General features: G+C 44.2%; 50 protein-coding genes (1 of these 50 running past the window's edge). 23 read left to right on the top strand and 27 right to left on the bottom strand.

The window, feature by feature from the left end; all coding sequences use genetic code 11:
* Positions 1-157: 157 nt before the first annotated feature.
* The 5 genes from AC0VXY_RS07565 to AC0VXY_RS07545 all read left to right on the top strand — a co-directional run bounded on the left by AC0VXY_RS07565 (position 158) and on the right by AC0VXY_RS07545 (position 4,618).
* The gene (locus AC0VXY_RS07565) at positions 158-1,015 is read left to right on the top strand and encodes a DegV family protein (protein WP_475527445.1); all 858 of its coding nucleotides are present in this window, start codon (positions 158-160) and stop codon (positions 1,013-1,015) included.
* A gap of 57 nt (positions 1,016-1,072) precedes the next feature.
* On the top strand, positions 1,073-1,204 hold the full coding sequence (locus AC0VXY_RS07560) for a DUF3941 domain-containing protein (RefSeq protein ID WP_435991917.1): 132 nt from the start codon (positions 1,073-1,075) through the stop codon (positions 1,202-1,204).
* A 208-nt stretch (positions 1,205-1,412) separates the two neighbouring features.
* Positions 1,413-1,904 (top strand): YajQ family cyclic di-GMP-binding protein, encoded by a 492-nt coding sequence (locus AC0VXY_RS07555; RefSeq protein ID WP_475527444.1) that lies wholly within the window; start codon positions 1,413-1,415, stop codon positions 1,902-1,904.
* 69 nt (positions 1,905-1,973) lie between these two features.
* A complete protein-coding gene (locus AC0VXY_RS07550; protein ID WP_475527443.1) occupies positions 1,974-3,326 on the top strand; it encodes a CoA-disulfide reductase in 1,353 nt (450 codons plus the stop codon).
* Between the two features lie 419 nt (positions 3,327-3,745).
* On the top strand, positions 3,746-4,618 hold the full coding sequence (locus AC0VXY_RS07545) for an SDR family oxidoreductase (RefSeq protein ID WP_435991923.1): 873 nt from the start codon (positions 3,746-3,748) through the stop codon (positions 4,616-4,618).
* A gap of 67 nt (positions 4,619-4,685) precedes the next feature.
* Here AC0VXY_RS07545 and AC0VXY_RS07540 read toward each other — a convergent pair whose 3' ends face one another.
* The 5 genes from AC0VXY_RS07540 to AC0VXY_RS07520 all read right to left on the bottom strand — a co-directional run bounded on the left by AC0VXY_RS07540 (position 4,686) and on the right by AC0VXY_RS07520 (position 10,972).
* The gene (locus AC0VXY_RS07540) at positions 4,686-5,717 is read right to left on the bottom strand and encodes a LacI family DNA-binding transcriptional regulator (RefSeq protein WP_435991925.1); all 1,032 of its coding nucleotides are present in this window, start codon (positions 5,715-5,717) and stop codon (positions 4,686-4,688) included.
* Positions 5,718-5,841: 124 nt separating this feature from the next.
* The gene (locus tag AC0VXY_RS07535; protein WP_435991927.1) at positions 5,842-7,377 is read right to left on the bottom strand and encodes an alpha-amylase family glycosyl hydrolase; all 1,536 of its coding nucleotides are present in this window, start codon (positions 7,375-7,377) and stop codon (positions 5,842-5,844) included.
* Between the two features lie 38 nt (positions 7,378-7,415).
* The gene (locus AC0VXY_RS07530) at positions 7,416-8,258 is read right to left on the bottom strand and encodes a sugar ABC transporter permease (protein ID WP_475527442.1); all 843 of its coding nucleotides are present in this window, start codon (positions 8,256-8,258) and stop codon (positions 7,416-7,418) included.
* Between the two features lies 1 nt (position 8,259).
* Positions 8,260-9,546, bottom strand: coding sequence for a carbohydrate ABC transporter permease (locus AC0VXY_RS07525; RefSeq protein ID WP_435991930.1), 1,287 nt, complete (start codon positions 9,544-9,546; stop codon positions 8,260-8,262).
* A 148-nt stretch (positions 9,547-9,694) separates the two neighbouring features.
* Entirely contained in the window at positions 9,695-10,972 is a 1,278-nt protein-coding gene (locus AC0VXY_RS07520; RefSeq protein ID WP_475527441.1) for an extracellular solute-binding protein, read from the bottom strand.
* A 292-nt stretch (positions 10,973-11,264) separates the two neighbouring features.
* Between AC0VXY_RS07520 and AC0VXY_RS07515 the strand changes: the two genes are divergently transcribed.
* The 4 genes from AC0VXY_RS07515 (at position 11,265) to AC0VXY_RS07500 (ending at position 16,569) form a co-directional block, all read left to right on the top strand.
* Positions 11,265-13,025: an alpha-glycosidase gene (locus AC0VXY_RS07515; RefSeq protein ID WP_475527440.1), complete on the top strand. Its 1,761-nt coding sequence runs from the start codon at positions 11,265-11,267 to the stop codon at positions 13,023-13,025.
* Positions 13,026-13,136: 111 nt separating this feature from the next.
* Positions 13,137-14,492, top strand: a complete 1,356-nt coding sequence (locus tag AC0VXY_RS07510) for an MATE family efflux transporter (RefSeq protein WP_475527439.1) — start codon at positions 13,137-13,139, stop codon at positions 14,490-14,492.
* A 291-nt stretch (positions 14,493-14,783) separates the two neighbouring features.
* A complete protein-coding gene (locus AC0VXY_RS07505) occupies positions 14,784-15,125 on the top strand; it encodes a P-II family nitrogen regulator (protein ID WP_098441062.1) in 342 nt (113 codons plus the stop codon).
* A gap of 58 nt (positions 15,126-15,183) precedes the next feature.
* Positions 15,184-16,569, top strand: a complete 1,386-nt coding sequence (locus AC0VXY_RS07500; protein WP_475527438.1) for an ammonium transporter — start codon at positions 15,184-15,186, stop codon at positions 16,567-16,569.
* Between the two features lie 108 nt (positions 16,570-16,677).
* Here AC0VXY_RS07500 and AC0VXY_RS07495 read toward each other — a convergent pair whose 3' ends face one another.
* From AC0VXY_RS07495 to asnB, 4 genes are all read right to left on the bottom strand, one after another.
* Positions 16,678-17,514 (bottom strand): phytoene/squalene synthase family protein, encoded by an 837-nt coding sequence (locus tag AC0VXY_RS07495; RefSeq protein ID WP_475527437.1) that lies wholly within the window; start codon positions 17,512-17,514, stop codon positions 16,678-16,680.
* Positions 17,480-18,982, bottom strand: a complete 1,503-nt coding sequence (locus AC0VXY_RS07490; RefSeq protein ID WP_435991942.1) for a phytoene desaturase family protein — start codon at positions 18,980-18,982, stop codon at positions 17,480-17,482. The genes AC0VXY_RS07495 and AC0VXY_RS07490 overlap by 35 nt, the downstream gene beginning before the upstream one ends.
* Entirely contained in the window at positions 18,979-20,502 is a 1,524-nt protein-coding gene (locus tag AC0VXY_RS07485) for a phytoene desaturase family protein (protein WP_475527436.1), read from the bottom strand. The genes AC0VXY_RS07490 and AC0VXY_RS07485 overlap by 4 nt, the downstream gene beginning before the upstream one ends.
* Positions 20,503-20,837: 335 nt before the next feature.
* A complete protein-coding gene (gene asnB, locus AC0VXY_RS07480) occupies positions 20,838-22,685 on the bottom strand; it encodes an asparagine synthase (glutamine-hydrolyzing) (protein WP_475527435.1) in 1,848 nt (615 codons plus the stop codon).
* Between the two features lie 156 nt (positions 22,686-22,841).
* Between asnB and AC0VXY_RS07475 the strand changes: the two genes are divergently transcribed.
* Positions 22,842-23,405 carry a DUF2777 family protein gene (locus AC0VXY_RS07475; protein ID WP_435991946.1) on the top strand — a complete coding sequence of 188 codons (564 nt, stop codon included), beginning with the start codon at positions 22,842-22,844 and terminating at the stop codon, positions 23,403-23,405.
* A gap of 65 nt (positions 23,406-23,470) precedes the next feature.
* On the opposite strand, the gene AC0VXY_RS07470 is transcribed toward AC0VXY_RS07475, so the two are convergent.
* The 4 genes from AC0VXY_RS07470 to AC0VXY_RS07455 all read right to left on the bottom strand — a co-directional run bounded on the left by AC0VXY_RS07470 (position 23,471) and on the right by AC0VXY_RS07455 (position 29,067).
* Entirely contained in the window at positions 23,471-26,383 is a 2,913-nt protein-coding gene (locus AC0VXY_RS07470) for a bifunctional diguanylate cyclase/phosphodiesterase (protein ID WP_475527434.1), read from the bottom strand.
* Between the two features lie 158 nt (positions 26,384-26,541).
* Positions 26,542-26,913: a YisL family protein gene (locus AC0VXY_RS07465; protein ID WP_435991950.1), complete on the bottom strand. Its 372-nt coding sequence runs from the start codon at positions 26,911-26,913 to the stop codon at positions 26,542-26,544.
* 72 nt (positions 26,914-26,985) lie between these two features.
* The gene (locus AC0VXY_RS07460; protein ID WP_475527433.1) at positions 26,986-27,855 is read right to left on the bottom strand and encodes a fumarylacetoacetate hydrolase family protein; all 870 of its coding nucleotides are present in this window, start codon (positions 27,853-27,855) and stop codon (positions 26,986-26,988) included.
* A 24-nt stretch (positions 27,856-27,879) separates the two neighbouring features.
* The gene (locus tag AC0VXY_RS07455) at positions 27,880-29,067 is read right to left on the bottom strand and encodes a DUF418 domain-containing protein (RefSeq protein ID WP_475527432.1); all 1,188 of its coding nucleotides are present in this window, start codon (positions 29,065-29,067) and stop codon (positions 27,880-27,882) included.
* Between the two features lie 130 nt (positions 29,068-29,197).
* On the opposite strand from AC0VXY_RS07455, the gene AC0VXY_RS07450 reads away from it, so the two are divergent.
* From AC0VXY_RS07450 to AC0VXY_RS07425, 6 genes are all read left to right on the top strand, one after another.
* Positions 29,198-29,419 (top strand): spore germination protein, encoded by a 222-nt coding sequence (locus AC0VXY_RS07450; protein WP_224520486.1) that lies wholly within the window; start codon positions 29,198-29,200, stop codon positions 29,417-29,419.
* A gap of 13 nt (positions 29,420-29,432) precedes the next feature.
* Positions 29,433-29,657: a spore germination protein GerPB gene (locus AC0VXY_RS07445; protein ID WP_435991956.1), complete on the top strand. Its 225-nt coding sequence runs from the start codon at positions 29,433-29,435 to the stop codon at positions 29,655-29,657.
* A gap of 31 nt (positions 29,658-29,688) precedes the next feature.
* On the top strand, positions 29,689-30,318 hold the full coding sequence (gene gerPC, locus AC0VXY_RS07440; RefSeq protein WP_435991958.1) for a spore germination protein GerPC: 630 nt from the start codon (positions 29,689-29,691) through the stop codon (positions 30,316-30,318).
* Positions 30,293-30,472 (top strand): hypothetical protein, encoded by a 180-nt coding sequence (locus AC0VXY_RS07435; protein WP_034763377.1) that lies wholly within the window; start codon positions 30,293-30,295, stop codon positions 30,470-30,472. Before gerPC ends, AC0VXY_RS07435 begins: the two co-directional genes overlap by 26 nt.
* Positions 30,473-30,475: 3 nt before the next feature.
* Positions 30,476-30,883: a spore germination protein GerPE gene (locus tag AC0VXY_RS07430; protein WP_435991961.1), complete on the top strand. Its 408-nt coding sequence runs from the start codon at positions 30,476-30,478 to the stop codon at positions 30,881-30,883.
* 78 nt (positions 30,884-30,961) lie between these two features.
* Entirely contained in the window at positions 30,962-31,180 is a 219-nt protein-coding gene (locus tag AC0VXY_RS07425; RefSeq protein ID WP_034763373.1) for a spore germination protein, read from the top strand.
* 46 nt (positions 31,181-31,226) lie between these two features.
* Here the strand turns inward: AC0VXY_RS07425 and AC0VXY_RS07420 are convergent, their stop codons facing one another.
* The 3 genes from AC0VXY_RS07420 to addB form a co-directional block, all read right to left on the bottom strand.
* Positions 31,227-31,529, bottom strand: a complete 303-nt coding sequence (locus AC0VXY_RS07420) for an HNH endonuclease (protein WP_475527431.1) — start codon at positions 31,527-31,529, stop codon at positions 31,227-31,229.
* A gap of 416 nt (positions 31,530-31,945) precedes the next feature.
* The gene (gene addA, locus AC0VXY_RS07415) at positions 31,946-35,704 is read right to left on the bottom strand and encodes a helicase-exonuclease AddAB subunit AddA (RefSeq protein WP_475527430.1); all 3,759 of its coding nucleotides are present in this window, start codon (positions 35,702-35,704) and stop codon (positions 31,946-31,948) included.
* Positions 35,697-39,179, bottom strand: a complete 3,483-nt coding sequence (addB, locus tag AC0VXY_RS07410) for a helicase-exonuclease AddAB subunit AddB (protein ID WP_475527429.1) — start codon at positions 39,177-39,179, stop codon at positions 35,697-35,699. The genes addA and addB overlap by 8 nt, the downstream gene beginning before the upstream one ends.
* A gap of 163 nt (positions 39,180-39,342) precedes the next feature.
* On the opposite strand from addB, the gene AC0VXY_RS07405 reads away from it, so the two are divergent.
* Positions 39,343-40,500, top strand: coding sequence for an MFS transporter (locus tag AC0VXY_RS07405; protein ID WP_475527428.1), 1,158 nt, complete (start codon positions 39,343-39,345; stop codon positions 40,498-40,500).
* A 236-nt stretch (positions 40,501-40,736) separates the two neighbouring features.
* Here AC0VXY_RS07405 and AC0VXY_RS07400 read toward each other — a convergent pair whose 3' ends face one another.
* Positions 40,737-41,276 (bottom strand): GNAT family N-acetyltransferase, encoded by a 540-nt coding sequence (locus tag AC0VXY_RS07400; protein WP_475527836.1) that lies wholly within the window; start codon positions 41,274-41,276, stop codon positions 40,737-40,739.
* Positions 41,277-41,449: 173 nt separating this feature from the next.
* Positions 41,450-42,544, bottom strand: a complete 1,095-nt coding sequence (locus AC0VXY_RS07395) for an endonuclease (RefSeq protein WP_475527835.1) — start codon at positions 42,542-42,544, stop codon at positions 41,450-41,452.
* Between the two features lie 334 nt (positions 42,545-42,878).
* Between AC0VXY_RS07395 and AC0VXY_RS07390 the strand changes: the two genes are divergently transcribed.
* The gene (locus AC0VXY_RS07390; protein ID WP_435991973.1) at positions 42,879-44,393 is read left to right on the top strand and encodes an HD domain-containing phosphohydrolase; all 1,515 of its coding nucleotides are present in this window, start codon (positions 42,879-42,881) and stop codon (positions 44,391-44,393) included.
* Between the two features lie 89 nt (positions 44,394-44,482).
* On the opposite strand, the gene lepB is transcribed toward AC0VXY_RS07390, so the two are convergent.
* The 3 genes from lepB to AC0VXY_RS07375 all read right to left on the bottom strand — a co-directional run bounded on the left by lepB (position 44,483) and on the right by AC0VXY_RS07375 (position 47,935).
* On the bottom strand, positions 44,483-45,043 hold the full coding sequence (gene lepB / locus AC0VXY_RS07385) for a signal peptidase I (RefSeq protein WP_435991975.1): 561 nt from the start codon (positions 45,041-45,043) through the stop codon (positions 44,483-44,485).
* Positions 45,040-45,681, bottom strand: coding sequence for a TVP38/TMEM64 family protein (locus AC0VXY_RS07380; RefSeq protein WP_435991977.1), 642 nt, complete (start codon positions 45,679-45,681; stop codon positions 45,040-45,042). Before AC0VXY_RS07380 ends, lepB begins: the two co-directional genes overlap by 4 nt.
* Positions 45,682-45,964: 283 nt before the next feature.
* On the bottom strand, positions 45,965-47,935 hold the full coding sequence (locus AC0VXY_RS07375) for a S9 family peptidase (RefSeq protein WP_475527427.1): 1,971 nt from the start codon (positions 47,933-47,935) through the stop codon (positions 45,965-45,967).
* A gap of 205 nt (positions 47,936-48,140) precedes the next feature.
* Here AC0VXY_RS07375 and AC0VXY_RS07370 point away from each other — a divergent pair, with 205 nt between their 5' ends.
* Entirely contained in the window at positions 48,141-48,530 is a 390-nt protein-coding gene (locus AC0VXY_RS07370) for a YhjD family protein (RefSeq protein WP_435991981.1), read from the top strand.
* Positions 48,531-48,538: 8 nt separating this feature from the next.
* Here the strand turns inward: AC0VXY_RS07370 and AC0VXY_RS07365 are convergent, their stop codons facing one another.
* A complete protein-coding gene (locus AC0VXY_RS07365) occupies positions 48,539-49,108 on the bottom strand; it encodes a competence protein ComK (protein ID WP_435991982.1) in 570 nt (189 codons plus the stop codon).
* A gap of 196 nt (positions 49,109-49,304) precedes the next feature.
* On the opposite strand from AC0VXY_RS07365, the gene AC0VXY_RS07360 reads away from it, so the two are divergent.
* Positions 49,305-49,541, top strand: a complete 237-nt coding sequence (locus AC0VXY_RS07360; protein WP_435991984.1) for an IDEAL domain-containing protein — start codon at positions 49,305-49,307, stop codon at positions 49,539-49,541.
* Positions 49,542-49,676: 135 nt separating this feature from the next.
* The gene (locus AC0VXY_RS07355; protein WP_435991986.1) at positions 49,677-50,342 is read left to right on the top strand and encodes a DUF421 domain-containing protein; all 666 of its coding nucleotides are present in this window, start codon (positions 49,677-49,679) and stop codon (positions 50,340-50,342) included.
* A gap of 24 nt (positions 50,343-50,366) precedes the next feature.
* Here AC0VXY_RS07355 and AC0VXY_RS07350 read toward each other — a convergent pair whose 3' ends face one another.
* From AC0VXY_RS07350 to AC0VXY_RS07340, 3 genes are all read right to left on the bottom strand, one after another.
* Positions 50,367-51,638 (bottom strand): M48 family metallopeptidase, encoded by a 1,272-nt coding sequence (locus AC0VXY_RS07350; protein ID WP_435991988.1) that lies wholly within the window; start codon positions 51,636-51,638, stop codon positions 50,367-50,369.
* A 273-nt stretch (positions 51,639-51,911) separates the two neighbouring features.
* On the bottom strand, positions 51,912-52,223 hold the full coding sequence (locus AC0VXY_RS07345) for an AzlD domain-containing protein (RefSeq protein ID WP_435991990.1): 312 nt from the start codon (positions 52,221-52,223) through the stop codon (positions 51,912-51,914).
* Positions 52,220-52,939, bottom strand: coding sequence for an AzlC family ABC transporter permease (locus AC0VXY_RS07340; protein WP_475527426.1), 720 nt, complete (start codon positions 52,937-52,939; stop codon positions 52,220-52,222). Before AC0VXY_RS07340 ends, AC0VXY_RS07345 begins: the two co-directional genes overlap by 4 nt.
* A 103-nt stretch (positions 52,940-53,042) precedes the next feature.
* Here AC0VXY_RS07340 and AC0VXY_RS07335 point away from each other — a divergent pair, with 103 nt between their 5' ends.
* Complete coding sequence (locus tag AC0VXY_RS07335) at positions 53,043-53,600, top strand: helix-turn-helix domain-containing protein (protein ID WP_475527425.1); 558 nt, start codon at positions 53,043-53,045, stop codon at positions 53,598-53,600.
* Positions 53,601-54,338: 738 nt separating this feature from the next.
* Positions 54,339-55,457, top strand: a complete 1,119-nt coding sequence (locus AC0VXY_RS07330) for a CotH kinase family protein (protein ID WP_475527424.1) — start codon at positions 54,339-54,341, stop codon at positions 55,455-55,457.
* Positions 55,458-55,499: 42 nt separating this feature from the next.
* Here the strand turns inward: AC0VXY_RS07330 and AC0VXY_RS07325 are convergent, their stop codons facing one another.
* Both AC0VXY_RS07325 and AC0VXY_RS07320 read right to left on the bottom strand, forming a co-directional pair.
* Positions 55,500-56,750, bottom strand: coding sequence for a YeeE/YedE family protein (locus tag AC0VXY_RS07325; RefSeq protein WP_475527423.1), 1,251 nt, complete (start codon positions 56,748-56,750; stop codon positions 55,500-55,502).
* A gap of 131 nt (positions 56,751-56,881) precedes the next feature.
* Positions 56,882-57,671, bottom strand: partial view of an AEC family transporter gene (locus AC0VXY_RS07320; protein ID WP_435992000.1) — the 3' portion only. The gene runs 113 nt beyond the window's last position; the window shows 790 of its 903 coding nt (coding positions 114-903); its start codon lies off the right edge, out of view — the gene reads right to left on this strand; the stop codon is at positions 56,882-56,884.

Raw genomic sequence — 57,671 nt, 5'->3', positions numbered from 1 at the left:
TCCTGCATCTAGTTGTTATTTTCTATGTTCCACATTTCATCTTACCTAAACTCCTTCTACTATTCATCTTTTTATCATAAATTCATGTTCAATCGATTGTTATTTTCACTGAAAATCGCTAGACTAAAGCTATAAGATAAGTCAAAGGATGATGAGGATGACAGTAAAATTATTTGCTGATAGTGCAAGCGATCTTCCTGCTGCCTATTTCAACGAACACAACATAGAGCTTCTTCCACTTAAAGTACATATTGATGGCCAGGACTACGAGGACTTGATCACCATTGAACCGAAAACCGTATTCAATAAAATCAGGGACGGACATATGCCGAAAACGTCTCAAGTCTCACCGGACCTGTTCCTAAAAAAATTCACACAGCTTGCAGAATCGAATCAATCCGGCATTTACGTTGCCTTCTCTTCCCAATTATCAGGCACGTATCAAACGGCTGTCATGATCCGGAATCAGGTAAGAGAAGATTATCCTGATCTTGATTTGACCATCATCGATTCGAAATGTGCTTCACTAGGATATGGGTTGGTCGTCATGAAAGCGGCCGAACTCCTGAACAACGGTGGGACAAAAGAAGAAATCATCGAAGCCTCCCGATTTAATTCTGAACATATGGAACATCTTTTCACCGTAGAAGATCTTGAATATCTCGCAAAAGGTGGGCGGGTTTCAAAAGCTTCAGCCTTTTTAGGCGGACTGCTTAACATCAAGCCTCTTCTGCATATGGAAGATGGTAAGCTTGTCCCGATTGAAAAATTACGTGGAAAAAAGAAACTTCTTAAACGCATTTTAGATATGATGGAAGAACGTGGTGAGAATCTTTCTGACCAGGTGATTGCCATCAGTCACGGCGACGACGAAGAATTCGCTTTTGAAATGAAGCAGCTCATAGAGGAAAAATTTTCACCGAAGGACGTCTACATCAGTATTATTGGATGTGCCATAGGGTCTCATACAGGTACAGGAACCTTAGCCATATTTTTCCTAAACAAGCACTCATAAACTTCTCTCCCCATCCCCATACTAATAACGAGATCCAATACGGAAGGGAGAATCACCATGCCACATACATCTGATAATGAAAAAAAGGCGAAGGACAACAATGCCCTGCGCCAGGAAAAGAATAAAATCAAAGACACAAACCGGAAAGCCGGTAAAAATCAATACTCCAAAAAAACGGATCATCTGTAAGAGATGGACCGGCCAGAAGACACCTGTTCTTTCATGAAGGGGTGTCTTTTGCGTTTGTTATGCGATGGGATTGATTGATTCGTCATTATATGATCGACTTACTTCACTATCTTTTCTAAAAAACCTTCATCATTTCAACCAAAGAAGTTGTATGTCCCATCACTGCTTGTCTATAATGAAAAGAGAAAAAAGTATGGAGGGGTTACATATGGCCAAGGAAAGTTCGTTTGACATCGTATCCAAAGTAGATATGTCAGAAGTGAGCAATGCGATTCAAATCGCGTTGAAAGAGGTTCAAACCCGTTATGACTTCAAAGGCAGCAAGAGCGACATTAAATTAGATGGTGAGGAAATCGTCCTCGTCTCCGATGATGAATTTAAAATGAATCAGTTGAAGGACGTTCTTCTAAGTAAACTGATCAAGCGAAACGTCCCGGTTAAAAACCTTGATTACAGTAAACTTGAAGGTGCATCAGGCGGCACTGTCCGTCAGCGTGCAAAACTTGTACAGGGAATCGATAAAGAGAATGCAAAGAAAATCAACACCATCATCAAGAACTCCGGCGTGAAGGTGAAGAGTCAAGTTCAAGATGATCAAGTCCGCGTTACCGGTAAAAGCAAGGATGATCTCCAAAAAATCATTGCAGCTATTCGTGAAGCTGATCTTTCCATTGATGTACAATACGCAAACTTCCGTTAATACGGTTTTTCTAAGAAGTCTAATGGGTACAATAATTCCATTAGACTTCTTTCATTTAGGAGGAAAAACATGAAGAAAAAAGTCATCATTATCGGGGCCGTCGGCGGAGGAGCGACAACAGCCTCTCAAATCAGGAAGCTCGACAGTGAAATCGAGATCATCCTGTTCGAGAAAACCTCTTACTTATCTTACGGAGCCTGCGGCATGCCCTATTACTTAGGCGATGTAATCAAAGACAGGGAAAGTCTTTTTGCCGCCACTCCTGAACAATTACATACAAAAAAGAATATTGACGTCAGAATGCATCATGAAGCGTTAAAAATCGATCGTGAGAAGAAATCTTTACTCATAAGGGATCATGACCGCAATGAAGATTACGATGAAACATATGACTATCTCGTGCTCGCAACCGGTGCATCCCCTTTTATCCCGGACATTCCCGGGCTCGACCAAATCCCGGCGTTCCATCTCAGAACCGTCGAGGACATGGACTGGATCAAGCAGTTCATAGAAACATCAAAACCTGACTCATGCACCATCATCGGCGGTGGTTTCATTGGGGTCGAAATGGCTGAAAACTTCACCCATCTTGGAATGAAGGTGAATATCGTCGAAAGGTCTGAACACGTCATCAGTATCATTGATGATGAGACAGCTACAGGATTGCAGAATCATATCATGGAAAAAGGGGTAAAGCTATATACGAGTGATGGTCTGAAAGAGGTCCTGCCGGAAAATATGTTAAAACTCGACAGCGGTGAAACCCTACATTCCGACTTCATCCTTCTATCAGTCGGAGTGAAACCCCGGAACCAACTGGCAAAGGAAGCAGGTTTATCGATCGGGGAATCAGGAGGGGTCGTCAGTAATGAGTTCATGCAAACGGACGATGACTCCATTTATGCAGTCGGGGATGTCGTCGAATCCATTGACTTCGTTGACGATACGCCGAAACAAGTGCCCCTTGCGTGGCCGGCTCACCGGCAAGCCTACATAATCGCTAAGCACTTATCCGGGAACCCTGTCCCTTTCAAGGGCATGCTCGGAACTGCGATTGCCAAAGTATTCGATCTTTCCATCGCTTCAACCGGACTGGGGGATAAAGAATTAATTGAAAAAGGCTACATTTATCAAACGGCCGTGCACGAAGGAAAGTCCCACGCCGGCTACTATCCCGGGGCTCATGATGTGTATGTCCGTGTCCACTTCTGCCCTGAGACCGGTAAGATCTTCGGTGGAAATGTGGTAGGCGGTGAAGGTGTCGATAAACAAATCGATATCCTGGCCACTGCCATCTACGGTAGACTCTCGGTCACCGACCTTCAGGAAATCGAGACCTGCTACGCCCCTCCTTTCTCTTCACCTAAGGGATTGTTGAATATGATTGGATATAAAGCTGCAGGGTTAATGAAAAAGAAATGATTACAGGCAGGCTTCTCATTGGAGGGGCCTGCTTTTTATGTGGGGTGGTTTTATTTGCTTAATGATGATGTGAATCGTACTGAGTCTCTTATCTTGAGGTGGATAAATTTGTTAATTGGCTGGATTATGTTTCAAATCGGCTGGATTCTAGGTCATTTCGGCTGATTTTCCTGTGAAATCGGCCGGATTTTTCATTGGATCGGCTGGATTCTCGTCAATATCGGCCGGATTTTCGATTAAGACCGGCAAAATCTCCCTTCAATTTCGTCCAATCCCCCATAAGCCCAGCTAAATCTTCCTCACATTCGACCGAATTCCCCCAGGCTCTTCTCACCATCCTCTAAAAAACACGTTAATAATTATTTTTTCCGGGTAAACACTATCTTAAGATAACCTAAACCCCTAAAGGAGTGTTTGCATTGTCTCAACAACAACAAAACCAGAAACAGACTTTCCCACCTCAGCACCAGGATCATCAGCCTGGTACGGTGGATGAAATGAACCCTCAACCCATTCATACGGATCAAAACTATAAAGGCAGTGGCAAGTTGGATGGAAAGATCGCACTTATCACAGGAGGCGACAGCGGGATCGGACGGTCGGTTGCCTGGTACTTCGCAAGGGAAGGCGCTCATGTAGCGATTTCTTATTTGGATGAGCATGAGGATGCGAACAAGACGAAGGAACTGGTAGAAGCAGAAGGAGTCAGATGCATCCTGCTACCAGGTGATGTCGGAAGTTCGACTTTTTGCAAAGATATCGTGAATAAGACGATATCCGAGTTCGGGAAACTTGATATCCTCGTGAACAATGCTGCCGAACAGCACCCACAGGCAGGGCTTGCGGATATTAGCGATGAACAGTTGGAGCGTACATTCAAAACGAATATCTTCTCCATGTTCTATTTGACGAGGGCTGCCCTCCCCCACCTTAAGAAGGGAGCCTCAATCATCAATACGGCTTCGATCACAGCATATAAAGGAAACAAGGATCTGATCGATTATTCTTCTACCAAGGGGGCCATTGTCAGCTTCACCCGTTCGCTGGCTGAAAACATTGCCGCAGATGGCATCAGAGTAAACGGGGTCGCGCCAGGACCGATTTGGACTCCGTTGATACCCTCCACTTTCAGTTCACAAAAAGTGTCGGAATTCGGAGCGAACACACCCCTTGGACGGGCTGGACAACCATTTGAATTAGCACCTGCCTATGTGTATCTTGCAAGTGATGATTCAAGCTATGTGTCAGGACAGATGATTCATGTGAATGGCGGTACCGTCATCAACGGATAAGATAAAAAGCGACTGAAGTTTATGACTCTCCTCTTTTGGAGGGAGTCCACACTTCAGTCGCTTTTTATTATGACTTCACTTTACGTTCAGCGCAGGTACACCGGGTCACAAGATGATGTGGAACAATGATCCTCTTGATCGGTTCTTTCGGGTTCTCAATTTTTTGAATCAGGCTTTTCGCAGCCTCATTCCCGAGATTATAAATATTGATATCCACTGATGTAAGCGGTGGTCTGGACATTTCGGCAAGAAGTACATTATTGAAGCTGACAATGGATATGTCTTCCGGGACGCGAATGCCCATCTCATCCAATGTGTTCAAGACTCCAAGAGCCATCAAATCATCGGCTACGACCAGGGCAGTCGGGGGGGCTTCCAGCTGCATGAGCTCTTTAATGGCTTCCCGTCCCCCTTCCCGTAGGAATTCCTCATGTATGATATATTCGTCCTTCATATCGATCCCCGCATCACGGAGGGACTTTTCGTATCCTAATAAACGCTCGACCGTCACAACAAGATTCAGGTCTCCCCCGATGAAGCCGATGCATTCATGCTTAAGTTCGAGGAGATAATCCGTCACTTCTTTCGTTGCACGGTAGTTATCATTATCCACATGTGTGATTTCTTCACAATACTTATATGGCTTACCGACGACGACAAAGGGGAAATCACGATTCTTTAAGTAGTTCATCACTTTATCTTCTACCTTTGAATATAACAGGATGATTCCATCCACCCGTCCACCCTGGACCATCTGAACGACACCTTCGTAGATTTCCTCTTCCGATTGGCCGGTGGACATTTGAAGGGCATACTGTTTTTCCTGGGCTCCTTCACTTAACCCTCTTAAGACAGTCGGAAAGAATGGATTTTGTGAAAAGGCACTTGCTGAACCCGGTAATACCAGCCCTATCACTTGAGTTGACTGATTTGCCAGGCTCCTTGCAATGAAGTTGGGATGGTATCCAAGATGCTCCATCGCTTCCCGTACTTTTTGTTTAGTTTTTTCACTTATTCTTGGATTGTTTGCGATCACACGTGATACCGTAGATGGTGCAACGTTTGCAAGCTTCGCAACATCCTTTATGGTAACGGCCATATATTCCACCCCCCTTTTTTTAAAAGCGGACCCTTAGGCGGGCTGCTCATTCATAAAATTAAAACGCTTCCAATTCATTCTGCTTAAAATGGCAGCAGGGCTCATCTTTTGGGCCCTGCTCTTATTACTTGTTCTTCGCTTTTCCACGTTTCCTTACAAGATACAGGAAGAGGAAGAATAGGAAGTACATGGTTCCCAAGGCGAACAGGTAAGGATAATTCAGGCCACTCTTGTTTTTCAGCATATAGATCTCTGACTCTTCACGATCAAGAACAAGATGATAATTTCCATCCTTATCGCTGCGAACCAGGTCATCACTGATTAACCCTTTTAATTCATGATTATCCCCTAATTCTTCTTTTGTTAATTGAACATTTTGTGTTTCACTCGTATTATTGATCGCTATGACGATCGTCTGATCTTTGTACGTACGCTTAAAGATTCCCATCCCATCTTTATTGTAAATCGGTTTGATATCCCCTCTCGTCAGTGCGGGATATTCTTGACGAATTTCACCTAACCGGGTGATATAATCAATCAGCTCCTTATCAGCCCTGAAATTCATAAAGCGGCGGTTGTCAGGGTCATTCCCCCCGTCCATCGCTATTTCAGATCCGTAATAAACGATCGGGATTCCCGGGGTTGTATACATATAAGTGAGGGCTAGCTTCCATCTCGTTCCAGGGAAAAGTTTTTCTTGAACAATCATTCTCGTAAATCGTTCCATATCATGATTATCTATGAACGTTCCCATTACATATGGATTCTCATAAAAGGTTTTATTGTATTTCCAAAAGTTGAATAATCGATCCATGGATGTGTCGGGCTTTTGGAAGACGGAACGCATTTCTTCTGCTTGGGGGACATTGACGAATCCATCGATCCCTGTCCCATTGTACGCTGCGATTTTTTCCGGATCCCGGTCGTTCACTTCACCTAACAGGTAGAAGTCTTCTTTCACCGACTTCACCTCATCGCTGAACTCATTCCAGAACTCTTGAGGCACATGACGTACAGTGTCGAGACGATATCCATCGATATCGGTTTCTTTGATCCACCATTTTGCCGCATCGAATAAGTAGTTTTTCACTTCGGGATTTTCTGTATTTAAATCGGGAAGATCATATAACCAGGCATTCTGAAGACTTTCTTCATTATTGAAGTTCATCGGCTGTTTTTCATGGAACCAGTCCTCTTTTTCAGGGTCATTCACAAAAGGGTGCTCCGGTCCGACATGGTTCACAACAAAGTCCAGCATCACTTTCATATCCCGTTTATGGGCTTCTTCCACAAGCTTCTTGAATGTCTTCATCGAGCCGAAATGTTCTTCGGTTTTGTAGAAGTCTGTAATCCAATAGCCGTGATAACCCATCGGTTGATTATCAAAGACCGGGGTCAGCCATATGGCAGTGAATCCCATATCCTTGATGTAATCCAGTTTATCGATGATTCCTTGGAAATCACCGCCCTGATAGGCTTTCGGATCCTTCGTGTTAACATCTTTATCATTGCTTGTATCCCCATCATTAAAGCGATCGACCATCAGAAAATAAATGGTCTCATCCTGCCATTTTCGTTCTTCTTTTTCAACTGCACCTACCGGAAGGGCGTAAAAAAGAAGAAACGGGACTAAAATGAGAGATAATACTCTTCTTTTCATCTCCGCTCCTCCTATAAATGTTAGTAACGCCTATAAGATTATCCTTTTGTACCCCCTGCCGTCAATCCTGAAACGAAGTATTTCTGGAAGAACAGGAATAATAGGGCAATCGGTACGGCTATGAGTACAGATCCGGCAGCAAATGTTGTAAACTCCGCCCCGAATTGTTTGGCCACCATATCATAAAGGGCAACCGGTAATGTATACATCTTTTCTGAACGTAACAGGATACTTGCAATGATAAAGTCTGCGAATGGGGCAATGAATGAAAACAGTGCCACAACCGCAATGATTGGTTTCGCAAGAGGCATGACGATCTGGAAGAAGATCCGTAGATGTCCCGCTCCGTCCATCTTGGCTGATTCATCAAGCTCTTTCGGGATTGTATCCAAATACCCTTTCATCAACCACGTGTTCATTGGAATCTGTCCTCCTACATACACAAGGATCAATCCAATGTGAGTATCTAATAATTTCGTTAGTAGTGCCAATACGAAAATCGCAATCAGTGCTGCAAAGTTCGGAATCATTTGCAGGATCAAAAACGTCATCAGCCCATTCTTACGTCCTGCGAATCTGTAACGGGAGAATGAATAAGCCGTTAAACTGACCAGTAACACCGTAAGGGCCATGGTGGATAAACTGACCTTCAATGAATTCCAGTACCAAAGCATATAATTGCTTTTCTCGAGATCAAAAAGTTCCTTATAATGTAACAGTGTGGCATTTTTAGGAATGATGGATGAACCGGATAAACTTTGACCCGGGTTGAATGATGATCCGATGATCCATGCAACCGGGTAAAGAATGATGGCAAACATGATTCCGATAGCGGCGTATGAAAGTGTCAAACGTATGAGTTTCTGTCTCTTCATATTCATATTACATCATATCCTCTTCTTGGAATGATTTCGTTCTCTTGAACTGCCAAATCGCTACAGTGATCACGATGATGGATAATAATAATGTGATGGCAGCAGCTTTCGAATACTGTGCGGATGTCATCGTCAGACTGTAGATCCAGGAGATCAGGATATCCGTCCCACCTGCATTTTGTCCGGTTAAGGCCGGTCCACCGCCGTTAAATAAGTAAATGACGTTAAAGTTATTAAAGTTAAACGTATATTGTGTAATGATGATCGGCGCCGTTGCAAAAAGGACAAGTGGCAGCGTGATATTCTTGAATTTCTGGAATGCCGATGCCCCATCGACTGTTGCTGCCTCGTAAAGTTCATCGGGAATGGATTGAAGCACTCCCGTTGTCATGGCAAAGATGAACGGGAAGCCGAGCCATGCCTGGATTCCAATCAAGGCAATTCGAGTATACATCGGTTCGGTCATCCAAGGTAATCCTTCAATACCGAAGAACCCCAGGATATCCCGGTTGATCGTTCCGAATGATTCATTGAACATTCCGGCGAAAACGAGGACCGATACGAAAGCCGGGATTGCCCATGGCAGTATGAATACTGTACGGATGATGGCTTTCCCTTTTAAATCCTTTTGATTCACAAGGATGGCAAGGAATACTCCAAGTGCCACTTGAAGCGTTGTCGCGCCGAACGTCCAAACGAGTGTCCAGGCAAGTACGGTGATGAACGTTTCTCTCCATATATCAATCTTGAAGATATCAACAAAGTTTTGAATCCCTACCCAGTCGACCAGTTTAGCCGGTGGTGAGTGATACAAATCGTAGTTTGTAAACGCCAGTAAAACGACAAAGATGATAGGGAAAATGACGACGAATACAAGTAGTAAGAACCCTGGAGACATAATGAGATATGGAAATCCATTATCGATCAGATTTTTGTACTGCTCGCGGATTGTGCTAAGCTTCTCTCCCCTGTCCCGCTTTTCCCCATTCTTATACGCATCCCGGAGATTAAACAGATAAAAACCGATTCCAAAAATAGATACAATGATTGCTAAAATACCGTATACCATTAAGAAAATGGAATGATCTCCGTATGAGACGTCTGTCCCAAGGGTCGTAATCCCCCATAATCCGTAGCCGATCAAGTCTCTAAAGACAAGAATAAAGGCGGCAGTCATGATCAGGAAGAATCCGCCTTTTAGAAACTGTCTATGATACATCTGACCTAAACCAGGGATTAGGGAAAGGGCCAGCGCTGTTTTTCTATGATTTGTTTGATAGGATTGTTGCTTCATCCTATATTCCCCTTTCTACGTTCACAGTTTTGATAAGCTTCAAGAGCTTTTTAAGAAAAGAAAGCTTTATTTCCTTAAAAAGCCCTTGAATGGTCTTTAAAAGGATAGCAGTACCTCTCAAGGTGAGTAGGTACCGCTATGTTAGTGATTAGTTGGAATGACCTGCTTCAATTTTTTCTTCAATTTGTTTCACTGCTGCATCAAGTGCCGCTTTTGGTTCCTGCTTGCCTGTTACAACCGTTTGAAGGGAATCAGCCATAGGATCCCATACTTCTCCCATTTCAGGAATGTTCGGCATTGGAACCGCATATTGAGATTGCTCAGCAACCGCTTTTGCACCAGGATTGTCAGCGATCGCAGGATCGTCGATCAGACCTTGGTTTGTTGGAACTTCCTGTGTTTGTTCGAAACGTAATTTCGCATACTCATCTTGAGTGATGAACTCGATGAATTTTTGAGCCCACTCTTTATTTTCAGAGTAGCCTGACACATGCCATCCTTTTACACCCATGAATGTTTTCATCGGCTCACCGTTTGGAAGCTTTGGCATAGCAGAGATTCCAATATCAATGCCGGCATCTTTATATCCCTGGAAAGACCAAGGTCCGTTCATGACAGAAGCCACTTTCCCTTCTCCGAAAAGACCGTCAAGTGCAGATCCTCCGTTTTCCCCGATGATCCCTTTAGGGAATAGTCCTTCTTTGTACCATTTTTGGATATATTCAGTACCCTCTACAGCACCATCATTGTTTAAGCCAAGATCTTTCGCGTCTAATGCTCCATCTTTTTCCGCAAATACATATCCGCCAAATCCACCCATCGGTGCATGTGCGAAATAGAAGTTATCCCATAAAGCTAAGAAACCGTAGTTTCCATCTTTCGTGAAATCCTTAGAGAAAGTGTATACTTCATCCATTGTTTTTGGTGCTTCTTCCATCAACGCTTTGTTGTAAATAAAAACAGGCGTTTCTGAAGATTTTGGAAGACCATATAATTTACCATCATAGCTCTCAGCCGTCATGGAAGATTCAGTGAAACGCTTTTCAATGTCCCCGTCGACTTCTAAAGGAGCGATATGCCCTGCAAGAGCGAGCTCACCGATTTGGTCATGTGGTAATGTCAAAACGTCCGGGCCAGTTCCCGCAGGACCGTCTAAACGTAATTGTTCCTTCATTTTAGAAGCCATTTCGACTTCTTTCACTTCAACCTTGATGCCTGTCTCTTCTTCAAACTTGGCACCTACTTCATCCAGCCAACCGGATTTATCTTTATCTTCCCAGACTACCAGCTTTTCTGGTTTGTTCGCATCGTCAGCTTTTTTCTCTCCGCTGTCACTTTTTGATCCTTCCTCACGGTTTGGACCACAAGCAGCGAGCGCCCCTAGTACAAGCATGATTACCATAAGCAATGATAACGCTTTCTTCATTTCGACCCCTCCTAAGTATGGTGAAACTATTAATTCATGTTTTAGATTGAACAAACGCTTGCACATACTATGACTTTTTCTCTAAAGATATCGCTTGCATTCTTTTGTGAAAACGATTGCACAACCTACTTCTTATTATACAAACTAAATCTCCGTTGACAATACTTATTTTGAAAATTTTTGCTTTTTACTTGTAAGAAAAGAAAACGCTTTACTGGTTTAGTTGCCTATCATTGACAACATTGTTGGTTTGGAATACTCTTTAATGGAATGAATAAGAGGAGGATATACGATGCTACTGGAAGCCATCTATCATAGACCGAAAGATAATTATGCATACGCTTGCACAAATAACGAACTACACATACGGATTCGTACGAAGAAGAATGATGTTGAAACCGTCTCGCTTCTGCACGGAGATCCTTATCAATGGGAAAACGGAAAATGGCTATATAATCGTAAGGAAATGGTTTTAACAGGAACGGATCAGTTGTTTGATTATTGGTTCGCTTCCATCTCCCCTCCTTTCAGACGGCTTCGCTATGGTTTTCTCCTCGATGACGATACGGAAGAAGTCTTTTATGGAGAAAAAGGATTTAACGAAGTCCCTTCTTCTGATATAGGTGATTATTTCTGCTTCCCGTTCCTGAATTCCATCGATGTTTTTCAAGCACCTGAATGGGTGAAGGATACAGTTTGGTATCAAATCTTCCCTGAGCGATTTGCAAATGGGAATGCGGAGAATGATCCAGAAGGGACTCTGGATTGGAATAGCACAGAGCCCACTCCGACCAATTTTTTCGGAGGGGACTTAGAAGGCGTGATCCAGAACATTCCTTATTTAAAAACACTTGGAATCTCCGGGATTTACTTTACCCCGATCTTTAAAGCTCATTCCAATCATAAATACGACACGATTGATTATTTCGAAATCGATCCCCAGTTCGGGACGAAAGAAACATTGAAGGAATTAATTGAGGTCTGTCACGAGAATGATATCAAAGTCATGCTGGATGCCGTCTTTAATCATAGCGGCTTCTACTTTGACCAGTTTCAGGATGTACTTGAAAACGGCGAAGACTCTCCTTATAAAGAGTGGTTTCATGTAAATGAATTCCCATTGGATATAGAAAGGAAGCCCCCTAATTATGATACCTTTGCATTCGAACCTTCCATGCCGAAGTTAAATACTGAAAATGAAGAGGTTCGCCATTATCTATTGGAAGTTGGCCGCTACTGGATAAAGGAATTCGATATCGATGGATGGCGTCTCGATGTCGCTAATGAAGTCGATCACCACTTCTGGCGTGAATTCCGAAAAGAAGTAAAGGGTATAAAACCGGATTTATATATCTTAGGGGAAATTTGGCACGATTCCATGCCTTGGCTGCGGGGAGATCAATTCGATGCTGTCATGAACTATCCTTTTTCGACAAATCTATTGAATCTGTTCGCCCACCAAACCATTTCTGCTTCTCAATTCGCAGAAAACATGACGTCTGTCGTGCATATGTACCCTAAAAATGTTAACGAAGTGAACTTCAACCTTGTCGGGAGTCACGATACACCACGTGTATTAACAGAGTGCTGTGAAGATATCCGACGTGCTAAACAAATCTACACGTTCATGCTCACCTTTACCGGAACACCTTGTATTTATTATGGTGATGAAATCGGTCTGACAGGTGAACAGGATCCAGGATGCCGTAAATGCTTCCCATGGGAACAGGAGCATCATAACGAGGAGCTCTTCGGGCATATACAGAAACATATAGCCCTTCGCAAGAAATACCCACTGTTAAGCAACGAAGGAAATCTGACATTTTTACCCGGTGATCTTCATGAGCATTGCCTTTCATTCACCAAGTCTAACGGAGAGGAAACAATTTTTGTTCTATTAAACTGCGGGGAAGAATCGACCACCTACTCCCTTCCTTTTGAGTTAAAAGGAAAGAAAATCACCAACCTGTGGAACGGGGAAGATTTTGCCGCAGAAGCAGAGTCCATCGATGTGGCACTCGATGGGTATGGATTTGCCATCCTGAAATTTTAATGATGTTTACTTTCTAAAAAGCGGGACTATACCAAAACGGTTAGTCCCCTTATCTATTTCATTTGTAACGAATGCCGAGGTATTTCCCCGGCAAGCAAAAGGAGAAAATCTATGAGCAATAACCAAAAAAACATGACCCTCTTTGCCTTAACCTGGCCGATTTTCATTGAAATCTTTCTTCACATGCTGATGGGAAATGCCGATACGTTAATGCTGAGTCAGTACTCGGATGACTCAGTAGCAGCTGTCGGGGTATCCAATCAGATCCTTTCTCTTATCATTGTGATGTTTGGATTTGTCGCGACGGGTACAGCCATCCTCGTGGCCCAGCATCTGGGGGCGGATGAGAATCGCACGGCAGGGGAAGTATCGATCGTTTCCATTGCTGTCAATCTACTATTTGGACTCTTATTGAGTATCGCCCTTGTATTTTTCAGTAAGCCAATCTTATTATCGATGGATCTCCCACGTTCACTTATGAATGAAGCTTCTTCCTATTTGAAAATTGTAGGAGGCTTTGCATTCATCCAGGCCTTGATCATGACTGCGGGAGCAATCATGAGGAGCTACGGCTTTACAAAAGACGCCATGTATATCACAATCGGCATGAATATTGTCAATGTGATCGGAAACTACTTATTTATTTTCGGACCGTTCGGTGTCCCTGTATTAGGCGTAGAGGGTGTGGCGATTTCCACCATCACCTCGAGACTTATTGGATTCATCGTGAGTATCATCGTGATAAGGAAGCGGATACCCAATGCTCTTCCATTAAGAAGACTATTCAAGCTCCCCGTCTCTCACGTTAAAAATTTATTACGGATCGGAATCCCCTCTGCAGGAGAGCATCTTTCCTATAACGGGTCTCAAATGGTCATTACCTACTTCATTGCGAGTATAGGGACCAACGCTCTTACGACGAAGGTATATGCCCAAAACCTGATGATGTTCATTTTCTTATTCAGTATCGCCATCAGCCAGGGAACACAAATCATCATCGGTCACATGATTGGCGCCAGGGATTTTGACAGTGCTTACGAACGATGCCTGAAAAGCTTAAAGATCGCGATCATCATCTCGCTCATCATGGCAGGAATTTTTTCCGTTGCAGCAGAACCTCTCCTCCGCATCTTTACGAGCAACGAAGAAATCATTTCCCTTGGTAAAACACTGATCTACCTGACCATCATTCTTGAACCGGGCAGAAGCTTTAATTTAGTTGTCATTAACGCACTAAGAGCAACAGGTGACGTACGCTTCCCGGTCTACATGGGGATATTATCTATGTGGGGAGTAAGCGTCACGCTTTCCTACATTCTCGGAATCTGGTTCGGCCTCGGACTTATCGGAATCTGGATCTCCTTCATTGCCGATGAATGGCTGCGGGGCATCATCATGCTCAAACGCTGGCGATCCAAAGTATGGATCCATAAACGATTTGTCCAAAATGAAAAAAACGCCGTTTAGAGGGACGGACCTTCCTTAAGATGTATGTGAATTTTGAAACAGACCTACCCCTACCCTTTCATTTTCAATAAAGAGTCAGCTCTCAATCGGGCTGACTCTTTTTTTCTCCAAATGAAAACGCCCTCATTCATAAATGTTATGTTTTTTTACATAAAAACGTTTTCATAACAAATTAACACTTGAACTTTTGTTATTTTCTGAATATGATAAATGATATAACTTATTGATGTCATAAAACTTAACATGTAAATTCGATTTATTAAACCACATTTACAAAAGGAGGAAATCACAATGAAAAAAGTGGAAGCCATTATTCGTGCAGAAGCATTTCTATCCCTGCGAGAAGCATTATGTCTCCGTGGATTCAGCGGCCTGACCGTATCAGAGGCAGCTGGGTGTGGAAAACAAAAAGGGAAGCAGGGGATCTTCAGGGGGAATAAATTTGAACTGCAGTTAGTTCCCCGCGTAAAGGTGGAAATGATCATCGACGATGGGCAGGTGGAAGACATCATTGATCTCATCGTTGAACATTGCAGTACGGACACCGTGGGCGACGGGAAGATTTTCATCTATCCCGTCGAAGATGTCATCCGCATCCGTACAGGCGAACGAGGAAAAAAAGCCGTTTTGTAAATCACCTCTTTACTCAACCACTAAGCCGCTTTACCAAACCAATATTGGAGGGATTCCATTGATAAAAAAAATTACATTGCTTCTGTTCCTGTCGCTTTCCGTGAGCACTACCGCTTTCGCAGCTGCCCCTACCGCAGAGTCTGTTCAAGCATCCGTCGACTCCATGTGGGTCATGATTGCTGCAGTCCTTGTATTCTTCATGCACGCCGGATTCGCCATGGTCGAGACCGGATTCACCCGTGCCAAGAACTCTCTTAACATCCTCATGAAAAACTTCTTAACTATAGCCATTGCCTCTGTTCTTTATTTCATCGCAGGGTTCGGGTTCATGTTCGGAGGGTCATCTGGCGGCGTCATCGGCACGGACAGCTTCTTCCTATCAGGACGGGAAGACATCGGTTTCTTCTTATTTCAATCCGTATTTGCCGCTACTTGTGCCACGATCATTTCCGGTGCTGTAGCTGAACGCATGAAACTCAAAAGCTATATCCTTTTGACCATCGCCATGACAGGAATCATCTATCCGATCGTCGGGCATTGGGTTTGGGGCGGAGGCTGGCTTTCTGAACTGGGCTTCGTCGATTTCGCCGGATCTACTGTCGTCCATTTGACAGGTGCAGTAGGCGCCTTCATCACGGTCCTGTTCCTTGGATCCCGCGTTGGGAAATACAGCAAAGGAAAAGTGAACGTCATCCCGGGCCATAATATTCCGATTGGTGCACTCGGTGTGTTCATCCTCTGGTTCGGCTGGTTCGGGTTTAATGGAGGAAGCAGCCTGGCAGCTGATCCCTCCCTTGTCCCACACGTCATCACGACGACCTTATTTTCAGCTTCCTCCGCCATTCTTTCATCCGCTTTTTACACGTTGATCCGATTTAAGCGAATCGATCCATCCCTTACATTAAATGGCGCCCTGGGTGGACTAGTAGGTATCACTGCCGGCTGTGCCAATGTATCACTGGCAGGTTCTCTCCTGATCGGTCTGATCGCAGGAATCGCTCTGGTGGAGGCCGTCACCTTCATCGATTCGAAATTGAAAGTCGATGATCCTGTTGGAGCCATTGCCGTTCATGGGATTTGTGGAATATGGGGTACAGTGGCTGTCGGATTATTCGACGTTCAGAACGGACTTTTATATGGCGGAGGGGCTGCTTTGGTCGCCACTCAAGCCCTCGGGGTGTTGGCAGTCATTGCCTGGACGTCTGTCACCGTTGGCGGATTCCTATTCATCGTAACGAGAATATCAAGTATTCGCGTCTCCCGTGAGGAAGAACTCTCAGGGCTCGATTTTACGGAGCATGGCTCCAATGCCTATGAGTTAAAAGATACAGTATTGGAATCGAACGTTTCTTCCGCTTCCCCTTTTGGATCTGACTTAGTCGAGCGATTGAACTCGATCGGAACGGGAAAAGTAAGTGACATGAATCAACGGAACACAATCTAATCTGAGTAAGAGCTGCCTTATGCGGCTCTTTTTTCTTTTTCCAAAATGGATGCCAGACAACAATAAGCTCATATGGAAGGCATCGGTGCAGCCTCCATACGAGCTTATTTATGAAATGGATGATATGATTTTCTCTTTTGCATCTTTTGATACAAAGTGCTTCTTGGAAAAAACATTATAGTGACTATTTCTAATCTCGGAAAGAATCGCACGGTATAATAGGGCAGCTCCCTTTACCGGGGTTCTCGAATATACAGGATAAAGATTCATGGTACGAAAAGCTTTTTCATAGTAATCTTCTGCAAGTCGGGCCATTTCTTCCCATATAGACTGAAAGGCGTCGTTGATTTTGTGTTCTTTTAAATCTGTTACGGTATATTCATATTTTACTAGTAGATCCTGAGGGATGTATAATCTACCCCTTTCAAGATCCTCACCGATATCTCTTAATATATTGGTCAGCTGCATGGCATATCCAAGATAGATTCCATCTTCCCTCAATGGCTGTTCTTTCCCCGGGGCAAGGATGGGCAGGAGCATTAATCCCACAGTGCTCGCTACGTGATAGGAATAGTCAAGGACATCGTCCATATTGACGTAGACCCTTTCACCAAGGTCCATCCTTTGCCCCTTTATCATGTCCCGGAAAGCTTGAACATCCATGTCAAACCGTTTAAACACATCATCCAATGCTATCCACATCGGCTCATTTTGAGGATAATATCCGGTTAAATACGATTCGAATTCCATCTCGAATCGGCGCAATTCCTCCGAAGGATTTGCGCCCTCGTCAACGATATCATCTACTTTGCGGCAAAAGGCATACACGGCCCATACAGCCTTCTTTTGGTCTTTCGGCAGTAAGGAAAAAGCTCTGTAAAATGTTTTGGAATGAACCTTTATGATATTCTCACAATGATCGTATGCTTCCAAGATCTTGTTCATGTAAGGACACATCCTTCCCTTCTGATTCTGTTTTGCAATATTCTTTAAAAGCTTGGGCAACGAGCTTCGCACCCTGCATGACAATCGGTACTCCTCCGCCAGGGTGAATGGATGCCCCGACAGCAAAGATGTTCTTCTCCGGAAAGGGTTGTACCTGGGGTCTGAAGGGACCGGATTGACCCAAGCTTGGCGCGATTCCAAAGCTTCCCCCAGAATATAACCCTTCTTGTATTGCCTCTTCAGGCGTTCTGATTTTCATCCACGTAATCCGTTTTCTCAGTTCTTCGAATCCCCTTTCTTCCATTGTATCCAATACAAGGTCTGAAAGAAATTCTGAAACTTCTTTCCAATCCAATTTCTCTGACACCGGAACCGGTATGAGAACATAAAGGACGCTTTTACCTTCAGGGGCAAGTGAAGAATCGACCTTGGAAGGATTAAATACATAAAAGGAAGGTTCTTTAGGAATTCTCTTATTCTTGAAAATATCCTCCATATTCCCGGAGAAGTCATCATTTAAATAAAATTGATGCATTTCCTTTTCATCATACTTTCTATCGACTCCCATATATAAAAGCACACAGCCGGAAGAAGGTTTATACGATTTAGGTGCTTTCTTCCTTACTAATTTTGATGCTGTAGGGAAATCCCCATTAATGATAACCGAATCGACCGGCTCCCTTTGGTCCCCAAGGATGATATGAGTCGCTTTGCCTCCTTTCGTTTCGATTTCTGAGACGGATGAGGAAGTCTTGATCGTGACCCCATGCAGGTTGCACGCTTCCTTCACATGGTCCAGTAAGCCCGCATATCCCCCTTTTATATAATAGATGCCGTGCTTGTGTTCACTGAAGGACACCAGGCTGTAAATCGCCGGGGTCGTGTAGGGATTCCCACCGATATACAGTGTTTGCAATCCATAGGCCGTCTGCAACTTTTCGTGATGAAAATAATGCTTTAAGTTCCCCATCACATTGCGGTATGCCTTTAGCTTGAGCAATGACCCAAGTGTTTGGGGATTGAGATAATCCCTCGTTTTCAGAAAAGACGTTTCAAGAAATTGCGGCTTCCCAATTGCAAATCGTTCATCCATATCGCTCATAAATTGAAGGAAGCCTTCTTCATCCCCTGGAAACTTCTCCTTGATCTCTTCATATTGCTTATGGATATCGGCATATTTCGTATACGTTTGTCCATCTGCAAAATGAACGTCATAGAGGGGATCACAGCGGACAAATTCTATTTCATTTGTATCTATGCCTGCTTCTAAAAGAATGGACATAAGCATGTCTGGCAGGAGGACAATGGTAGGTCCCTTATCAATCTTGTAATCCCCTTCCTGAACAAAGGCAAGGCGTCCGCCGATCGTCTCCTCTTTCTCATAGACCGTGACGTCGTGACCATCCTTCGCGAGTAACAATGCCGAAATCAATCCACCGATCCCTGAACCTACGACTGCTGTTTTCATAAAGCTTCCTCCATCGTTTGTTCTTTAGTAAACGAGCACGAAGGGTCTTCATTCATCAACATATTGGTCGTGATCCTCGCCGATTCTAATATTGTAGGCAACCCACTCCCCGGATGCGTCCCTCCACCTACTAACCAGCAATGTTCAAGTTCTTCAAATTTGTTATGCGGGCGGAGTGCCATCATTTGCGTTAATTGGTGACCAAGATTGAAGGTGGCACCTTCATATATATTGAAATCTGTCTCCCAGTGATGGGGGGAGATGATCTTCTCCACTTTTATATGATCCCGGATATTCTTTAAACCTGTCTTACTCTCAACGGCATCCAATACCAGATTCCGGAACATTTGTTCATTTTCTGTCCAATCGATCCCGCTTACATTATTAGGGACCGGGGCGAGGATGTATAGTGTTGAATGTCCCGGCGGAGCCAGTGTTGGATCAGTCACCGATGCATTTTGGATATAAATGGAAGGGTCCGCAGAAAGGGTAAATGTCTTCGTTATCTCCTCTACATTTCGTCTATAATCTTCCGCAAACACGATACTGTGATGGGGGAGATCAAATTGTTTATCGAGCCCCAGATAAACCATAAAAGTGGAACAGGAGTATTTCTTCTTTTTCAGCTTTTCTTTGCTGTATTTTTTCAAAGTCCCATCTTCCACCAGATTGGTCATGACATGGGCAAAGTCCCCGTTGATGATCACTTCATCTGCTTCAATTCTTTCTCCTTCCTCTGTTATGATTCCTTTTACGTCATTGCCGTCTTCAATCCACAACTTCTTGATACCTTGACCGAGGTGGATTGAGCCTCCATGCTCCTTCACCACTCTTGCCATGGCTTTCGATAGTTGATTCAACCCGCCGATCGGGTGAAAGACACCGTATTCGTGCTCCATGAAAGACAGGATGGAAAATGCGCCAGGACACTCCCAGGGGGACATACCTAAATACTTTGACTGAAAGGTGAACGCCAATCGCAATTCATGTTCTGTAAAGTAATCACTCAACACGCTGTATAGGGATTTACCCAAGGATAATTGAGGAAGTGCCCTCAACACCTTCCAACTGATATATTGATAATATCGATCCATCGGGCTCTGTAAAATCGGTTTCAACCGTTCCATTTTTTTACGTGTATCATTCATGAAGCGCGAATAACCTTCTGCATTCCCTGGATAATGCCGTTCGATTTCCCGGGATAACCTTTCAGGATCTTTATACATTTTGACTTTTTTATCTTTAAAAATGAGTTCATACATCATGGAAAGCTCCCGCAGGTCAACATAATCATGAATATTCCTTCCTGAGGTCTCGAATAATTCTTCTGCTATTTCCGGCATGCTGAGAAATGTCGGCCCAATATCGAATGTATAGCCCTCCATCGTGACAGAACCGTTTCGCCCGCCAACAAATGATTGCTTCTCATAGATTTCAACTTTGTAACCCTTACTGGCAAGAAGCATTGCCGCGGCCAGGCCCCCAGGACCTGCACCGATGACGATTATCTTATCGACCATCGTTATAGCCTCCAATGTATTTTATTTGTACAATTATTATACAATACTTATACAACTGTTTTCCACTAGGAAAAAACAATAAACTTCAATTTTCCAACTAAATTCGTTTTTTCCTCTCTATTGGACTTGTCCTACACTCCATAAACCCTTTAAAACCGCAATCGGATCTCTTTTCCATCAATTTGTTGCTAGTTAGCAACAAAATTCACACCCTGAACAAATAGGAGGCATAGTAAAGGATTTTATCCTTTTACTATGCCTCCATTTCAATCATTCATACTTTCATTCTATGTTTGTACCTGTCTCTAAATTCTTAGTCCCTTTCCTCCATTGCTTTACTCCACAATTTCAATATTATAATCCTTGAACCACACATGGATTTGGGCAAGGTGGGCAAGTAGTTGGGGACCGGTCATGAGTTGGCCGTACCAGGGGACTTCAAAGGCTGCTCCTCCGCTTGCGACGATTTCCTTCAGTTTCTCTTCGTCAAATAATTCATAGAGAATGCTTGATTTGTCTTCCAGGATTTCATTGAGCCAGCCACTGACCAATTTTGTATACTCCGGGTGATGGGTTTTCGGGTATGGGCTTTTCTTTCGATATAGGACTTCATGGGGAAGTACGCCTTCAAGTGCTTTCCTCAGGATGCCCTTTTCCCTTCCATCGTGCATTTTCATCTCCCAAGGGATGTTCCACACATACTCTACAAGTCTATGGTCGGCAAACGGGACGCGGACTTCAAGGCTCGCTCCCATACTCATGCGGTCTTTTCTATCCAGTAAAGTCGTCATGAACCATAGTAAGTTTAAATAGAATAATTGTCTCCTCTTGGTCTCCACTTCATTTTCCCCATCCAACAACGGGGTTTCCGCAACCGTGCGGTCATACTGCTCCAGGACATATGCCTCGAGGTTCAATTTCTTACTCCACTCTTCTTTCAGAAGACCCTGTCGTTCTGCAGTGGAACGCATCCATGGGAATCCCCTGCGGTTAAAATCCTCCGCCCGGTGAAACCAAGGATACCCTCCGAAGATTTCATCTGCGCATTCACCCGACAGTCCCACGGTAAACTCCTCTTTGATTTCCCTGCAGAACCATAAGAGAGATGAATCCACATCGGCCATTCCCGGAAGGTCCCTTACATGGACCGCTTCAATCAGATAGTCCTTTAACTCTTGTTGACTGATTTCACATTGGTGATGGATCGTGTCGAATTCAGCTGTCATCTTTTCAATCCAAGGGGCATCGGAGTTCGGTTGGAAATCATTCTCTTTAAAGTATTGATCATTTTCTTCATAGTCTATGGAGTACGTATGAAGTTTCCCTTTTCCCTCTTCTTTATATGAATTTGCTGCCACTGCCGTAATCGCACTTGAATCGAGTCCTCCCGATAAGAATGCGCACAATGGTACATCGGAAACAAGCTGCCTCTCTATGGCATCTGTAAGCAGAAAACGGACTTTCGAGACCGTTTCGATGAACGAATCCGTATGCTTCTTACTTTTCACATTCCAGTATCTCCATATGTTCAAGCCTTCCTTGGAGAAGATCATGCTATGGGCGGGACGCAGTTCCTTCACCCCTTTGAACACACCATTCCCGGGTGTGCGGGACGGACCGAGCCCCAGCACTTCCGAAAGCCCCTGCAGGTCCACCTGTGGCAAAACATCGGGATGGGCAAGTAAAGCCTTGATTTCTGATGCAAACAGGATCCCGTCATCCTTTTCAAAATAAAATAAAGGCTTTACGCCCATTCTGTCCCTGCCTATAAATGCATGCCCCTTCTCACTGTCCCATATGGCAAAGGCGAAAATCCCGTTAAGATGCTGGACACATTTTTCCCTCCACTCAATATAAGAAGTCAATAGGACCTCGGTATCAGAGTGCCCTTTGAAGGTATATCCCTTATCTATAAGTACTTGTCTCAGATCTTCTGTATTATATAGCTCTCCGTTATAGCAAATCGTGAAAGTGTGTCCGTTATGGAGGAGGCTCATAGGCTGCCTTCCTCCTGCCGGGTCGACTACGATTAATCGTTTATGACCGAAAGCAACATGCTGGTCAACCCAGACATTCGTTTCGTCAGGTCCTCTTTTAGAAAGGGTTTCCGCCATTTTTTCAACAACATCTTTTTCATTGGACATATCTTGTTTATAATGGATCCAACCTGTAATTCCGCACATATGATCATCCTCACTTTCAAGTCAAACAAACTGGGCTCACTGACACATAAATTATTCTATGCCCCTTTAGAGAAATGGTTAATTGTCTCAATCATTCTTTACATGAATGAAATATGATAATTATGACAAGAAATGTAGTTAAGGAGGGATATTCACTTGAGCAACATATTTCGATCAAACATTTTAAAATCCCAAAAAAGATCTTTTTCCGAAGGCACTGTTTTATTCGAAGAAGATACATGGTTCTTTTTCGAGATCGACGCCGAGGAAGAGTCTGAGCTCGAATTTTACCTCAATCATGAACTGAAAGTGTATAGGGATGGAGAGTGGCTTTCTGGCGTTCTCTTAGAAGATGGTCTCATCGTCACCCCCTATGAGCGAATAAGAATCGAGAATGGCGATCGAATTCAAATAAAGAAGAATATATTGTATTCGTTGGAGAATTTATTAGAAGAGATTTCTGATGATGCCTTTCATCAGTTTACAACAGCCTTAAATAACCTGGGCTATTCGATTTATGACAGTATCTTTTGCCATAACCACCTTGTATTCCTCGGAAACCAAAAAATCAAGGAAGGCGTGAACTTCATCACTTTCGATAACGGTGTGGAAGTTTGTGCAGTCCAGCATCACTTCACCTACTACAAAAAGAAACGCGACCGCTTTGAATTCACTTTAAGTACGGGTAGACGAATTGTAATTGAAAGCTTCAATATCTGATCTGATCACCAGATCAAATATGCAAATGCCTGTCAGGTAATGTACCCGACAGGCATTTGTTTTTTTTATTGATCCGGGCTTGTCACGAGATGCCGTTTCTTTAAAAATGTGTTCATTTTCTCCAATGACATGGGTCTTTCGAAAAGAAATCCTTGTGCAAAATCACAGCCCAACTGCTTCAGCAGTTCTAGCTGTCCGCTGGTTTCCACGCCTTCAGCGACCACCTTCATGTGCAATCCTTTCCCCATTGTGGATATGGATTGAACGATTGCGACATCAGGTGTATGATCGCTCATATTCTGTACAAACGAACGATCGATTTTCAGTATATGAAGGGGGAGATGCTTCAAATAACTTAAAGAAGAATAACCTGTGCCGAAATCATCAATCGCAAGCTTCACCCCTAGATCAGCAAGTGACTTCATGGCATCGATTGTATGAGCGGCGTCATGCAGCATGATTGTTTCCGTCAGTTCTAAGCACAAGTATTCTGCCGGCAGACCGGATATTGCCAACGCTTCTTCCACATCACGCACAAACGTAGGATGCTGGAATTGCCGTGCTGAAACGTTCACAGAAATATAGAACTCCCCCACCTCTTGATCCAACCACTCTTTTAACTGTATACAGGATTCGACCAGGACCCATTTTCCGATATCATGAATCAGCCCTGTTTCTTCTGCCAGGGGAATGAATTCACTCGGCGGGATCAACCCCCAGGATGGATGCTGCCATCTGAGCAATGACTCACAGCCAATCGGAGTTTGACTCTGTATATTAATGATGGGTTGAAAAGCGATGAACAATTCCTGTTTCTCGATTGCTCTTCTAAGATGAGCCTCCATCTCCACTTTCCGCGTAATCTCTTCTTCCATATCCCTTGAAAAGTAAACGGTGTTATTTCCACCCTTCAATTTGGCCCAATTTAGAGCAGAATCGGCATTTCGCAACAAGTCCGCAGTCTTTTCCCCATCCCGGGGATAGATGCCTGCACCGATGCTGACGGATATGTAGAATTCTTTACCCTGATAAGAAAAAGGCGCCTGCACGGTTTCCAATATATCCTGTGAGATATCTGAAATAGTGGCTTCATTCACCTCTTTGGTGAGAAGCACCGTGAATTTGTCACCGCTGAAACGGCCAAGGTAAGCACCCTTGGGGAGAATGCCTTGAATCCTTTGGGAAAGTTCTTTGATGATCACATCCCCTACAAAATGACCAAGCGTATCATTAATCATCTTGAAACGGTCCATATCCAGAAATAAAACCGCCAGCTGCCGTTTCTTCTTCTTTGCCCTCTGAATATGCTCGTCTACAATTTCCCTGAATTTCATCTTATTAGGCAGATCGGTTTCACCGTCATAATATGCGAGTTGCGTGATTTTCTTCTCAAATTGACGCTCTTTCGTAACATTTCGCCCTATCCCGAAGATCCCGACACATTTTCCTTCAACGGTAATCGGGATATTCTTGATTTGAAAGAAATTCACCTCACCTTTCTTCGATGCAATGGGAAGATCATAATACTGTTCCCTTCCATCCATGGCCCGGTAAAAATGCCTTCTTACCCGCACCGCATCCTCTTCCCTGATAAAGTTGAGGGCGGATTTCCCAAGAACCTCCTCCCTCGTAAATCCAAATGTTTTCATAAAAGAAGGGTTGAGGGAATTAAATCGGCCATTCAGATCGGTACTGTAGACAAAATCCGTATTATTATCAAATAGGGACCGGTAATACTCCTCAGAGATCTGGATGTTTTGTGTTAATTCTTTTATATCCTTTTCTGCTGTATTGATTAAATGGGTCAAACTCATCATCACATCGGCTTCAGGCGTTAATTGGAAATCGATCTTCATATCACTGATAGGTTCACGTATACCTTCAGACAATCCAAGATACGAAAGGGAATGAGCCATCAGCTTTGGTTTCCTCCCACTGATTCCTAACTCTCCGTAAGAGAAGAAACCGGTCAAGGGCGATACCTGGTTTAGATAGGATAGCTCCTGATTCGTGACATCACGAACATACCTTCTTCTGGCTATACAATTATATACAAAATGCGTTTCTACCGGATGGCGTTTCAATCGAGACAAAAGCTTTGTTGTGGAACGGATTAAATCCTGTACATCAACAAATCCAAACGACACCGTGTCACCTTCCGTCACTTCCTGACTGAGTTCAACACTTCCATTTGGCAGCACATTAACGATATAGACCGCCACTTTATCATTATTTTTTTGCAATAGGAAAGGAAACTCGATCGATGAGTCAGGAAGATCTTCCACAAATCTCTTCCCTAAATAGGTCTCAAGGATACGGATAGGTTTCACATGATTGATTTCCTCCAAAATATTCCCTCGTGCTTTCGTGATGTTGAAGACGGGGCCAACTTCCTGCCACTCTTCTACGCTATGAGAATGGACCTTTAACTCCTCACCACTCAATGAGGCCGTTACAAAGCCTTCACTCGTTATTTCGTGGTTCGTGAATACGTATGCCGGCCTTTTATGAGGCAAATCAGAAGAAACACCACCGACGATGGCGACTTCACCCCCTCTTTCCGATACACCTTCCATGAATTCCTGGATTCCCAGCTGTAAATGGCTCGCAAAAATAATGAAGGCTTTGGTGTCAGATTTCCCCACAGCTTCGTACAATTGTTTACCAAGTTGCTTACTTGTACCTGACTTTTCTTGTAAAAGGGATTCTATCGTAGTTGTTTCAAATATCGTAAATGATAAGACGATTTCTGAAACAATCGCCTCTTTAATCACTTGACCGGTCGAGTTGCAGCCAATGAGGGTGCCATGGGGTAATATGCGGTTTATGTGACTTTGCAAACCTTCTATAACCGCTACCGGGGAATCGCCGACAAATGCCTGGATCAGGAGGGAGGGATATTGATCTATACCGTTCTCTTGAATAAATTGGTTTAAGGATTGTTCATCTTTATATATGAATTGAAAGGACTTAACCATTTTCTACACCTACTTGAAAGACATCGTTTCTATCAAAATACCACAATTCGACAGATTTGGATATCCATTTATATGAAAGTGGCAGCACCTGATTCCTTAATCTGAGGAAAAGAGCTAAATAAAAAAGCCCGCTCCATAAATGAGCAGACTTTTTCACCTTATGCAAATGGATGAAGACCAAGTGGTAAACGCAGTCCCAAATACAGAACAATGAGCAAGGCGATAACCATGATAATCCACAATACATTTGTGCTTTTTCCTTTATTCATGCGGATCAGGATCATCTCAAACATCCCGATCACCCCTATTCCCACCAATCCTTTAATGCCGTAAAGGGCCGGATTAATTCCCTGATGCTTCCAGAATAACAGGGCACCGGTTAAAATAATGAGCAAGTAAAATAATCGTAAGATCATATGTACAACTTTCATGCCTTTTTTCTTCCCTGCGTTATGTAAACCGACCGCTACAAAGAAAAGAATGATGGCAACGACCCACGTTGTAATATGGGCATGTGTATTATCAAACATATTGAACCTCCTAAAGGTAGATAGTTTACGCTCATAATATTACCACAGTCTGTACATCAACAGAAATTTTAACTAATCCTGTAACGGATTTGTCAAAATTCCCAATCCTTCTATTTCGATTTCCACCATATCACCCTTTCTCAAAAAGCGTGGAGGCTTGTAACCTTTCCCCACTCCAGAAGGTGTCCCTGTCGCAATGACATCCCCCGGCAACAGCGTCATTCCTTTAGAGATGGTGGAAATAATCGTCGGAATGGAGAAAATCATTTGTCCCGTATTGGAAGACTGGCGGATTTCACCATTGACCTTCGTGGTGATGGAGAGGTTCTGAGGGTCATCCACTTCATCCTTTGTCACAAGGAACGGACCCATCGGACATGTTGTATCCAGACTTTTCCCGAGGAAAAATTGGCCATGCTTTTTTTGAAGGTCCCGGGCTGTGATATCATTCAGAATCGCATAACCAAATACATGGTCCATCGCTTCTTCCGGAGAAATCCCTCTCCCTTTCTTTCCGATGATCACGGCCAGTTCTCCTTCATAATCGAGTTCTTCCGTTATGTCATCATGATGAAGCACCGTTTCTCCATGACCGATGACCGTATGGGTTGCTTTCGTGAAAATCATGATATTCTTCGGGATATCCTGTACACCACCCATTTCAATGGCATGTTCACGATAGTTCTTTCCTACACATATGATGTTTCTCTTCACTTTGGGAATCGGGGAAAGCCATTTCACTTCATCCTCTGCGAAAGATGGCAGAGCTCCCCCCTTCTCCCTAAGAACTGCTTCTACACTTTCAAGAAAACCTTCTCCGGCTTCAATTCCCTGAAGTAAATCCCCTGGTAAATCATCCACCCCCGCTAAATCAAGGATCCTTCCGTCTATTTTCACCCCATACAGTTCTTTTCCCTCAACTGTAAAACTAACGAATTTCATCCTTACCCATCCCCTTTTCCAGTATTATACTTCTTCCTTTTTAACAACATTGCTTCTCCCATAACTCAACACTCGCCAAAGCTTTTCAACTGGCCCATATCGAAACTTGGATAACCAGATTTCAGATAGAATCACCTGTATGATATAAATCCCCACTGCAAGCATCGTCCCCGTTGTTAAGGTTACTTCTCCGTAGAGTCCAAATCCATAAGAATAGAAGAGAAGTGTGCCGATGATGGATTGCATCAGGTAATTCGAGAGAGACATCTTCCCTACTGAAGCGAATGGCTTGCTCCATTTCATCATTTTTTCATTCAACAATAATAATGAAAGGATTATTGCATAAGATACTGATAAGAACGGACCTCCGAAAAAGTCCTGTATATAGTTGTAAGCGAAATTGGACTCGATGAATAGTGGCAATGATTTAATGATGATTCCAAAGAGTAACGTAAATCCACCTGTTATCATCCAAACCTTCTTATGGTTTCTGACCTTTTCCAACAGTTGCAGTTTACTTGCGCCTGCCCCGATCATCATCATAGGAAGAATCGAAAGTAACAAGAATAAAAGATTGTCAGGTGAGTTCACCATATACCAGTCCTGAAAGCGTTGTTCCATGATACTGCTGAAGCTGCCCGAGGCATAGGCTGAGACCGAATCCTGCAATGCGGCAATATTCGTATAGTGCGTCACGCCTGTCGGATCAGAAAAGGTCATCAATACTAGTAAAATACTGAAAAACATTTGCGGCATCAGGAATAATATACCCCCGAGCCACATCAGGCCCTTCCCGGAAAGCCGCATGAAACCAAGAAGAATCAGACCGAATACGGCGTAATTTATCAGGATATCCCCTGACCAGATCAGGAAGGCATGAATACAGCCGATTCCCAATAAAGTAAGAAGTCTTCTTACCCCAAACAGGTAAAAGGATGTCCCTTTCATTTCTGCCCTTTGTTGTTGAATCCCTAACCCGTATCCAAACATCATGGCGAATAACGGATAAAAGCTTGCTTGGACCAATACATCGATCCAAGGAAATAATGCCATATCTTCAGGTGTTTTCCACCAGGTATACGGATCAAAGTACAGAAATGGTGAATGGAAGGAAATCATGTTGATGATAAAGATGCCGAGCAAAGAGAATCCTCTGATCACATCGAGACTTACAATACGTTCTGACTGTTCAATTGGCGATAAGGTGTTCATTCATCTTCCTCCGAAATCATTAATCTTGTTTCTATTCTAACCCGAAACGGGAATTTAGGCGATTATCACCTATTCATGTTCTTAACATAGAATAACAATAATTAACTTTGTCTTAAAGGTGTGAGTCGAAATGCCTGCAATTGTAGGAATTGCACAAGTCATAAACGTCGGTTCCAGTGCCGTTTTTCACATCGGGGATGTATTTAACATCAGCCCGATATCAACAGCCAAAACCTTTGCCGGTGCAGGTTCATTTATTACAGGGAGAGGGATCTCCGTCTATAACGAAAGCTCCTTGACCTACACGGTGGACGATGATGGAATGGATCAAGGAATAAACTTTACCCTATGAGTGTGATGCGAAAATGACGAATTATTATGTTCAACAATCCATACAGATTCAATTCATTAAAATCGGGGGAATGTCCAATTCTTCCATATTGCAGATTGGTACATGTGGGCAAATAAACACAAATGATTACCTGTATAATACCGGTGGTTTTACAGAGCCTGCCCCTGAAGCAGAAAAAAACGGGAGTGTTTCAATAGGACCATCAGCATCACCCTTAGTTCCTCTTCAAAGGCCTTAAAAGAGTCCGCGACAAGAAAAGAGGTGGCAGAATGACTAATTACTATATGACACCCCAACAACTGTATCAGTATATCGAGATGTTGAATACGAGAATTGTCGCGTTAGAACAAAAAGTAGATGAGCTTTCTCAGGAATTGACGGCCATCAAGGATAACCCTAAGATCAACGTAGAAAGAATTGAGTATAAGTTCGATCAGCTGAAAGTCGAGTCCCTGGATGGCACTTTGAATATCGGCCTTAACCCAAGTAATTTAAAGGATACGATAGAGGACTTAGCCGTTGATCAGAATGTGAATGTCGAATCAATTAAAGATCTGACCCCTTACAAAGAAAGAATAACGAAAGAGATACATGCTTACATTCAAAACGAATTGCCTACCCTCATCCATGACAATGAAATGCAATTCCAGCGATCCCTCGACCCTTCTTATTATGAAATGGTACAACAGGATCTGCTAAATCAGATGCCACAACGAATCGATTTCTACCTGGAAAACATACCTCATGTCGAATCCAAACAATCAGAAGGGGAATGGGAAAGAAAAATCATTTCAAAAATCAAACAAGATATTCAAACGGCACTCTTCTCCTTTATGTCCCAGATGCCGGAAAATATGGAAGGGATGAATCACAATGAACCTCCAAGTAATCAACCGTGAATTGTCAGTCGGCAGTATCGATATTGCGGGGGTAGCGAGCTCCTCCCTTGTTCTGATCGGGGATGCTGATATCATTCAGCTTACTTCTGCATTCGATACACCGCCAGAGTCATTGATCGTCGGTCCATTCGTCCCACTGACACCGAAAGGATGATAGATGTTCAAGCGATATTCGATTGTTAATAAATTAGACGGCATTACGTTATCCTTTAGCTCTCTCTATCAAATAGGCGATTCCCAAAACATAAACGCCGTATCATTTGCCTACGCTGTGCAACGAGAGAAGGAATTTTTCTTGACGAGTGAAGGAAGCTTCGATTCCAGCGTTTTTCAGGGACCACTTACTAAACCTCCGGTTGATCCCACAGTGAGGGTCAGCCGACTAAATCTTTGTCCGATCAAAGTGGATCAAGTATTTGTCAAGGCTACGGCATTTTCTTCCATTGTTCATATTGGAAATACGTCGAATGCCGCTATGGAAGCAAGAGTGAAACACATCCGTCAGCTTGAGTCTAAAAAGCATGAAGATCTGGAAAATTCCGAAACCATAGACCAGCCGGACTAAAAGCCTATAGGAACATGAACATTCTATTCTATTTCACATAGGTTAACTGTATAGATATTATTGAAGAGGATGTTGTATATGCCCGCTTTAGTAGGTCCTGTCGCTATTCTTAATGTTGGTGGAGGAAGTGTACAGTTTGGAGATACAGGTATTATTTCGCCTAAGTCCGCTTCCAAGACATTCAGCGGTTCCGGTGGCTTCAATACTGGTCCATTTCAACTGAGCTACAATGTCTTCAGTGTTAATACGACCTTTGATTGTAATGTCGTAGACCAGCCAATAACCGGAAATAACTAAAAAACCAAAAAGCCCACCAACAGGCTTTTTGGTTTTTTTATATCGACTATCTCTTCTCTCTTCGCTCGTGACTTTTCTTCGTTTTAATTAATTTGGTACACGGCTGCTTGCGGATCCATTTTATGAATGCACGAATCTTCTCATCTTTTCTTAACTCCTCAATTGAGTTCAATCTTGATCCAAGCTCATCATTAGTGTAAAGGGAATGAATCTGCTTATGACATGGAATGCATAGTCGCGCCGTGGGGAGGAATGTTCCCCCCACCTCCTTGGGTGTGAGGTGATGAATCGTGATTTCTACATTTCTCCTGGCACATAATTCACATGCACCAATCGCTCTTTTACTCATCTTTCACCATTCCTCAATAAGTGATTAGTATAGGTATTCCCTGCGGCAGCAAAAAAAATGGGCTGGGACATAACTAAATCCATTTCCTCTAAAGACGAACAATAAAAGTTAGGATTACTTATTACACCGCTATTGATTTCCGTGCAAGACTTCGCTTTCCTCGGGCGGAAGGCAAGCCTCCTCGTCACTAACGTTCCTGCGGGGTCTTACCTATTCCACTTTTCCCGTAGGAGTCTTCGTCTTGCACTCCAATCAATAGCTAGATCCTGCTTTATACACTGGATGTGCTTTAGCAATAATTATAAAAGTACCATTTCACCAGAATGTTATACATATACAGACTGCAGGTTTCGAATGATCGTTCAGATATTCTTTTAACAAAACACTTCGAAGCCAATGCTCCGAAGTGTTTCCTTTTATAGCTCCAACACATGCCCTCCATCAAAGAAATACAGGTACTTTTCTGAGACTGGTTCTTTCCATATGGATTCCAATGCCCGGGTGTATAATTCGAGTTGTACTTTATACCTCTCTTCAAGGACGGGCCTGGCTTCAGTGAATCCGCCCTGATAGCGGTCATGGATACCGTCTGTCTTGTAATCCACCAGGACGATTCCCGACTCATCCCTGAATACACAGTCGATGACCCCTTGAACAAGAATGGTTTCTTCAGGTGCTTCTTCACCCGTTTCTGATATTTCACTAAGGGGAACGCTCATACTGAAGGGAATTTCCCGCTCTATATTCCGGGCATTTACCATCCTCTTACCAAGTCCACTATCGAAGAAGCCTGCGATGTGTTCGACTGACACTGCTTCTTTCTGTTCTTCCGTCAGGATTTCTTTACGAACCAGCTCCGATAAAAGATCTTCAACTTTTTCCTCTGTCGGCACACCATCTTCAAATGAAATATGCTGCATGACTGTATGCATAGCTGTTCCCTTTTCTGCAGGGGACAGTTCTTCCGATTGCATAAATTGAGGTCGATTATACACAGGTTTATGGTGCTGCCTCAGTATATCGATACTTGAGGCTTCATCCCTTATTTCAACCATTCGTTTCAGCTCTGAGACCGATTGCTTTGAACGGAGGTTTGTAGCGCGAATATGAGGGTATTTCCACGATAATCGTTGTAACACCTCTTCATGTTGGGAAGACACAATATCCACCACTTCCCCATTTTTCACTTTCTCCTGCCACGTTTTTTCTTCACTCATTTCCTCATCCTCGTCCGCAACCAACTCAGATTTATGAATCGTCTTGATATGAAAGCAGGAAGGATGCGTGAGAATCTCTTCATTAATCAAGCCAACTCCTGACGCGCCAAGCTGTCCACACTGAGGGTGACGCATGAGGGACGGACCTATCCAATCAAGATAAGAACTCGCCGCGGCCCGGTCATAATCAGATAATAACCACTCGGTCTGACTTAAAGCCCCTCGCCATTTCTTCAGCGATTTCTCCACGCTTTTCACGGTACCCACCAGATATAACTTCTCCTTGGCCCGGGTCAATGCCACATACAGCACCCGCATTTCCTCCGAGATCGCCTCCATCCGCTTCTTCCGCTTGAACGCCAATTGTGGAAGGGACGGGTAGCTGATTCGTTTAGCTGCATCGGTATATTTCACGGCCAATCCAAGGTCTTTATCCAATAAGTATGCTGCATTCAGATCCATCAGATTGAATTGTTTAGAGGTACCGGCGACAAATACGACAGGGAACTCAAGGCCTTTACTGGAATGGATGGTCATTAACCGGACCACGTCTTCCTGTTCACTCAGGGCTCTCGCCACTCCCAGGTCATCTCCCCGTTCCCTCATCCTGTCAATGAATCGCAGGAACCGGAATAATCCCCTGAAGGAAGTTTCTTCGTATTGCCGGGCACGGTCATAGAGGGCCCTAAGATTAGCCTGACGCTGCTTCCCTCCGGCCATCCCTCCTACATAATCATAGAAACGGGTGTCCCGGTACAGTTGCCAGATCAATTCTGTCACCGAGCCCTGCCTTGCCTTCGTCCGCCAGTTCCCGAGGTGATAAAGGAACACTTTGACCTTTTCGAATGTTTCTTCTTCACGGGGATTGCCCGGCTTCTCACCGGCAAATGTCTTCAACGCTTCGTAATACGTCCCTGCCCTTGAATGGATCCGGATACTGGCAAGACCCTGCTCATCGAGTCCGACAATCGGAGACCTCAGAACGGACGCAAGGGGGATATCCTGGTACGGATTATCGATCACTTTCAGCAGGGAAAGCATGATGGCAATCTCGGTCGCCTCGAAATATCCTGTAGATAAATTTGCATAAATCGGTATCCCCTGCCGCTTGAATTCTTCCATGATTTCTGCCGCCCAAGGCATGGAGCGAAGCAGGATCACGACGTCACGGTATTGTATCGGACGCTCGGATTTCGTTTTGGCATCATAGACCGGTGTCCGCTCTTCGATCATCTTTTTCACTTTGTTTGCCATATAACGGGCTTCAAGGACCGATTTCTCGATATCTCCTTCGTCAAAGATGGACAGCGCCTCTTCATCACCACCGGCAGAGGATTCCTCCGTTTCCTGATCGATGATGGCCACTTCAATCGGATACTCCGTTTCTTCAGGATACGGAGCACCTTTTACAAGTTCGGCTTCCCTGTTGTATTCCATTTCACCAACAGATGGACCCATAATCTGTTTGAATAAAAAGTTCGTCCCTTCTAACACTTCTTTCCGGCTTCGGAAGTTTTGGGAAAGATCGATTTTCAATCCGGCTTCCCCTCTCTCCGGGAGAAAACGGGTATACTTTCCTAAAAACAGATTCGGTTCCGCCAATCGGAAGCGGTAGATGGATTGCTTAACATCCCCCACCATGAACCGGTTTCCAACTTCTTCACGTTCCTCCGTTATGAGACGGAGAATGGATTCCTGAACCATATTCGTATCCTGGTATTCATCCACCAGTACTTCTTTGAACTTATTCTTGTAAAGATTCGCTGCTTCTGAAGGAACCAATGCAACAGATGAATGGTCCCTTAAAATGTCGAGACAAAAATGTTCCAAATCGGCAAAATCGACGAGTCCCTTTTCTTCTTTCACTACCCTGAAACGTTTACCGAATTCGACCACCACTTCCGCCAGGGTGTGGATCACGTCCTTCATCCTCCGCATATCTTCAAGGAATGAACCGGGTCTTCTTGAAAAGAAATCCTCCTGAAGCTTTTCCAATGTTTTCTTTCCTTGATCCCGGAGTTTCTTCGCTTCATCCACTATTTCTTTATTATAATCGTCCCCCCTGCAGGCTTTCAGCTTCGTAAAGGGCAGGGTTTGAATCGTTTCGTATAAAGTGTTCCAGGAATCGGTGAGACTTGCCTCAAGGCTCTCGACGATCTCGATATCGCTTAAGAAATTCTCCGCTCTCGGACCAGGCCCCCCAGGCACACGGGTAAGATCCAGTGCGCGCTGAAATAAGCTTTTTGCACCATGAAGCTGTAATCGGATGTCTGTCAGAAGAGGCTCTATAAAGGAGAGTTGATCTATTTCCTTCCCCTCTTCCACCTCATACAGAACCTCGAGCCTTCTCAACCACTCATCGGGGTTCGGATGGGAGCGAGAAAAATCATACAGCTTCCTGATCATATCCTGCAGGGCCCCGTCACTTCGGTCGTTCGTAAATGTATCGACGAGCCTAAAGAAGTCCTGATTATCTTCTTTGCCGTACTCCTCTTCAAAAAGTTCGTCAAGGACCTCATCCCGAAGCAGGTCTCCTTCTGTCTCATCTGCGATCCTGAATCCAGGATCGATATCAATGAGATAATAGTATTTTCGTATCACTTCGAGGCAAAAGGAGTGCAGGGTCGAAATGGACGCCCGGTTCAGTAAACTGAGCTGCTTCCTTAAATGACGGGAATGGGGATCCTCATCGATTGCCTTCTCCAGCGCAACGCCAATCCTATGTCTCATTTCAGCCGCTGAAGCATTTGTAAAGGTAACAACCAATAATTCATCCACATCCATCCTGTCTTCTTCTGAGAGGATTTTCTGAATGATCCTCTCTACCAGGACAGCTGTCTTACCCGACCCTGCCGCTGCAGCGACAAGGATATCCTGCCCTTTTGCCCAGATCGCCTTCCACTGATCATCCGTCCATGTAACATGATCCGGCTTGACTGGAATACTATCATTATTCATTTGATTCTGCCTCCTCTCTCACTTTCCGTAATAAATCTTCCGGTTTCGCTGTCGGCAGCACTCTGTACTCGTTTTCTTCCAAAGACTGGTCAAATTGACAGACCGAACGGAACGAACAAAATTGACACGGAGTCCGGTCCTTCAGCTTATATGGAGCTATATCCGTCTCTCCTGAGATGATCCGGTTCCCGGAGGCTTCATAGAGCTTTCTGACATGTTGACGCATATAATGGAAGTCTTCACCTGAAGCCGCCTTCGAACGGGAAGATAAAGTACCATCCTTCTTGATCCCTGCTGAAATGATATCAGAATTACCCGTATCCAGCGTCTGATCCATTAATCTGACAATGTCAGAATCCCCAAGGACGAGCCCCTTCATCTTAAAGCTCTTGAAAATTTCTTTCTCGATTTGATCCATAGTCAGGATCTTCTTGCTGTTAATCATCGGGTTGTGAACATGGAAATAGAGGACACCGGCAGGCTTCGCTTCCTTTCCGACGAACTGTTTCGAATTGGTTAACACAATGTCCAAATATGTCAGCATTTGCAGGGCCAATCCGTAATAGACTTCCGTCATATCCAAATCCCTGGCGCTTGATTTGTAATCGACTATTCTGAGATACACCCCGTTTGCATCCTCCGCCTTGTCCACCCGGTCAATCCTTCCCTGTAGCTCCATCTTCGTCCCATTTCTCAATTGGAACTGGAACGGCGGCAGGGTCGCATGAGGACCGAATCCAAGTTCCACCCCGACAGGCACAAACCCGCTTGCCTTTGCATGTTCACTTAGAATGAGGCTTGCCCTGCCTATGATTTGCTCAAGCTTCTGAGCGATATAATAATGCCGGTTCGAGCTTAGTAGGATCTGATGCTGCAGCTTCGGTGCGAGCATCAGAACCGCTTCTTTCGCCAACTGCAAACACTGGGATTTCGAGAGTGATGCCCATGTCAGTCCATGTCGCTCCACTTCTTCTGATATCCATTTTAATGCCGAGTGGAACATTTCACCGATATCCGGTGCCTCTAATTTGAAGAAATCCCGTTCTCTGAGCTTCAGTCCGTGACTGGCAAAATGTGAAAATGGGCAGCTATGAAAGAGCTCCATCCGGGAAACACTCGCTAGGATATGATCCCCGTACAAATCTTTGCTCGTATCCTCTGACAGTTGATTTCCGCGATTTTCATAAAAAAGGCTCGACAGGATATGCCCGGCATGCCATTTCCATTCATTGGACGCAGTATAAAAATTGTACACATCCCACCAGAAGTCATGGATCGGATACTCCCTCTTCTTTAACTGAAGCTGCGACGTCAGATGGGAAATCGTCACATTCGGATGACAGACGTAATGAAGCTGATCTTCTTCAGATAGTTCCGACGGTTCATTGATGAGAAGCTTTGTAGGTGCATCCGGGAACATTTCATTCAATCTCTTAATAAACGAGGAAGGCAAGAGCGCCTTTCCTTCTTCATTGGCGATGGGATAGCTGATGAAAAGGCGTTCTGCCGGAGTCGTGAACGCTTTATACGCCACAAACTCTTCATCCAACAGCTTCGTCCTATTACTCGGGGCGATCTTGAATCCCCTTGTGATCAATGACTCACGATCTTCATCGGACAGGACGCCGTCTTCATTCATTTTCGCAGGGAGAATCCCATCATTCACTCCAATGATGAATGCGGCTTTGATGTCGCCAAGCCTGGATTTCTCGAGGTCTGCAATAATGACCTGATCAATGGCAGGAGGGACTAACGAGAATTCCATCGTTTCAATCCCTGCCTCAAGGATGGATGAGAATTTCTTCATGGTCGTTTCTTCATCACCAAGCATCTCTACATATTGATCAAGAAGATCCATCACTGCCGACCACGCCTGGTCATGTTCCCTTGCTGCGATCAAATTCCCTTTCTCCTCTGCTTCAATGCGCATTCGTTCAAGCTTTGCCGGTATATCCAACTCTTCCAAATAAAGATATAGGGCCTCACAGTATTCGCGTCCCGTGGCGCGCTTCTTTAATCGTTTTCCAAGACGGATGATCGGTGCGGAGATAAATAACCGCAATTCATTGATCTCGTGCTCAAGCTCCCTCTCCCGATCGGTCTGAGGTGCGTCCACATGTTCAAGACCCCTGAAGCGACGGTATTTCCAACGGTCTTTCTTCGTCCATCGGTCTCCCTTTATACCATAAGCAAGCACATAGTTCTCCAACCGGTCCATCTTTTCACGCAAATCGGCAGGATTTTTCTGATAAGGAAATAAAAGGTCTGTTTTCACCGCCCGGAAGACCGGCTCATATCTCCAGTTGGTGTTCATGATCTCAAGGGTGGAACGAATGAGCTCGATGAGAGGGTGATTCAGCATCGTCCGCTTCTGATCAAGGAAAAAGGGAATCGCATAATCCTGGAAAATCGTTTCGACCTTATCACGATAATCCTGGCTGTTCCGAACCAATACGGCGATATCCTTGTAGCGGTACTCTTCTTCACGGGCAAGCTTTCTGATCTCCCTTGCGATTCCTTCAACCTCAGCACGACGATTGGACGCTTCGAGGAATTCAATGGTGTCCCTTCCTCCCTCATAGGGTATCGTTGGCCGCTCTTCGAAATGACGCTCTAAATGAAGCAGCGTTTCACTCTGGTAGCGAATCGGTTTAGTGAGTATCTCTTCATTCACCGATTCCCCTGCCTCCCTGCATATATCCTGAAGGGTATGGAAGGTTTCGTTTGTCATCCGATACAGGCTTAACTCGTTCATGGCGTCGATTGGCTGCTCAGGATCCGTTGTAAGGGCAACCGTCACTTTTTTCGTATGTTGTATGAGCTGATCGATAATGAGATATTCCTGAGGAGTGAAACTATGAAAGCCGTCTATGTAGATCTCTGCCTCTTTAAGAAGATCGGAATTTTCCACATGATCAGCCAGCAATTGAAAATAATCTTCCGAATCAATGTACTTTCCGAAAAGCTTTTCCTCAAATTTCTCATAAATCAGTTCAAGGTCATGAAGCTTATCCTTCAATACCTTGGAGCGATCACTGTCTCCCTTGAATCCCTGCAGGTCCGCGGGCGTTATGCAATAGCGTTTGAATTCCTTTACAATCGCTTCCACATGGTGAATGAACCCAGGCTTGTCCGATGCCTTGGTGAAAATATGGAGATTCTCCTTGTTTTCGTCTATGATCTTCCGGATCATCATATTTAATCCGACATCAGATAAATGATAACGGCTCATTCCACCCGTTTCCTGGAGGATCTTCCACGCAAGACGTGTGAAGCTGAACACCTGTCCGCGGATCATACCATTCAATCCCGGTGTGTTTACGAGCTCGTATTCAGATATAAAGGACATTTGATCCGGTACGATATAGATGATTGGGTCTCCATTAGGTGATTCCAACAAACTCTTCTTCATCTCATCCAATATGCGATAGGTTTTCCCCGTACCGGAGCGTCCGAGAATAAAACGTACAGACATCCTCTCACTCCTTTTCTAATACTCTATCTATTCTAACCAAGAGGGTTTATGAATTTTTGTATAGGTTCATTATAGTACACAACCACAAATCTTTCCCGTCTCAATTTTGATTGAAAATATTTGGATCATCTGCATACAGTAAAGATAGGCAGGTGAAATCATCATGAATCAAAATTTCCACAGAATCGCTGCTGTCCTGATTGGGATGGCCGTGATGGTAGCTTGTAATATTTACACATTCATCCCCATTTATGGAAGCATCGCTGCCTCTCTTTCCATTCCACAAAGTGAAGTCGTCCTGGCCGGAACTTCATTCATCTTTTTCTACGCATGCGGTTTATTGACCTTTGCCAACGCCGCAGACCACTTCGGCAAAAAAAGGATCCTCGTCTGGGGGATGCTTGCATCTGCCTTTTCTTCGGGGCTTGTCGGGCTATCAGACGACTTTTGGAGTTTATTTATTACGAGGGGATTGCAGGGGTTCTGTCTGGGGAGCTTTGCACCTGTCGCTTTTGCCTATACGTATGATTTGTTTACAGGAAAGCATCGGACCCTGCTTCTGGCCTTCATCAATTCAGGCTTTCTCTTTGCCGGTATCCTCGGTCAGTTGCTAAGTGAAGGAATCACACGCTTCTTTGGCTGGGCTGCAGTATTCTTCTTTTTCGCGATGGTATACGCTTCCCTTTTTTTAATCGGAAACCAAACGCTTCCACCTACAAACGTTGTATCTGTTTCACCCTCACAACAATTTGCCACCATCGTGAAGCTGCTTAAGAGAAAAGAAATTCTTTACTGTTACGGAATCGTCTTTACCCTTCTCGCTACATTCATCGCCTATTATGACAGTTTGACCCGCTACATCTCAGAAGATCCCGGACTGCTTTTCCTCACCAGGGCAGTAGGTTTGATCGGAGCCGGCTTATCCCTTTTCACCGGCCGTCTTATGGAGGCACTCGGAATCTACAAAACTCTGTTTATCGGAGTCGTTCTATCAATGATCAGTTTGGTAGCTGCTTTCATATATGCATATGGTCACGAACCCTTCATCATCATTCTTTCTTCCATTCTATTTGTCTCGGCCATCTCTTTGTTGATTCCGACCGTCATCACGTTGATCGGAAATATGAGCGGCAATGGACGAAGCCAGGCACTCAGTCTCTACTCTTTCCTATTGTTAGGAGGGACCAGTGTGGCACCGTTAATCATCATGCACCTTACTTACGTACAATCGCTGTTTCTGTTAGTGGGATGCTTTTTATTTCATGCATGGATGGGAGGCTTGTTATATGCGGGGCGGAAGAGATGGGGGACGGGGGATTAGCTCTCGATTTCCCTTCTTTCCTGTAGATTCGAGGTGTGGAGCTCGAATTGGAGAGGGTTTGTGGCAGGGAAATTGACATTCCGGGCTTAATTGCGTCGTTTTGGAAGGGATTGCGTCGTTTTTTCATTTATTGCGTCATTCTGGATGGTGATCGCGTCATTTAACAAATCAAGGAAATTGACTGAGCGCTCACTCCCCGCGCTCAGCCTCTCCCCTCTAAAAAAAGAAGGACACCCTCATCCTTCTTTCCATTCATCCACTAATATTCCATACAATATCATGTCATATCGATTCCCGTCTCTTTGCAGGAACTGACGGAAGCTTCCTTCTTTCGTGAACCCCAGTGATTCATATAAACGGATCGCTCTCTCATTATACGAAAATACCGTTAACTGAAGACGATGTAAATTCAACTCATGAAAGGCATATGCAAGGAGACACTGCATGGCTTCCCTGCCGTATCCATTCCCCCATGACTGTTCGTCACCGATGGAAATCGAGACCCATCCCACACGATGGCTCCAAAGAATTCCGTCCAATTCAACAAATCCGATGATTCTGGCGTCATCCTTCAGGCGGACCGCAAAACGATAGGCATTGTCACCCGGATTACCCATCCATTTCTTGATTTCTTCTTCTGATTTCGGTTTATGGGGGAGGGCATCCAATAGTCTTTGCACTTCTTCATTTTGATTCCATTCCCTTATTGCCGAAACGTCTTCTTCCTGAAAGCCTGATAGATATATTCTTGTACCGGATAATAACCGTTTCATCATTTTCACCTCGATATATGTATTCGAGATATTCCTTTGTTTTCCTTTATTGACCCTGCATAAGGTTTGTCAACGCCTGTTTGTTGACTTTACCCACATTGGTTTTCGGTAATTCTTTTACAAAGTGATTCTTCTTCCTCTAAAAAAAGACCCGGAAGACTCCAGGCCCAATTTCTTCACCAGATCATTTCTGCCCACTCGGGGTGATCAATGAATGGATTTCGATTTCCTTGATACTGTTCAAATATAATATTATTTCTGCGGACTTCCCTTTCATCAACGGGATCTTCTTCGTTCCATTCGAGAAGTACGGACATTTTCCCCATATAAGGGGCACTTCCGTTGTTGACGTTATTGTTCAATTCCAAATCTACTTCCCCGCTGTCCCCTTCATAGCGAACATCCATGTAGAAAATCATTCGGGCCACGTCGCCTTTCACTTCATCACGAGGCTCCCATGAATCGCTATCATAATAGTTGCCCGGGGCTTCACTCTGCTCGTTTCCACCATTATCGAAGTCAAGGTTTCCTCTTGTAGAGTTGACCGTAACATCCGTGGGCCTTAAATGATGAAGGTCCGTCCCCGGTCCCTGTGCCGTTCCGAAATCACCATGGGATTTAGCCCACACGTGTTCACGGTTCCAGTCGTTCACCCCTCCGCCGTTTGTCGTTTTCGATTGTGAGCGGCCAGAGTAGAGGAGAATGACGTTATTCGAATTATTCGGATCTTCATCCGTATTGCGCAGCGCACCCCATACAGCATCGTAAGAAAGGGTTTGATGATCATCGATAATGTTATGCAGCTCAGTTTTCAGGGCATCGCCCGTCTTTCCTTCAGCCGTGTTGTAATATTCTTCATAAGTTGGTGGATCGGTCGGATCGGATGGAGGGTCGGCCGGGTCTGTTTCCCCGCCTTCCAACGATTCAAACGCCGATGTCGACTTCACTCCCGGGTGGGAAAAATAGGCCGTCAAGCTGCCAGTCACCTTGATTTTTTCACCCATTAATCCCGGGTTACTTTGGAGGCCAAAGCTTGACCGGTATGAAGATGGGATTTGGACATATATCATCTGATCCGTATTGGCCTCTGATGGTGAAGCCGCTAATGCCAATGCATAATCATTCGGAAAATTATTTGTGACAACTGATGAGCCCGAGATCGGCTGCCCGACCACATATCCTTCAACGGACTGAATAGATCCATTTTGGTTTGAGATGGCTTGATCCACCGTATAAGGGGAATTCCACGTCCCATTTCCAGCAGCACTCATTTGACTCGGTGATACTTGACTGCACGCAATCGTAAAAATAAATACAAGGGCAAAAATACCGATGACTTTTTTGTGTATGGACTTCAAATTGCTTCTCCTCCTTTGAATACATTACTCATTTAGCGTACAACACCAATTGTCATAATAGGGTAAATTTTGTGTAAATAAGGGAAAATGAGTCTTATTTCACAAAGATCAAATGGTGATTTTGGTACATTTCACCAACGTAAAAAGTGCCCCCTCTCAAACAAATCTTTAAAACTATCATGTTCCCCCATCCCCTTTTCCTATATAATGAATCTACTAAATGTTAGTGAAATTGGGGGATTCATCCTTGGAGATATTTCAGCATTTTCAGCGTACCATCATCAAAAATTATCTTTTAGGCAGTTTTATAGCAGTGTTCGGTGTCGGGTCTGTGTTCATTTTCCAAACCCTGTCCCTTAAGGAAGACGAATTCATTGCCATGGGAAGCATCATCTTTCTTTCGATTGTCACGATGTTCGGTTTTGAATTTCTCGTATACCAGGAGCATATTCGTCCAATTAAAGACGTTTACCATAAGACGGATCCGACCATTAGATTGGATCTTCTCCTAACCGCCTATCACCAGACAGAAAGGTTCCCGCTGTTAACGGTTAAACGGATCATGTTTCCCCATTTTCTGGGACTTGCCGTTCCGTCAACCTTGCTGACAGTGGTCTTCATCCGGGGAGGCTTTCTTTCCATTCCATACTCTTACATTCTTTACGCCTGGTGTGGTGCATTTTTAGTGGCGATCCTTCATGCGTTGATTGAATTTTTCTTAACCTTCAAAGCTTGTCACAAGCTCCAGGGAGATCTGATCAGGAAAACGATGGAAAGGTATGGAGTCGATCCCTCAAAGCAGTCCACTCTATTTATCAGTTTAAAACAAAAGATCCTGGCTGCTTCGTTATTTCTTGCCCTGTTTCCGATTCTGCTGTTTTCACTTGCCTCACAGATTCGCTTATCCATCACGGACTCAGCTCTTCTAGTTGACTACTGGAAATGGGCGGGTGCCTTGATCCTTATTATCACGGTACTCGCCTTCTATGGGGCGATCCTTATTTTCAAAAGCATTGAAGGACCAGTAAAAGAATTGGTCAACCGTTTTGAAAAAGTGGAACTGGGTCATGTTTCACCTGCTATAAATACGTATACAGACGAGTTCTCCCACCTCTTTTCGGGATTTAACCATATGGTAGAAGCCATCAATCTCCGGGATCAGAAAAACGTGCAGCTCCTAGACCAGTTTTTCGCAGTGGTGGCAGGCACATTGGATGCCCGCGACCCTTATACTGCCGGCCATAGCAAGCGAGTGGCGGAATATTCCGTAATGATTGCCAGACAGTGTAAATGGTCTCTAGAGGAGATCGATTTACTCAATAAGGCGGCCCTCCTTCATGACATCGGAAAGATCGGGATTCGCGATGATGTGCTTTTAAAAGAAGGTAAATTGACAGATGAAGAGTTTGATCAAATCAAGCGTCACCCTGTAATCGGTGAAGAAATTGTTAGAGGGGTTCAGTTGACGGAAGAACTCCTGCCCATCTTACCCGGGATTAAGCATCACCACGAGCGTATGGATGGTTTCGGTTACCCAGATCGATTAAAAGGAGACGAGATACCCGTATTCGGACGGTTGATCGCTGTCGCCGATGCATTTGACGCCATGACATCTGACCGCCCTTATCGTAAAGGGATGCCTTATGGGAAGGCATTCTCCATCCTGCAGGAAGGAAAAGGGACACAGTGGGACAAGGAGTTTGTGGAGGCCTTTTTGAAGACGATGGAAAAGGGGTCCGGGGATACAAGGCAGACAGGATGAACACCTTCATCCCACACCGGGGATTCGTTTCAAACATTAATTTTTAAAAAAAGAAGGCGCCCCTCTTACAAGTCGCCTTCTTGGTCGTTCTATTTTTTAAACTGTACATCCCATTCATTGATCGGCCAATAGCGAAGGTCCACTTTCCCGACAATCTGCTCACGGTCGACAAATCCGAAATAGCGACTATCCATACTTCCCCGGCGATTATCCCCGAGAACGAATATCTTACCTTTAGGAACTGTTTTTTCACCTGTGATTTCCTGCAAGGTAAAGTCACCCGTCAGCTTACTCCCGATGTACTCCTGCTTGAATTTCTCTAAATAGGGTTCGGGATAATACTCCCCATTCACGTAAAGTTTGTCATCTTTGTACACGATTTTATCACCAGGCAAACCAATGACCCTCTTCACATAATCTTCTTCTTCATTTGCATGGAACACCACTACATCAAAGCGGTCCAATTCTCCTATATGATAGCCGATTTTATTGACAACAAGTTTATTTCCATCCTGCAGTGTAGGCATCATGGATTCGCCTTCCACCACATAGTTGGAGAAGAGAAAGGTCCGAATGATGATGAATATGATTAATCCAATTCCCAAGGCTTTGATCCATTCAAGTCCTTCTCTTTTTACCTCTTCTCTCAATTTGATTCCTCCTGCTTTTTCCGTTCTATTCGTTGGTCTAATTCCATTTTCTTATTCAGATGTATCTCAATTCTTTTTCCGACAAACCATAACACAAGAATAATAGCCACAACGATTACTGTACGAATTGGTTGTTTAACTAATGATATAATATCATATCCTATAAAACTTATGGTGAATATCATCACCATTTTCCCTGTCACCACCGCCAGCATATATTGAGCGATGCTGATGGAGGATAATCCTGCCACCACATTTACAACCGCAGACGGAGTAAATGGGAAACATAAAAGGATGAACAGCGGTCCAAACCCATGCCTGTCTACCCATTTCGTCAATCGACTCACTTGCTTATTCTTTCTTAAGAAGCGAAAGACCCGTGCCTCCCCGTATCTCCTCACCAATAGAAAGACAATCAGTGCACCAAGCGTAGCACCGATCCACGAGAACAAAAAGCCCCACCATAAACCGAAAGCATTCGCATTGGCCGTCACAAACACCACCAGGGGCAAGAACGGAAGAAATGCCTCCAGCAATGGAAGGAGGATTCCGGGAATCGGTCCAAATGAACGATATTGCTGAATCAAATCCATCATATTTTCAAGCGTAAACCAATCTTTTATCTTATTGATATCCATATTATATGTTTCCCCTTAAACGACCATGAACTTCGCTTTCACTACTTACTCTCCCATCATATCACACCGGAACAGGATTTCCATATTTCAATTTCACGCGTCGTTTTTATTAATACACGTTTTCCTAAAGCGGGGGATTGTAAACCTCATGCGGAAGGGTAATTTTTTCGGGACGGGCCTATGAGAATCTGCCGAACGTCTAAAGGTGGTCATTCCCCTTCTCCTACTCCGATTCCCTCAAAAAAACTGCCATCCCCACTGGAATGACAGTTCTCCCAATCCTCTATAAATGCTCCCCGAACCAGTCCACGATTTCCTGTAAACGGGCTTCCCGCATGGATGGCTTTCCTGTACGGGAGAGGTTGTGGTTGGATTCCGGGAAGCGGACGAACTTCACCTCTTTATTCTGTCGCTTTAATGCGATGAATAATTGTTCTGCCTGCTCGATCGGACAGCGGTAATCATTTTCACCGTGAAGGATCAATAGAGGAGTGTTCATATCCTTCACGTAGGCGAGGGGAGAGTGCTTCCACAGAGTTTCAACGTCCCCAAGGTCGCTTTGGATCTGCCACTCGGAGAAATAGTAGCCGATGTCGCTGACTCCATAAAAGCTGATCCAGTTACTGATCGATCGCTGGGTCGCGCCCGCTTTGAACCTGTCGCTGTGACCGAGGATCCAATTGGTCATGAAGCCTCCATAGCTTCCACCGGTTACGCCAAGGCGGGATTCATCAATGAACGGAAATTCCTTCAGTGCATAGTCCACTGCCTTCATGATATCTTCGTAATCCCCGCCGCCATAATCACCCCTTACGGCATCGACGAACTCCTGACCGTAGCCGTGACTTCCACGGGGATTGACGTATAAGACAGCATATCCACAGTTTGTCAGCACCTGGAACTCATGAAAGAATGTGTTTCCGTACATCGTGTGCGGACCGCCATGGATTTCGACGATAAGTGGATACTTCTTTCCTTCCTCAAACCCCGCAGGTTTCATGATCCAGCCTTGTACCGGCCAATCTTTTGCCCCGTTGTACATGAACGATTCCGGAGAGGACAGTTCCCTCGCGGCACGCAGGTCCCCGTTTAAACGGGTGATGGTGGTCAGTTCTCCGGTCGGGACATGCAGTGTATACAATTCTCCGGGCTCTGTCGGTCTGCTCATGGCCAACAGGATGGTTTGGCGGTCCGAATCCAGGTCGAATCCGTATATATGCTGCTCTTCCTGTAAGAGTGCAGGATAAATGGCCCCCTCGATGTGAGCATAATAGAGAACCGTATTTCCCGAGTCCGATGCCAGAAAATAAAAACTTTCATTGTCCTTTGACCATTGTATCCCCGTCCGCGACGAGCCTTGGAGGCTGTCGCTGTTAAGATGATCCCCTACCGGAACATCCATCCCTTCGGTCAGGCAAATGCTGTGCCCGGTCTTAAGTTCGTGAATCCATATCTTATTATGAGTTGCGTTTTCAAATTCACGATTATGGCCAATATAGGCCAGGCGCATGCCATCCGGGGACCAGCTTGCTTCTCCGTAGTATCCCGGCTCTCCGTTCACTTGTTTAAGCACTCCCGTTTCAAGGTGAAAAAGATATAGATCGGACTGGAATGAAAAGTCCCTGTCTTCTTTCCTGTCTGTCGATACGGCAAGGTACCTTCCGTCAGGGGACCAGGAATGAAGCGTGTAGTCATGCTCATCATTCGTGAGCCTTTTCATTTCCTTCGTTCCTATATCCACACATGCTATCTGTGAATATGAATTATCATGGAAGCCGCGATCATCACTTTTATATTTCATGCTTGTTGTAACAAACGGCTTTGGTTTTTTCTCTTTTTCTTCTTTATGATCGAACGTTCCGCCTTTATCTAAGCGAATGGATAAGGCAATCTTTTCACCGCATGGAGACCACACAGGATTCGAGACCGCATGCGGACAGTCCGTGACTCGCTCTGCTTCTCCTCCATCCCGACTGATGAGATAAAGCTGATTGACACCGGACCGGTTGGAGATGAAAGCAATCCTCCTTCCATCAGGTGACCACCTTGGTGACGAAATTCTCTGTTCCCCAAACGTCCATTGACGAATGGATTTTTCTTTTAGGCCGATACTATGTAAGGTTGAGAAATATTCATCTTTTTCTTTACACATCACCGTTTGAATATATACAGCTTCTTCCCCACCCGGTGAGAGCGTTGGATCCGATACAGCCTTTAATTCGTAAAGGTCTTTTATGCTCATGCTTTTCTTCATACTATGGCACCTTCCTTTCATTCTGTACTGTTATATTTTCGACACTGAAAATACGAATCCTCCACGGATAAAAACCTGCGATCCCCTTCATAATAGAAACAAATTCAAATTCTACAATTTTCCCTATTGAAAGTAAATTGAAATCAACGTAAAATATTAAACACGAACACACGTTCTATATCAAAGTGAAAAGGAGTCTTTTCATATGACAAGGATACCGGAGACCGATCGGAATATTTTGGAGCAGGCAATCTATCTGCCCATGGTGCTGACGATATTGAATCGCGACCTGCAAATCGTCGACAGCAGCCCATTTAAATTAAAGAGACCGTATTTAGAGATGATCGAGGAGACGATGAAGGTCATACAGGGAGAACTGGCCCATGTTAAAAAGTATATGAGGACGAATAAGATGAAGGTGGAACGGATTCAATCGGATGATGCTTTTACGATGTATATGTTTTTGTATAAGGGATATGAAGAGCATCATAATTACTTCAATCCACGCCTTCGGAACCGGGTGGAGGATTTAATGAGACATTATTTGTTTCGCCGTTTCACGGAATCAAAGACCGATACAACAAAAGAAGCGTGATACTCTGCTCACGCATCGGTTTTGTGGATATGTCGATTCAAATAGAACGTCTTTACATTATGCATTTCAGTCTGGACTTTCGTATTATATTTACTTTCCATTTCGGCGATCCGCTGTGTATAGGCAATGCGTAAATCCGAGGTGCGGAGCATTTGATTTTCAAAAGAACTGTAAGAAATGGGAACCGTGCAGGATTCATTGTTTTGTAGGAAGATTCGTGTTGATCCATTTGTCAACCGTTCATATCCCCGAACATGGGAGTGGGAGATCCAGGCACATTCCTGCTTCACTGGAGAGGATGTCGGGAATAGATAAATGAACATATCAGGGTTGACCATGATGGGGGCTTTGTAGATGATACCCGTAAGTTTTTTCGTACCTTCTTTCCTGCCTTCATAAGAACAGCCAAAGAATTCACAACTTTTCTTCAGAATTTCAAAGGGTTTGAACGGAGAAATCAATACGTCATCCACCTCTATTATTTTCGTGAATGTCCTGGCGCCATATTCCATAGGCTGAAGGATCATCGTATGGGGATTTACTTCATATTCTTCTATAATTCGAGATTTTTCTCTCATTTCATCGCCTCCATTTACATTTTTCACCAAAATAATACCATAAATTCCGAGGGTTGTCTCTCATATTTTTAAAAATTCTGATATTTATCTCCCTCTACTGATTTATGAACAAAAAATTATCAGAATATTTAATTTTTTGGTTGAATTTTTATTACTTACCCCATATACTAGTAAAAAGAATTCAGGGGTGACGTATATGGAAAGCAAAAAGTCCTATACAGAAATGATGAAAGCCGCTGCCATGACCCGGAAGAAAGCCACTGAAAGAAGCGTAATGGAAATATATATCGATATGGTCCTGCATGAAAGTATTTTAATGACCCGGAAATCCAAACTCCTAATTGACATTGATGCCGCCCTGGATACTAAGGATAAAGTGCTATTCATGAAATTATCAAAGGAATTGAATGAATTGAACGTTAGTTACGGTTAATCATACTAAATGGCTGACTCCATCTGAGTCAGCCATTCCCTTTTAATTGGACGGGCCTTCGGTACCTTCAGTGCATGACTTCCTCCCCATTAGCTAATCCTAATGGAAAATCTATACACGATGGAGCGAATCATCATGATCCTACTGATAAAAGTTTTGGTCCTTTACTTGATCACCATAGCGGCTATGAGGCTGATGGGTAAGTCTACGATCGTCCAGATGACCCCTTATGACCTGGTGGCCATCATCATCGTCGGGACCATTGCATCTGAGCCATTGATTTCAACAAAATTCTGGCCGACCATCACAGCCCTCATCTTTCTTGTAGGGCTCCATGTGCTGTTTTCATTCCTTACGTTAAGTCAATGGGGAAACAGATTCTTCCTGGGAGAGCCGACATTGTTAATAAAAAATGGGGAAATATTAGAAGATAACCTGGAAAAATCAAAAATCTCACTCATTCAATTAACGTCCATCCTCAGATCTCAAGGGTACCCCAAAATTTCTGATGTGGACTATGCGATGCTTGAGCCGATCGGTGAAGTGAGTATCATTCCCAAGGTAGAAAACACTCCGGTTACCGTGGAACATCTCAAGTTAAAGATCGACGACGAAGGTCTGCCGATTTCAGTCATAGTGGACGGTAAGATCCAAACCCGGAATTTGAGACTCCTGGGGAAATCTAAGGATTGGCTGGAAACTCAACTCACCAACTCCAACCTGCATCACAAAGATGTCATCTTCGCCTACATGACGGAAAAAGCAAAGAACCTTGTCATCAGCAAAAGAGAAAAGGCCTAGGTGAGTAACCAGGCCTTTTTATCTTTACTCTTTTTTCTTTTCCGCCTCATATTCTTCAAGCATCGACAAGCGCTCAAGCATGGTAGGGTGTCCGTAACGGAAGATCTTCACCAAAAGCGGCGGATTCACTTGGGATAACCCCACCTTCGATAATTTCTGGAAGGACGAGATGGCCGATTCCTTATCACCAGTCATTTCAATGGCGTAGCGGTCCGCCCTCGTTTCCTGATACCTGGAAATCCAGTTGCTGAGTGGACTGATCGTAAACAACAGCATGGATGTGATCATTAAGAATAATGGAAGGGAGCTCAAATTCGAGACTCTCGATACTTTCAAATCATCACTGTGATTGGCCACGATACCCCTCATCAGCTTAGCCGTCAGGAACAGTCCGAAGAAGGACAAAACGAGATAGATCCCGATCCCGATATAGATGTGCTTTTCCACGTAATGAGCCATTTCGTGGGCCATGACAAAGAGGATTTCCTTGTCTGTCAGCTTTTCAAGGGTTGTGTCCCATAAGACGATCCTGGAATTGGATCCCACTCCGGTGACGTACGCGTTAAGGGAATTGGTCTTCTCAGACATATCGACTTCAAATACGTGGTCTGCAGGGATATCCGCCCTGTCGGCCAGGGATAGGATCTGATCCTCCAATGCTTTATCCTTCAATGGATAGAAATCATTATAGAGGGGATCTATCAGTACAGGCTGTACAAACATCATGAAAATCGTGAATGGAACAGACAAAGCCCAGGCCGCCAGCCACCAGCGCTGTTTAAAACGTTTCATCAAGGCATACAGGACCGAGACGATGATGAACATGAGCAGATAATTCACCCAGAAATCCGTAATTTCGTCCTTCATCCACATGGAAAACGTTTGAGTGGAAATGTGGTAGCTTTTTGAAATCTTATAAGAAATATACTGCAGGGGGAAAATCGCTACAAACGAAGTGATCGATAACCAGAATAAGAAAATGGCCGTTTGAAGGAACCCGTTCTTCACCGTTCCCCTTGCCCATTTCTCAAACACACGTGATACACCGAAAATCAGGATCAAGAAATAGAATAACCATTCATACGGAGTGGATAAGAAGAACAAAAGATTCTTGATTTTTGAAAAGTCCTCACTCAACAGAATTTCTTTATTATTCATAAAGGTGGCCGGGTCCGCACTGCTTCCCTTATACATTTCAGGTAAAGTGGAATCCGCCAGGAAAAATAAATACACATATAAAAATAAGCCTAATAGCAAATAAGCCAATATCGATCTAAACGCCCATTTTCTAGCCAACATACTTCCTCCCTTCACGTTCTCATTACTTATATGTAATACCCTGTCCAAAGTTTTAGAACCTAAACACGGACGGTGAGTGAAATGGTGCCGTTCATGCAGGGAAAATCGTATACCTGCTTGTTCTGGTGATTTACGTGCCACATATCCGCCATATCTTCATTATATCTGCCAGAATAAAATTTTATCTGCCCTTTTCATAATTTATCTGCCATTCCACAACGACGCCTATGCTCAATAAAAAAAAGCCACGATTCCGTGACCAATAACCTTCTACATTATGAAGACTGTATACAAAGACAAAACGAAAATCGCCCCGATCACCACAAGGATCACGTTGGCTCCCAAGAACGCAATGGCAAAGGCAGCTACCGTCCCCACAGCTCCAAACAGGAGGTTCCCTTCCTGTATCAAAAGAATGCTCGGGAATATCAACGCTCCCAATACAGCAAAAGGAACATTCTTCAGCACCCCTTGAATAAAAGGAGGAAGCTCCTTTCCCTTAAATACAAGGAAAGGGAGCATTCTAGGTATGTAGGTAACTACGGCCATTCCAATAATCATCCACACAATCGCAGGATTCATTTGGTTTCTCCCCTCACTTTTAGCATGACGACTGCCTCTACAATCACGGCAGAAGCAATCGTAGCGGCGACAATCGACCAGCCGTTTGAAAGGTTTGTGGTAAACAAAAGGGTACTATTTAAAGCACCAGCCACCACGGCTAAAAATGTGACCTTTACGCTCTTTTTCATAGAAGGAACGAGAAGCCCGACAAACATGGCATACAAAGCAATGGTCATACTGGCCTGGAGGAACCCGGGGAGGACTTCTCCGATAAAATATCCCACCCCGGAGTTCACGACCCAGCTTCCATATGAAATGAGGATGACCCCAACGACAAACCCCGGCTTTACTTTCCCCTCTTTAACACTGATGACCGTGAAGGTTTCATCCGTAATACCAAACGCATAAAAAAGCTTTTTAAACAAACGGTCTTCTTCAAGCTTCTCACTTAACGATGCAGACATCAGAAAGTGACGGATGTTTACAATGAACGTTGTAAGGATGATTTCAATAATCCCGGTACCAACCGCAATCAGACTCAAGGATATATATTGAGCGGCCCCCGCGAACACGAGCATGCTCATCAAGATCGTCTCCGTCACTGTAAGCCCGGTAGTACGTGCCAACAGTCCAAACGTCAGGGCCACAGGCATATATCCAATGGCAATGCTGACGCCACCCTGCAGGCCATAGCGAAAATCGCTCACTTTTTTCGTAGAAAGAAGTGCTTCCATCCCCTCACATCCTTTATAATAAGTATTACTCACTGTTTTAATTTTTCGATAATTTATTATATTATACATATAGACGTTATAATAAACAAGAGGAGTTTAATTCATGGAAAATTTCCCGATACAAATTGGTGATAATATCAGAAAGATCCGGAGAGAACGGGGGTTCAGCCTTGAACAAATGGCTGAACGGACAGGGGTCAGCAAGGCGATGATAGGTCAGATTGAACGGGGTGATTCGAATCCTACCGTTGCCATTCTGTGGAAGATAGCCAATGGCTTGAAGGTATCCTTTTCTTCCCTTATCGAAAAGCCGAGCAACCAGGTGTCCATCATTCATTTTGAAGACGTTCAGCCTGTGCTTGAAGACGATGGCAACTACATTGTTTATCCCATCTTCCCTTTTGACCCCTTAAAGAAGTGGGAAAGCTATCGTGTGGAAATGAAACCGGGTTGTACCTATCGGAACGACGGACATACGAAGGGTGTGGAGGAATACATCACGGTCCTCTCAGGAGAGGTTTCCCTGAAGATTGCAGAGGAAAAGTATGATTTGACGGCAGGAAGTTCGATTCGATTTGCCGCTGACTCCGGTCATGCATACTCCAATGAGTCGAATCAAGTAGCTGTCTGCCAAATGGTCATCTATTACGGGGAAGAGTAAAGAGGCTGGGACATAACTAAATCCATTTCTCCTAAAGGCGAACAATCATAAATTCAGTTAGGATTGCTTGCTAAACCGCTTTTGATTTCCGTGCAAGACTTCGCTTTCCTCGGGCGGAAGGCGAGCCTCCTCGTCGCTTTTCGCTCCTGCGGGGTCTCACCTATTCCGCTTTTCCCGTAGGAGTCTTCGTCTTGCACTCCAATCAAAAGCTAGATCCTACTATATATATTGAATGTGCTTTAGCAATGTTAACAAAAGGGTCATTCACCAAGATAGGTGTTATTCGTATACAGACTGTAGTTTTCTAATTTTCAATCATTTGGGGTGTGTCGAAGCAGAATGAATCATTCGCAGTGACCTTAACCGTTACTTATACAAATACTCTTTCTAAACAGATGCGAATGATTAATAAAATCACAGTTGATGTATGCAATAGGTGAAGCGATCTCGACATTACAAAGTGATAGTGAAACACTTACGCTTGGAAGTTGATTGGAGCGGAAGGTGCTCGACTCCGACGGGAATAGCGGGAAAGTTGAGACCCCGCAGGGCAAATGCCTGAGGAGGCTCAACTCACGCCCCGCGGAAAGCGAGCACCTGCAGCGGAAATCAACCACTTACATTCAATAAAAAATCCGAACGATTTCGATTTTCAAAAAAGAATTTCGAATGATCGTTCGGATTTTCTTTCAACTAAATACTTTTGTCCCAACCTCTTTTTTTCTCAGGTGTCAAACTTTGGAACTGACCAATATACTATTACATCTTAAAGTTGAGAGGAGAATATTGAACATGACTCCTTCCCTGCCCTCATTTGACCTCCAATTCGATCATGCTGATTTACGGGAGCTGAAACGTGACATATGGAGTAACACCCCCGTTCCGGCTCAATTGAAAATAGAAGATACCGTACATGACATCCATATCCGGTACAGGGGATCCTATACACGGGAATTGGAAAAAAAATCGTATCATATAGAATTTGCCAAAGAACCCGGCTGGGACGAATCATCAGAACTACATCTGAACGCAGAATCCATTGACCCCTCCCATTTCCGCAATAAACTTTCCCTTGATTTCATGAGAGAACTGGGCATCCACACACCGGAGAGTAAGCATGTATTCGTTACCCTGAAGGGAGAACCTCTTGGTTTATACCTTCAGTTGGAATCTGTGGATGAGATTTACTTAAAAAAGAGAAATCTCCCCCCGGGAACGATCTATTATGCTGTCAGCGACAAAGCTGACTTCTCACAAAAGAGAAAGCGGGGCCTGACATCAGGATATCAGCGAAAACTCGGTAATATGGAAGATGATCACCATCTCATTCATTTCATCAGGAAGATCAATTCACCTTCAACCTTCTCACATGAAATCCCTCAGCTCTTACACATTGAAAATTACTTGAGGTGGCTTGCCGGGGCTGTCTGTACGATGAATAATGATGGATTCACCCATAACTACGCTTTGTATCTGAACGGGATAGATAAACAATTTTCCATCATACCGTGGGATTACGACGCTACGTTTGGAAGGCGGGTGAACGGGGAGGCCATGGAATGGGATTATGTGCCGATTACGGGGAAAACGAAAAACAAACTGACCACCCAGCTGATGAAACGATCCGGTTTCCGGAAATTATATAAAGATATATTGGAGGAAATTCTTGATACGAGCTTCAATGTGACCTACCTTGAAGACAAAGTGATGAGTTTACATTCTTCCCTGAGACCCTATATCCTGATGGACCCCCATTTTCAGAAAGATATTGATTTATATGACCGGGAACCCCCCTTCATCCTTCAATTCATTGAAGATCGCAGTGCTTTCCTGAGACAGGAGTTAAAGTATTTCTAGACAAAAATAAAGCGTGGGAACAAGAAATTCCCACGCTTTCCATTAACAGAACGTATCCTTCGGTTTTGGAACGGACAGGCCGAACAGAGGACGAAGATATAGTGCAAGGAATGTGCCGGCAAGGGCGAGAACTCCCCAGATGTAACCGTGTAGGCTGAAGGAAGCAATTCCTCCGAAGTAAGCGCCGATGTTACATCCAAATGCCAAGCGGGCACCATATCCCATCAACAGTCCGCCAATGACCGATGCCATGGCATTTTTACCAGTGATCTTATTGAAGCGGAACAACCCTCCGGCTGCAGAAGCCAGGAACGCTCCAAGAATGACACCGAAATTCAATACGGTTGTGGAATCAGCAAAGATTGACGCTTGAAGGGCCTCTGCGTTGGCTCCCGACCAATAGCCCCAGCTGGCAACATCTACACCGAACATTCCGGCAACCTTTGATCCCCATAACGCAAAGGCAGACGTAATTCCCCATGGATTTCCCCTCGTCATGAGAGTGAGAGCATTTAATACAGCAAGAACGATGGCAGCTGCGATAAGTGGCCAGGATCCTCGGAAGATCCGCTTCCACCCTTTTGCTGACGGAAGAACTGCCATACGCGGGGGATTCTTCTTCTTTTCGATTCGAAGGGTGACCCACGCAACAAATGCGAAGAATAACATGGAAACAACCCAAGCCCCGAAATAACCTAATCCGGTGGACGTGGCAAGCGAGATTGGCTTAAAGGAAGGAAGCTCCTCTGTCCAAAATGGTAGATGAGCCGCTCCAACGGTTGCACCTACAATAAAGAATAACAGCGTGATGAACATGACGGAACGCCCTCCACCAATCGCATAAAGGGTTCCAGAAGCACATCCTCCCCCCAGCTGCATCCCGATTCCGAACAGAAAGGCTCCAACAATCAGGCTGACACCGACTGGTGACACATAGCCTGCCGCTTCCCCTCCAAAAAATGTGTATCCTGTAGCAAGAATCGGTGCAAACAAGGTAACGGCAACGGCAAGCATCACCATATGGGCACGCATCGACTGACCGTTCCCCACAGACATCACCCTGCGGAAGGCAGAAGTGAATCCGAATCGTGCATGAAATAATGTATATCCTAACAGAAGTCCGAGAACGAGAAGCATAGTTTGGGCTATTTCTTGCGTAAAGAGCAGGTATAGACCAAGAACCGCTGATACAATGATTCCACCAGCCACTAGTGAGGTTTGTGGCGAGTTCAATTCAGTACTCTTTTTCTCGGGACCTTTTTGTTCATTGATTGGTTGAACGTAGTCAGCCATAACAAATCCTCCTTAATCTTATTGATTTGGTTGGAATTCATTTTACAATAGTAATGGATTCTTCGGCTTCTGTCAAAGGATGAGCTTCCATAAAAAAACCACCTGAGCGGGAACACTCAAGTGGTATTACATTATGAAACCAGTGCCAACATGACCGGAATCGTCACGATACTCAACAGGGTCGTGACCAAGGTACTTGTTGATACGAGATCAGGTTCTGTATTGAATTGCAGTGAAAACATCGTCGTATTCGCAGCAGTCGGCATGCTGGCCAATATAATAAGAATCGAACCAAGTGTAGAGGAAATCGGCAGCAGGGAGACGATCACCAATGCCAGAATGGGCGAAGCGACCATTCTCATGATCACGATGAAGGATAATGCACTTCTCTCCACTTTCTTCCCTCCAAGAGTGGCCAGTTGCATCCCGAGAACCACCATGATCGTAGGGATTGTTGCTTGTGAGATCAAATCGATCGTTTGAGTTAAAAATAGTGGAACGTGAAGGTGCAATACCTGAAAGGCAAGCCCGATAAATGCACCATACAAAATCGGCATTTTGACAATCTTCATCCAGATTTCCTTTGAGCCACTCGCTTTGTCACTTCCACTTATGGCATAATACAATCCGATCGTATTCATAAGGAACGATTGAATCACCATCATGATGACCGCATAGCGAAAACCGAGTTCGCCAAACCCGAACAGAATGATGGGTACACCGTAATTACCCGAATTCATGAAAACCCCGGAAAGGATCATTGCCGATTCTTTCGGTTTTGAATAATTCCTGATCGCAGCCACTATTTTAATGGAAAGAATCAACATCACACAAAGTGCGATGCAAAAGAGAAAAATATAAAGATAGTCCATATTCAGTTCATTTTCGTAAAAGGTCTTGAACGCCAGAAATGGATACATT

The organism is Rossellomorea sp. QJM3NY_18 (assembly GCF_056173145.1).
This window is presented reverse-complemented; position numbering and strand designations above follow the sequence as displayed.

What these genes read in the sequence shown, in the direction of transcription:
- AC0VXY_RS07565 (WP_475527445.1), top strand. Translation starts at nt 158, where the DNA reads ATGACAGTAAAATTATTTGCTGATAGTGCAAGCGATCTTCCTGCTGCC.
- AC0VXY_RS07560 (WP_435991917.1), top strand. Translation starts at nt 1,073, where the DNA reads ATGCCACATACATCTGATAATGAAAAAAAGGCGAAGGACAACAATGCC.
- AC0VXY_RS07555 (WP_475527444.1), top strand. Translation starts at nt 1,413, where the DNA reads ATGGCCAAGGAAAGTTCGTTTGACATCGTATCCAAAGTAGATATGTCA.
- AC0VXY_RS07550 (WP_475527443.1), top strand. Translation starts at nt 1,974, where the DNA reads ATGAAGAAAAAAGTCATCATTATCGGGGCCGTCGGCGGAGGAGCGACA.
- AC0VXY_RS07540 (WP_435991925.1), bottom strand. Translation starts at nt 5,717, where the DNA reads ATGGCCGTTACCATAAAGGATGTTGCGAAGCTTGCAAACGTTGCACCA.
- AC0VXY_RS07535 (WP_435991927.1), bottom strand. Translation starts at nt 7,377, where the DNA reads ATGAAAAGAAGAGTATTATCTCTCATTTTAGTCCCGTTTCTTCTTTTT.
- AC0VXY_RS07530 (WP_475527442.1), bottom strand. Translation starts at nt 8,258, where the DNA reads ATGAATATGAAGAGACAGAAACTCATACGTTTGACACTTTCATACGCC.
- AC0VXY_RS07525 (WP_435991930.1), bottom strand. Translation starts at nt 9,546, where the DNA reads ATGAAGCAACAATCCTATCAAACAAATCATAGAAAAACAGCGCTGGCC.
- AC0VXY_RS07520 (WP_475527441.1), bottom strand. Translation starts at nt 10,972, where the DNA reads ATGAAGAAAGCGTTATCATTGCTTATGGTAATCATGCTTGTACTAGGG.
- AC0VXY_RS07515 (WP_475527440.1), top strand. Translation starts at nt 11,265, where the DNA reads ATGCTACTGGAAGCCATCTATCATAGACCGAAAGATAATTATGCATAC.
- AC0VXY_RS07510 (WP_475527439.1), top strand. Translation starts at nt 13,137, where the DNA reads ATGAGCAATAACCAAAAAAACATGACCCTCTTTGCCTTAACCTGGCCG.
- AC0VXY_RS07505 (WP_098441062.1), top strand. Translation starts at nt 14,784, where the DNA reads ATGAAAAAAGTGGAAGCCATTATTCGTGCAGAAGCATTTCTATCCCTG.
- AC0VXY_RS07495 (WP_475527437.1), bottom strand. Translation starts at nt 17,514, where the DNA reads ATGAACAAGATCTTGGAAGCATACGATCATTGTGAGAATATCATAAAG.
- AC0VXY_RS07490 (WP_435991942.1), bottom strand. Translation starts at nt 18,982, where the DNA reads ATGAAAACAGCAGTCGTAGGTTCAGGGATCGGTGGATTGATTTCGGCA.
- AC0VXY_RS07485 (WP_475527436.1), bottom strand. Translation starts at nt 20,502, where the DNA reads ATGGTCGATAAGATAATCGTCATCGGTGCAGGTCCTGGGGGCCTGGCC.
- asnB (WP_475527435.1), bottom strand. Translation starts at nt 22,685, where the DNA reads ATGTGCGGAATTACAGGTTGGATCCATTATAAACAAGATATGTCCAAT.
- AC0VXY_RS07470 (WP_475527434.1), bottom strand. Translation starts at nt 26,383, where the DNA reads ATGGTTAAGTCCTTTCAATTCATATATAAAGATGAACAATCCTTAAAC.
- AC0VXY_RS07465 (WP_435991950.1), bottom strand. Translation starts at nt 26,913, where the DNA reads ATGTTTGATAATACACATGCCCATATTACAACGTGGGTCGTTGCCATC.
- AC0VXY_RS07460 (WP_475527433.1), bottom strand. Translation starts at nt 27,855, where the DNA reads ATGAAATTCGTTAGTTTTACAGTTGAGGGAAAAGAACTGTATGGGGTG.
- AC0VXY_RS07455 (WP_475527432.1), bottom strand. Translation starts at nt 29,067, where the DNA reads ATGAACACCTTATCGCCAATTGAACAGTCAGAACGTATTGTAAGTCTC.
- AC0VXY_RS07450 (WP_224520486.1), top strand. Translation starts at nt 29,198, where the DNA reads ATGCCTGCAATTGTAGGAATTGCACAAGTCATAAACGTCGGTTCCAGT.
- AC0VXY_RS07445 (WP_435991956.1), top strand. Translation starts at nt 29,433, where the DNA reads ATGACGAATTATTATGTTCAACAATCCATACAGATTCAATTCATTAAA.
- gerPC (WP_435991958.1), top strand. Translation starts at nt 29,689, where the DNA reads ATGACTAATTACTATATGACACCCCAACAACTGTATCAGTATATCGAG.
- AC0VXY_RS07435 (WP_034763377.1), top strand. Translation starts at nt 30,293, where the DNA reads ATGAACCTCCAAGTAATCAACCGTGAATTGTCAGTCGGCAGTATCGAT.
- AC0VXY_RS07430 (WP_435991961.1), top strand. Translation starts at nt 30,476, where the DNA reads ATGTTCAAGCGATATTCGATTGTTAATAAATTAGACGGCATTACGTTA.
- AC0VXY_RS07425 (WP_034763373.1), top strand. Translation starts at nt 30,962, where the DNA reads ATGCCCGCTTTAGTAGGTCCTGTCGCTATTCTTAATGTTGGTGGAGGA.
- AC0VXY_RS07420 (WP_475527431.1), bottom strand. Translation starts at nt 31,529, where the DNA reads ATGAGTAAAAGAGCGATTGGTGCATGTGAATTATGTGCCAGGAGAAAT.
- addA (WP_475527430.1), bottom strand. Translation starts at nt 35,704, where the DNA reads ATGAATAATGATAGTATTCCAGTCAAGCCGGATCATGTTACATGGACG.
- addB (WP_475527429.1), bottom strand. Translation starts at nt 39,179, where the DNA reads ATGTCTGTACGTTTTATTCTCGGACGCTCCGGTACGGGGAAAACCTAT.
- AC0VXY_RS07405 (WP_475527428.1), top strand. Translation starts at nt 39,343, where the DNA reads ATGAATCAAAATTTCCACAGAATCGCTGCTGTCCTGATTGGGATGGCC.
- AC0VXY_RS07400 (WP_475527836.1), bottom strand. Translation starts at nt 41,276, where the DNA reads ATGATGAAACGGTTATTATCCGGTACAAGAATATATCTATCAGGCTTT.
- AC0VXY_RS07395 (WP_475527835.1), bottom strand. Translation starts at nt 42,544, where the DNA reads ATGAGTGCTGCTGGAAATGGGACGTGGAATTCCCCTTATACGGTGGAT.
- AC0VXY_RS07380 (WP_435991977.1), bottom strand. Translation starts at nt 45,681, where the DNA reads ATGGATATCAATAAGATAAAAGATTGGTTTACGCTTGAAAATATGATG.
- AC0VXY_RS07375 (WP_475527427.1), bottom strand. Translation starts at nt 47,935, where the DNA reads ATGAAGAAAAGCATGAGCATAAAAGACCTTTACGAATTAAAGGCTGTA.
- AC0VXY_RS07370 (WP_435991981.1), top strand. Translation starts at nt 48,141, where the DNA reads ATGACAAGGATACCGGAGACCGATCGGAATATTTTGGAGCAGGCAATC.
- AC0VXY_RS07365 (WP_435991982.1), bottom strand. Translation starts at nt 49,108, where the DNA reads ATGAGAGAAAAATCTCGAATTATAGAAGAATATGAAGTAAATCCCCAT.
- AC0VXY_RS07360 (WP_435991984.1), top strand. Translation starts at nt 49,305, where the DNA reads ATGGAAAGCAAAAAGTCCTATACAGAAATGATGAAAGCCGCTGCCATG.
- AC0VXY_RS07355 (WP_435991986.1), top strand. Translation starts at nt 49,677, where the DNA reads ATGATCCTACTGATAAAAGTTTTGGTCCTTTACTTGATCACCATAGCG.
- AC0VXY_RS07345 (WP_435991990.1), bottom strand. Translation starts at nt 52,223, where the DNA reads ATGAATCCTGCGATTGTGTGGATGATTATTGGAATGGCCGTAGTTACC.
- AC0VXY_RS07340 (WP_475527426.1), bottom strand. Translation starts at nt 52,939, where the DNA reads ATGGAAGCACTTCTTTCTACGAAAAAAGTGAGCGATTTTCGCTATGGC.
- AC0VXY_RS07335 (WP_475527425.1), top strand. Translation starts at nt 53,043, where the DNA reads ATGGAAAATTTCCCGATACAAATTGGTGATAATATCAGAAAGATCCGG.
- AC0VXY_RS07325 (WP_475527423.1), bottom strand. Translation starts at nt 56,750, where the DNA reads ATGGCTGACTACGTTCAACCAATCAATGAACAAAAAGGTCCCGAGAAA.